We start from the raw sequence: 41,405 nt of genomic DNA, 5'->3' as shown, positions 1-41,405 counted from the left end.
GCGCTTGAATGGGGTTCAAGAGGCCGTGAGTTCGACTCTCGCCACTCGGACCAAGAAAAGCCACGTAGATATGCCTATTTGAGGCAAGTTCTGCGTGGTTTTTTATTTTTCAAATCGAAAATGCCAACAAAAGTGTCAACAAATTTTAAATTCTTTCTGTAATCTACTCGAATGACCGAATTTTTTGTAAGATTAATTCCGGTGTATTTTCTGATTTTTTAACTATCAGCAGTGATTACAACATAGATTTTTGGCATTATCGCATACGTTTCTCCTCTAGGTTCAAAGAGCAGTGCGAGTGCATAATTACCACCACTAGAGATTTTCTGGCGAACGGCAAAGGCGCTGTGAACATTGTTTCTAAGGTTACCCTCTCTTTTTATTTGGCAAAATTCGACTAACCCATAATATTGATATATAATACATTATATTAATGCGAGTGAAGGACGGCGATGTGAAATGATGGACAACGAACGTAGTGAGAAAATGCTGGAACTTCGCGAGGAATTACTGGCTGTTGAAATGGAAAGAGCGCATGGTGCAAGGTATTACTCGATTGATGAGGTTACGGCAATGATGCAAAACGCAATCAAAGAAACAGGAACCCAAGACGAATGAGCAATATGTGTCCAAAAAACGTAAACGACACTAAAAAGTACGGAGAAAAGCCGCTAAAACGACTTTTCTCCGTACTTTTTTCAATGTATTTTGTATAAGTGTTAATTGATTCCAAACGGCCTGCCGCGTTTTTTATTGTAAGCCTTAAAGGCAAAATATCCGGGGACACCGCTTAGAGGAATCAACAATCCTACTAAAGTAACGGGATTCATCACAAAATTGGCAATGAGCATAACTGTAGAAAATACAATCATAATCACAGGAATAACTGGACCAAAAGGAACTTTATAAGCACGTTCTGCATCGGGCGAAGTTTTGCGCATCACCAAAACACCAATGAAAATGAACAAGAAATAAATCCAAGCTTTTAATGTGCAAATATTGACAAGGTCACGGACTGTGGACGCAAAGGCATAAAAAACCATCATGATCATTACATAAATATCCGCAACAATCGGTTCATTGGATTTTTTGCTCACTTTTTTGAAAATTGGGAACCATCTGTTGTCACACGCCATGGCATAAATCATGCGCGGGTAAACCATACAACTTCCAACAAAAGACCCCAGAACAGAACAAATAATGCAAACCGTAAGGATTGTTGCAGCACCCTTTCCTAAAAGAGTGGTGACAACATCATATGTAATATTTTCGGAAGCCATAATTTCTTCTACGGGTGCTACATACATAATGGACAAGTTGAATAAAAGATAAATTCCCGTAATTGCTACAAGTGTAATAATCATAACTCTGGGGATATTCTTTTTGGGATTTTTTAGTTCGCCGGCCATCAAACTGATTGAGTTCCAACCATCAAAGCACCACAATACCGCGACTACCGAAAATACGATTGCGCTAAAGGGCGAACCACTTGTTTCGGCCAAATTTTGGAAAGTAATTGGATCTCCGGTGTTTTGGCCAAATACATAGCACAAAACAATCACTGCAAGAATTGCGCCTACTTTGATAACCATCAAAACAGAGTTTACTAGAGATCCGATTTTTGCGCCCATAATATTTACAATACTTACAATAACCGCAATGGCCGCAGATAAGCATGAAATTTGGAAAGCAGAAAATCCGCCAAATAAACTTCCAATATAGGTGGCTCCCACCATCGCAATCGCGATATTAGCTGCCGGAATCGCCAATAATGTATCGGCCCATCCTTGAGTAAAAGCCACAATCGGCCCTATTTTTTTGTAAATGCGCGAAATATAGTAATAGGTTCCACCGGTTTCAGGCATCATCGTTCCCAGTTCTGCAAAACACAGCGCTCCACCTAAACACATTAAACCGCCTATAATCCATGCTACAATTGTTAAGCCGGTATTTCCGTTTGAATACGATAAAACATCGGCCAGTGTATAAAAAATTCCGGATCCGATAATAATTCCTGCCATGATGTTTACGCCATCAAATAGGCCCAGTTTTCGTTTCAATTTTTCTTCAGTCTGGGTATTTTGATTTTCCATTTCCATCATCTCCCCTTTTTATTATTTTGCAGTTAACATACTTGCAAGGGTCGCAATATCATTGCAATTTTCCAAGTCCGCAATCGCGGCGGCAAATTTTTCGGCCTTTTCCTCTCCGATGTAAGGAATAGCACGCGCTTTAAAAAATTCCATTTCTTCATCCAAAGTGAACATATTTCGCGGATGGCCTTTTGGATGCCGCAACGTTTCGCTTAACGTGCGCCCATCTTTCAAGGTAACTTTAACTGTCACCTCTGGGAAAGTCCCTTCCATAAAAATTTGGAAGCAATCAAAATAATGCATTTCATCTCCACCAACGGTGATGCGTTTTGAAATTTCGTGGATTTCGCTTCCCTCCTGACAACTTTCCACGCTAAACCAATCTGCCGATGGTGAAGAATTTTTCAAATAACTGGCAAAACAATGGGGCAGGTTATATTGTGCCTGCATAAATCTAAAGGGCCGCTTTAATTCCAAATTATAAATATTATTGGATGGTGTCACTTCTATTTTTTCAATATCCTCAAGTTCAAAGTGATGCGAACGTTTCAGATTATCCAAAGCATCCAAAGGCCCTTGAACCCAAATATTGACCGGCCAATGCTTCAAAAGTGTTTCCATGATGTAATACGTTTCCCCAAGTTCTTTGTCATACCAGGACCAATCCACATAATCCACAATCTGCTGCCAATATCCATTCGGCCCGTCCAAAGCGTCTTGGTAATATTCACTGCGCGCACCATATCTCGTCAAAAGCGCAGAGGAAACACCGGTTCTTGCGGAAAATCCGTGTCCAAAATGGTACGTATCACTACATCCAATATTTCCATTGGCAAGCGGCGTCAAATACGCGCTTTTGGAAATACATGTCGCCATTTGTTCTGGATCAAAACCTAAGATTTTTCCGGCTGCAACGGAGGAAGCAAAAATCTGCCAGTTGACGAGCGGCCAGTCTGCCGTACCGCCATATCCCATCTTTTTTCCGATTTCATTGTCAGGTTGAACGGACATTGCAATTCTCTGATATACCTCATAGGCGGCAACAACAGCCTCGATATATTGCCGTCCAGAAACATGCTCTTTTTCTCCCATGGCAAATGCAGCAGGAATCGCCCCCGCCGAGGCATGTCCTGTCCATGTGCAATCCTCCCAGTCCATAACATCCGAGGCCGTTCCATTCGCAAAGGCCGCCTCTTCCACAGGTGCTTTTAACCCGTTCGAACCCCAAACAGTTGCATCTTCGGAACCCGATTTTGTTTTCGTCAACGCAAAGGCCAATTTTGTGGTTTCGGTCGGAACACTGGCAATTGCCACACCGATGGTGTGCAGTGTAATTAACTTAACCTTTTCGATTACCTCATCCGGCAATTCCTCAAATTTCAGTTCCGACGCGTACCTTCCTAATAGTCTGGTATACTGCATGATCATATCCTCCTTTAATCTTACATACCGCATTTCTGGTATGCTTTTGACACAATAGAGGGAACGTTCCCAAAATTTGCAAATAAATATCGTTGTTACAACAAAAAATATTTTTTATAAAAGGGAACGTTCCCAAAATCCAAAATACCCTCCTTCTCTCCTTTCTATTTACTACTATTTTTTCAAATTACGAACAGACTTTCGCTTGCATAATTTGTAAGGAATTTCTACATCCTTAATTTTTAGCAACGGATTTTCAATCACTTCAATCATCAAAGAAGCAAGAGCCGTACCATAGTGATAAATCGGCAGCAATAAGGTCGTAATCTCATTTTCCTGACTAACAAAATGCTTTTGCGCGCGTTCAAACGCCACAATTGAGTAGTCTTCATAAAAACTTTTTCCATGCGCAGAAAAATAAGAAACAATTTGACGTGCCAAATTGATGTCATCCACCAAAATCGAAGAATAATTCCCCGTGCTGAAAGCGCCGTACACCTCTTCGCAAGCTTTCGATAAATCAAACAACGGACTGCAATTCAATACCAAAAAAGAAGTCTCCGCCTCTTCTTTACTGATTTTCTTCACATCACAATATGCTTGAATTCTCCTCTCCAGAGTAAGTGCATTGTGATCAAAGCTAATCACAGTGAGAACGTTCCCACAATCTGACTCATTTAGGTATGAATAAGCCTCTTTGCTAAACTTGTAGTTATCCAAAGACACCCGGAACCCTCTGTCCTGGTAAATGCGAGGTCCATCATATACCACATTGCGAAATGATTTAGCGGCTTCCCTTATGATGGGCAAATCATCTGATCCTACGGTCATGAGGCCCGCAATCCTTTTTTCTTTCAAATAAGTGATGATTTTGGGTTCTAAGTGTCCGTATTGGTAATTGTAGTCGTCATGTACCAGCAAAATATCGTAGCCGTTTTTTTGGAATACGTCCATAATTCCTGCATAATGAGAAGCCAAAAGTTGATTTTGAAAGATTTGGCCACCGCAAGACAAAATACCGATAATTTTGCTATTTACACCACGCAAGGTTCGCGCCATAAAGTTGGGAGAATATTCTAGTTTTCGTATTGCTAAACTAACCGCCTGTCTAGACTTCTCGCTTACGGAACCACCATTCAATACACGGGATACTGTACTTTTGGAAACACCTGCTTCTTTCGCAATATCAATGATCGACAAACCCATAGGGAACTCCTAAAATCATATTATGGGCCTATCTTACACATTAAATTTGCGATTGTCAATTGCAAATTTAGCCAATAAATAGGCAAATAATTTATGATTTATACCTGTTTGCCCTTAAAATACACCGCTTTGGGTCGCTTCATGAGCGAAACATCTTTTTCAACATCTCCGTCAACAACCATGAAATCGGCGGAGTAACCTGCCGCAACTAGGCCAGTAATATCTCCTAATCCCACGGCACATGCACCATTATGACAACCAACTTTGATCGCCTCCAATGGCGACAAGCCTAAGCGAACCATTTCTTCCAATTCATCAATAACTGGGAAATCGTCCAAATCCGTACCTGCTGCAACCGGTACACCCATTTTATAATACTTTAAAAATTTTTCCTCAAAAAACTGAGTGGCCGTTTCAAAATAGGTATAGCTGTCATCTCGTACATGGTTTTGTGCCTTGTAGTCCAAATAAGTTTGACGCAAGATGTGAATCGTAGGAGTCCAATACATTCCTTTTTCAATCATTGCCTGCGCTTGTTGTTCTGTCATACCGACGCCATGTTCTACGCCATCAACATTCGCATCAATGCAAGTTTGTATGCCAGCTCTATTCCCTGCATGAACCGTAATTTTTCCGCCCAAGCGATGTGTTTCTTGTGCTGCAGCGGTCATTTCCTCCAATGTAAACTCCGCCAACTGCGTCCTATCTGTTGTCATCAACTTGGTCCACCGATATCCGTCACGGAAATGACGCCGGATCTCTTTTACCAGTTCTTCTTTCCCATCAACTTCTAATACATCTGGAGAATAGAAGTAACAATGTCCACCTGTAATGCACAAACCCGCACCGCATCCAATCATTCTTGGAAGGTCGAACCATCCAAATTCTGCGGCCGTATTTAAAGATTGCACCGCCAGTTCAGGTGAGGCCATATCACGCACCAAAGTAATTCCCCTTTTTAATGCGCGATTCATTCTGGAGGCACAGTGCATTGCCAGACTCATTGGATTGCGTAATTTTTCTGGTACCGGATCTTCCCAAAACCCAATATGGATGTGAATATCAGCTACACCAGGTAACACGGTACTGTTCGGATAACAAATTTCTAAATCGTCCGGATATTTTTCCTTAAGTATTCGGGCTGAGGCTAAATCGGTAATCGTCCCCGTGTCGTCAATGTGAATTGCCGTATCGACTAAAACGCTTTTTCCATCTCCTGTAATAATTTTTTGCGGTGAAATAATCATGTTTTCTCTCTCCTTTTTTGTAATTTAGGCGTATCGCCTTGCACACAATCTATCATTTGGCTTATTTATTGTCAACATTTAGAAAAATAATTGTATATAAAGTCAGATATAAATTGTATCTTTTTTGAAAATCACTTAGCATTTAACACAAAGGGCGTTGTATCGATACAACGCCCTTTTATTTCTCATAATTCTGTTGATGTAGAAAAATATTTTTAAAAAAGAGGGATGATGCCTCATCCCTCTTTTTTCATCCATTTTCCTGTTCGATATTGAGCGAACGAAATCAGATAGTTTACCAGCCATCCCAGTGGAACAGCAATCCACACCATCGCTACACCATATCTCGGCGCAAAGACCACCGCCACAAACACTCTCAAAAATAAGTTAGCCATATTGGCGACCGTAAACATCACCATATCTCTCGCGCCTCTCAAAAGGCCATCTGTAAGCATCTTTAAACCAATCAACAAATAGAACCAGCAAATAAACTGAAGATACTGCGTGCCTGTCCGAAGCGCATCCGCAGTACCATCTTCTCCCAAAAATAACGAAATAAACCACTGTGGTACAGGTTCAAAAATCAAGCACAACAACACGGCAAAACCGGCTACAATTCCATAGCCTGCCCGATATCCACTTTTTACTCTATCGACCCTGCCGGCTCCAATATTTTGTGCCGTATAAGAAGAGATTGCATTTCCCATAGCTGCCATAGGCACAATGCAAAAACTCTCTAACCGGGAGGCTGCCGTATAACCCGCCAATACCTGTGAACCAAATCCATTCACAACGGATTGCACCAACATCATTCCAATCGATACAGTAGACTGCTGCAAAATCGACGGAAGCGCTACTCTGGCCATTCGCCCTAACTCCGCCCACTCAAAACAGACAAGTTCCTCCGATTTGCGATATTCTCGTAACTGCCACATGAGAATAAAAAAGGACAAAAGAGCCGAAAACCCCTGCGCAATTAGTGTGGCCCACGCAACACCGGCCACTGCTAAATGAGCAAAACGTACCAACACATAATCCAAAAAAATATTCAAAACCGAAGAAAATATTAAGAGGTACAAGGGGATTTTGGATTTGCCAAGAGAATTAAATATTGACGAAAGTACGTTGTACATGAATAAAAATGGCAGCCCCAAAAAATAGATTCGAAGATAAACTTGCGCGTCCGCCATAATGTTTTCTGGCGTATTGAGCAAATGTAAAATTTGCGACCCAAATCCCAAACCAATGCCTGCCAGCAACAAACTAAGTGCAAGAAAAGACACAAGTGCCGTATCAATGGAAATACGCATTCGCTGATATGAGCGGGCACCAAAATGCTGACTTGTGAGTACCGAAGCCCCCACTCCGCCACCAATAGCAATCGAAATAAACACTGTGGTCAACGAATAAGACGCTCCTACCGCTGCCAATGCATCCTCGCCAACAAAACGCCCTACGATCATGGAATCTGCCATAGTATAAAATTGCTGAAACAAATTTCCCACAATCATTGGAAATGCAAAAGCCAAAAGCGCCTTGATAGGCCTTTCTCGAATAAGGTATTCCTTGTCCATTCCTGGTTCCTTTCAAAATCCATATCAATTTTACTAAGTATAGACCATTTATGCATTGGCCGCAAGAAAAAAGGACGGCCACTTGGGCCGTCCTTTAGAACACAAAATTATTCTGCCTCTTTAGAGAAGTTGTCAAAGTAGCCCTGAATGAAAATGATGGGCGTACCTTTGTCGCCAGAACCGGAAGTCAAATCGCACAGGCTGCCGATCAGGTCGGTCAGACGGCGAGGCGTGGTACCCTGGCTGGCCATCTGACCTTTCAGGTCAGCATCTTTGTGAGAGATGCTCTCCTTGATGGCGCTTGTCAGCGCTTCTCCGGACAGGTTGGCAAAGTCATTGTCCGCCAAATATTTCAGTTTCAGCTCGTTGGGCTGGCCTTCCAGGCCACTGGTGTAAGCGGGGCTGACCACAGGGTCCGCCAGCTCCCAGATTTTGCCCACGGGATCTTTAAACGCACCGTCGCCATAAATCATGGCTTCGATGTGCTTGCCTGTGGCTTTGCGCAGACTGTCGGCCAGCGCGTCCACAAAGCTCTGGCAATCGCGGGGGAACAGTTTTACACTGTCTTCGGTGGCTTTGTTGGAGCCCAGCAGGCCGTACTGCTCGTTGCAGCCGGAACCGTCCACCGGAGCATTCATGATGTCGCTGAGCAACAGAACTTTCTCCGCACCAGCAGCCAGCAAACGGCGCTTGGAGCGCTCACGGGTGTGAATGTCGCAGCAAAGTACATTCTTTGTGTAGGACAGAATAGCACGCACATCGTTGGCAAACACAAACTCTACGTCGCAACCCTCGGCACGGAACAATTCGCCGTAATACTCCACATAGTCCACACCGGTGAAGGGGTGCTTCACATAGCCAAACAGCTCGCGGTATTTTTTCTCGTCCAGAACATCACTCCAGGGATTGACACCCTTCTCATCCAGCAGATCCTCGTCAAACAGGTGATTGCCCACTTCGTCAGAAGGATAGCTCATCAAAATATAGGCTTTTTTGAACGCTTTCGCAATGCCTTTCAGGCAGATGGCAATGCGGTTACGGCTCAAAATCGGAAAGGTCAGGCCGATGGTGTCTGTGCCGAATTTGGCCCGACAGTCCTTTGCAATGGCTTCGGTGGTAGCATAGTTACCCTGGGAACGAGCTACGACCGCCTCTGTCACGGCCACAATGTCCCGATCATTGAAAGCAATGTTCTGCTCTTTTCCGCACGCGACAATGGCGTCCGTCACAATTTTTACAAGATCGTCGCCCTCGCGGATTACCGGGCAGCGCACGCCTCTGGAAACAGTACCGACAGTTCTCATGATGCAATCTCCTGTTCTGTTCAATTCATCAATTTATTTCCATCCTGCGCCCTTGCGCGCAGAATCCTTCCCTATTATAATAGCATTATAGATATAAGTAAAATTATTGTTTTTTATAATTCACATAAATGGAGCTTATGTTATGACAACCGATTTGGAACTCTACAAAATTTTTGTGACAGTTGCTCAAGCGGGCAGCTTCAGCGCAGGTGCAAAAGAGCTGTTTTTGACGCAACCGGCCGTCTCCCAAGCCATGCAAAAGCTGGAAGAGTCTGTGGGCGCACGCCTATTTGTGCGTGCACGGCGCGGTGTAACGCTGACTCCCGAAGGACAGCTTTTGTTTCAGCATGCACTGTCTGCTCTGCAACTGCTGGATGCAGGTGAACAAAAGCTACGGCGTGTGCAAACCTTAAAAGAAGGGCGACTGCGTCTTGGAGCTGCAGACACCATTACCAAGGAATTTCTACTTCCCTATTTAAGTGCTTTTCATCAGCTATATCCCGGTGTTCAACTCCAAGTGACCAACCGTACTTCCCTTCAATTGACAGAACTTTTGAAACAGGGGCAATTGGATATTGCAATTGTCAATCTTCCCATTGCCGACGAGCGGCTAATTGTTCAGCCCATTCTGGATGTGCACGATATTTTTGTAGCAGGCCATCAGTTTGAACAGCTTCTCGGGAAGATGCTCACTCCCCGCGAACTGGCTGGATATCCTTTGGTGATGTTGGAACGGGCCGCCAACAGCCGTCGCTACGTAGACGATTGGTTTGCCGAGCAAGGAGTGCGCCTTGCACCCGAGATTGAGTTGGGTGCCCATGAACTTTTACCTAGCTTTGCGGCCATCGGAGTGGGACTGGCCTGTGTGGTACAGGAATTTTGCCAAAAAGAGTTAAACGAAGGCGTTGTGTTTCCGCTTTCCCTCGTGCCACCGATTCCGTCCCGCAGCATCGGTGCCTGCTGGGTGCGGGACATTCCCCTTTCCAGCGCCGCGGGCGAGTTAATGCGACTGGTCCACAATGACCAAAGCTGAGACGTTAAACTTCGATTAAAGTTTCTTTGGTAAAATCGATGCAAGAAACGAGGTGTTCGATATGCGATTATTGCTTGCGGAAGACGAAAAAGCGCTGTCTCGGGCGCTGGTGGCCATTTTGGAACGCAGCAACTACTCCGTGGATGCAGTGTTTGATGGACAAAGCGCACTGGATTATTTGAAAAGCGAAAATTACGACGGCGTAATTTTAGACGTAATGATGCCCAAAATGGACGGATTTGCGGTTTTAAAAAATTTGCGTGAGGCGGGAAATCTGGTGCCGGTTCTGCTACTAACGGCCAAAAGTGAGATTGACGATAAAGTGTTTGGGCTGGATTTAGGCGCCAACGATTATCTGACCAAACCGTTCAACTCTCGAGAGCTGCTGGCGCGGGTACGCGCCATGACACGCACCCAGGTGGCACAGCCAGACGCTCGACTGCGCATGGGAAACGTGACACTGGACCAAGCAACTCTGGAACTCTCCACACCTTCCGGCAGTTTCCGGCTTGCCAACAAGGAATATCAGGTGATGGAGCTTTTGATGAGCAATCCGCACCGTCTGATTCCCACAGAACGCTTCCTTGAAAAAATCTGGGGCTATGACAGTGACGCAGAAATGAACGTGGTGTGGGTCTACATCTCTTACCTGCGCAAAAAGTTGACGGCTCTACACGCCAACATAGAAATCAAAGCTGCCCGGAATGCGGGTTATACGCTGGAGGAAAACGTATGATTCGAAAACTTCGTATGAAGCTGATTGGCGTGTCCATGCTGTCCATCTTTGTAGTATTTTCGCTGATTTTAGGTACCATTGCCTTCATCAGTTATCAAAAAGTGACCTCAGACGCGGACGACACTCTTGCCATTCTGGCCGCCAACGATGGTCTTTTTCCCAAAGACAAAGAGCCTATGCCCAAACCGGAGGGCACTCCACCGGAACATGGGCGGCAGATGTCGCCAGAACTTCCATACGAATCCCGCTATTTTTCTGTTTTGTTCAGCCAGGACGGCGGGCTGATCTCTGTAAACACCTCTAAAGTGGCCGCCGTCGATACGGATGAAGCGATTTCCTTTGGACAGGAAGTGTTCACGTCCGGCCAAACACAGGGATACGAACATTCCTATCGATACACCGTCGTAGAAAGTGACGAAGGTATCCGTGTCATTTTTCTGGACTGTTGGCGCAGCCTGTCCAACTTGCGCTTTTTTGTAGGCATCGGTGTGCTGGTATTTATTCTGGGAATGCTAGCGGTCTTGCTTCTGACCATTCTGCTTTCCCGTTACATTGTGCGACCAGTTGTCCAGAGCTATGAAAAGCAAAAGCGTTTCATCACCGACGCCGGACACGAAATCAAAACACCGCTGACCATCATTGATGCAGACGCAGAAGTGCTGGCCATGGATCTTGGGCCCAATGAGTGGATTGCAGATATTCAGGAGCAATCGAAACGTTTGACTGAACTGACCAATGATCTGATTTTGCTGTCCCGCCTGGAAGAGGACACCGCAAAGGCCCAGATGCTGGATTTTCCCATTTCTGATTTGGCGGAAGAAACCGTCCGGTCCTTCCAATCTCTCTCTATCACGCAGCAAAAGGAGTTTTCCGTTTCCATTCAGCCCATGCTTACTTTTTGCGGAGATGAAAAAATGATGCGTCAATTGTTTATGATTCTTCTTGACAATGCCCTGAAATATACACAATCCGGGGGCCGTATCTCATTTTCGCTTGAAAAACAGAATAAATCTCTGATGATTTGTGTTTTCAACACCACTGAACACATTGAGCGCAGTCAACTTTCCTGTCTGTTTGACCGTTTCTACCGCACCGACCGCTCTCGCAATTCGCAGACCGGCGGGCACGGGCTGGGACTTTCCATTGCGGCCGCAATCACGGCCGCACACAAGGGAAAAATCACCGCATCTACAGAGGATGAACACTCTCTTCTCATTCGGGTTGCTCTCCCCGCTTGATTTTTCAAATTCCTTTCATACAATCCTTTAAGTTCTGTTAAGTTTGCATGTGTATGATATCGATTGTAAAATCACATGCAAAGGATGAACGCCATGAACTATCAAACCACGTTTCAGCGTTATGAGATGAAATATCTTTTGACGCCCGCACAGAAGGCTTTGGTTTTGCAGGCCATGGAGCCTTATATGCAACTGGATCAGTACGGACGAACTACCATCCGTAACATTTATTTCGACACGGAAAACTTTCGCCTAATTCGCCGTTCTCTGGAAAAGCCTGCGTACAAGGAAAAACTGCGCATCCGCAGTTACCGTGCCGTCGGGCCAAACGACGATGTGTTTGTGGAGTTGAAAAAGAAATACCAATCAGTGGTGTACAAACGCCGGCTGGTGCTGCCTCAAAGGAAGGTGCTCACCTGTTTTCGCAGCGGAGAGGCATTGCCCCTGCATTCTCAAATCGCCGCGGAGATTGACTATTTTCGTTCTTACTATCAGCCGCTTTTGCCCACGGTGTTTTTATCTTATGAGCGAGAGGCCTATGCACCACGGGACGGTGGTGAGTTCCGAGTTACGTTTGACGAGAACATTCTCTATCGGGAATTTCATTTTTCCCTTCAGTCCGAACCATCGGGCACATCCCTGCTGGCTCCCGGTCAAACGCTGATGGAACTGAAAACCGCGGGTGGACTGCCGCTTTGGATGAGTCATGCGCTGACACAGGGAAAAATCTATCAGACGTCTTTTTCTAAGTACGGCACCGCTTACCAAAACATTTTTGCACAAGGGGGCCTGCGCTATGCTTGACAATCTGTTTCGCGGCCTGTTCGACACCGACATGACCACCGTGATTCCTGTTTCGGACTTTCTTTTGTGCGTGGCCAGTGCGCTGGTTATCGGCGTTCTTCTGGCATGGATGTATATGTACAAAACCCGCTACACCAAAAGCTTTGTGGCCACGCTAGCGCTACTGCCAGCAGTGGTTTGCGTGGTGATTTTAATGGTGAACGGAAACGTGGGTACCGGCGTTGCCGTGGCCGGCACGTTCAGCCTGGTTCGTTTCCGCTCCATTCCCGGCACCGCCAAGGAAATCGGCGCCATCTTTCTGGCCATGGGCACGGGGCTGGTGGCCGGCATGGGATATCTAGCTTATGCTTTTCTCGTCGCCTTGGTGCTGGGCGGCGCGGGAATGTTGTTCTCGCAGATAAATTTTGACCGAAAAAAGAAAAGCGCCCGCTACAAAACCCTGCACATTGCCATTCCCGAAGACCTTGACTACGAAGGCGTGTTCGACGATCTCTTAAAAAAATACTCTGCCGAATACGAACTGACGCAGGTAAAGACGACCAACATGGGAAGTCTGTTCCGCCTGACGTACGATTTGACTTTGCGCCGCACCGGCACGGAAAAAGAGCTGATCGACCAGCTTCGCTGCCGCAATGGGAATCTTGAAATCACCCTATCCAAGCAGGAAACCATTGTGGGCGCGCTTTGATCAAAAGAAGGAAGATACTATGAAACGCATTTTTTTCACTATTTTTCTCTCAGCGGCCTTGCTGCTTTCCGCCTGTTCGGAAACACCTGCAAGTTCTTCCACCAGCACCACGGCTTCAGGTGTTTCCACATCGACCGCTGATTCGATGTTTACTGCCCGGGATATGGAAATCGGGTATGACGAAAGCACCTGTGCTGTAATCACGCTGAACGGAACCAGCGCATCCTGCGACTCGGATGCAGTCACCATTTCCGACAGCACTATTACCATCTCGGACGAAGGCACCTATCTTCTCCGCGGTAGCTTGGATGATGGAATGGTAATTGTGGATGCAGACGACAACGATGATGTGCAATTGGTATTAGACGGCGTCACCATCGCCAATGCAGACGGTGCAGCAATCTATGTGTGCAATGCCGATAAAGTGGTGGTCACCACTTCCGACGGTTCGGAAAACACCCTCTCCAACGGCGGCAGCTACACAGCCATCGACGACAACAACATCGACGCTGTGGTATTTGCAAAGTCAGATCTGACTTTCAACGGCGCAGGTACCTTGACGCTTCAGGCGGTAGCCGGGCACGGTGCTGTCTCCAAAGATGATTTGGTCCTGACCAGCGGCACCTATGTGATTACTGCCGCAAGCCACGGTCTTTCTGGAAAGGACAGCGTTCGCATTGCCAATGGCAGCTATACCATTGCCTCCGGGAAGGACGGCATTCACGCGGAAAACGCGGACGATGCCTCTCTTGGCTTTGTTTACATTGCAGACGGGACCTTTGACATCACCGCCGACGGCGACGGTATCAGCAGCGCCGCATATCAGCAGATTCTGGCTGGCAGTTTTTCCATTGTATCCGGCGGTGGAAGCGGAGAAGCTGTAACACAGACAACCGAAACCTTCCCTGGCCGCGGAGGTGAAGCGGTGCAGGCCGAGGGAACTATCACCGAAGAGGATATCGCCAGCACCAAGGGGATCAAAGCCAGCGGAAATCTTTCCATCTCCGGCGGCACCTTCGTCATCGACAGTGCTGACGATGCGTTGCACTCCAACAGCGATATTTCCATTACCGACGGAACGTACGAGATTGCCACCGGCGATGACGGCGTTCATGCAGACAGCGCCGTGGAGATTTCCGGCGGAACAATGAACATCACCCAAAGCTATGAGGGTATCGAAGGATTGACGGTAACCATCACAGGCGGTGAAATTTCCGTTGTCTCCAGCGACGATGGCATGAACGCCGCGGGCGGAACAGATAGCAGTGGAACCGGATTCCGCGGCGACAGTTTTGCCGCGGATGCAGACGCTTCCATTTCCATTTCCGGCGGTATTATCACCATTGACGCCGAGGGTGACGGCATTGATTCCAACGGCTCGCTAATCGTCAGCGGTGGCGAAACCTATGTATACGGACCTGTCAGCAGCGGCAACGGAGCGCTGGACTACAACGGCGAAGCCTCTATTACCGGCGGTCTGATCGTCGCCTTTGGTCCCACGGGCATGGCCCAGAATTTTGGTAATTCTTCTACGCAGGGGTCCATCATGGTATCCCTCAGCGGAACTGCTGGGGACACGGTTACGTTGACCGACGCAAACGGTGCACAACTGGTCTCCTGCCAAAGCAAAAAGGCTTTTTCCAGCGTGCTGATCAGTTGCCCGGACCTTGTGCAGGGGGAAAGCTATACTCTGACTTCCGGTGAATCTTCCACTCAGATCACTCTGGACAGCCTGATTTATGGCGAAAGCGGTGGTCTTGGTGGCGGTTTTGGCGGCGGACGCGGCGGGATGGCTCCCGGAGGCACAGCACCGGACGGGATGACGCCCGGTGAAACACCGCCGGATGGCACAATGCCTGGGGAAAAGTCAGGCGGCCAGCGGCAATCCGCGTAGCACTGTACAAAAAATAAGCCCGGCTTTCAAAGCCGGGCTTATTTTTTGCTTACAGATTTGCGATGGCTGCAAATCCTTTTTTCAGATCATCGATGATGTCATCCACATGCTCACAACCTACGGAGAGACGAATCAGGCCGGGGGTGATACCAGCCGCCACCAGTTGGCTATCGGTCAACTGACGGTGCGTAGCAGAAGCCGGGTGCAGAACACAGGTACAGATATCCGCCACATGGACCACATTGTTGGCCAGTTGCAAGCTATCCATCCATTTGACCGCTACTTCCCGGCCGCCTTTCAGCGAGAAGGAAATAACGCCCGAACAGCCATTCGGCAGATATTTCTTCGCCGCCGCGTGGTATTTGTCCCCTTCCAGAGTGGGATAATTTACAAACTCCACCTGAGACTGCTGGGCCAGGAACTGAGCCACTTTTTCCGCGTTGCGGCAGTGGCGCTCCATGCGGATCGCCAGCGTTTCCAAGCCCAAATTGGTCAGAAACGCGGCCTGTGCAGAAGGATACATACCGAAATCGCGCATCAGTTGCACACGAGCCTTGGTGATGTACGCCGCTTTGCCGAACTGCTTTGTATAAGTGATACCGTGATAGCTCTCGTCAGGCTGGCACAGCTCTTCAAATTTTCCGTTCTCCCAGTCAAATCGGCCGGAATCCACAATGGCGCCACCCACCTGTACCGCGTGGCCGTCCATATATTTGGTGGTGGAGTGAGTAACGATGTCTGCGCCCCACTCAAAGGGACGGCACAGCACGGGTGTGGCAAAAGTGTTGTCCACGATCAGGGGAACGCCGTTGTCATGAGCTAGGTTGGCGAACTTTTCAATATCAAACACACTGATGGCAGGATTGGCAATGGTCTCGCCGAACACCAGCTTTGTATTGGGACGGAAAGCCTTCTGCAACTCTTCCACCGGCGCGTCTGCGTCCACAAAAGTGCAGTCAATGCCGAATTTTTTCAAGGTAACTGCGAACAGGTTGACCGTGCCGCCGTAAATGGTGGATGCCGCCACAAAATGATCGCCCGCAGTGCAAATATTCAGGACAGCCAACAAATTGGCCGCCTGACCAGATGTGGTACATAAAGCACCAACACCACCTTCTAATGCAGCAATTTTCTCCTCTACCGCCGCTACGGTCGGATTGGAAATACGCGAATACATATGTCCCTCTGCGGTCAAATCAAACAGTTGGCCAATATGATCCGTAGAATCATAGGTATATGTGGTGCTTTGATAAATAGGCAGCGCCTTCGGATCGCCGTTGCCCGGCTTATAGCCCTCGTGCAAACATTGCGTTTCAATATGCATGGTTTATTTCCCCTCTGTCTTGCTGTATTTTCTCACAATGGCACCCATTTCATCCCAATGGGCCTCCATTTCAGAAACAAGTTTGAATTGTGTACGCGCCCGCTCCAAATTGTGCTTGGGATGCGTAACTTTAAAATAAGTGTCTCCCTGCAAATAGTCCGTCAAAAACCGAATTCCACATTCCAAAGTCATCATTTTTGCACCCCAAGGCAGGTACTCTTTTTCGGTTTCCGTCAAGGCGCTGCCAGCCGCTTCCAGATATCCTTTTGTATAGGCCTCAAACAGCTCCAAATCAAAATGGACCTTATCCAAATCCGGCTCGTCTTCCCGTGCGGTAGACGCCCCAAAGCGAATGGAATCGCCATAATCATTCAGTGCCAAACCTGGCATAATCGTGTCCAAATCAATCACACAAAGACCTTGTCCCGTATCCTTATCGAACAAAATATTATTCAGTTTTGTATCATTATGAGTGACTCGTAAAGGCAAATGCCCTTGTTCCAGAAGATCCATCAGCACTGAACAATCCCCTGCGTGTGTCTGAACAAAATTTGTTTCCTTTTTGCAGGTACGCGCCCGGTTGCGCACATCCCGTTCCAGTGCCGTTTCAAAATCATGCAAACGCTTACGCGTATCATGAAATTTTTCGATGGTCTCGTGCAAGGTATCCGCCGGATAATTTTCCAGCTCCCGCAAAAAGCCACCGAAGCTTTTGCCTGAGTTGTAAAAGTCTTTCGGTGTGCGTACACTTTCTATGCACACCGAATCTGGAATATAATTGTAACAACGCCACGGACCACCGTCCGCATCCTCAAAATAAGGCGCGCCTGTCTTTGTTTTAATATAGTTGAGCGTTTCCCGGTCCGCGTCGCCGCCCCTTGCCAAGATACGGGCGCGCAGATACTCCGTAACGCCGAAAATATTTTCCATCACTTCCTGGGGCTTTTTAAACACCTCGGTGTTGATGCGCTGAATCACATAGCTCAAAGTGCCTGCGCCCTCGCCCAGATACACCGCATAGGTATCGTTAATATGACCAGAACCAAAAGGCTTCACATAGCTGGCTACCTCGCCCAACTTGAAAGCAAACAGCGCGTCCTCCAGATTGCGGTCCTCCACCCCCAGAATGCTGCGCCGGGTAGAATATACAATCTCCCCTGCTTCCGTTCGGCTGCACTGCTCCAAATGACACCAAGCCTTGATGGTAGCATGCAGATTGATGTGCACACCGTCTTCTAACCGGTTGTCATGGTCCACCAAAGCCCCGCTATTTACTAAGCAAGCTTTTCCCAGATTCGCATTTGTATTAATAATCGCCCCATGCAGAATCAGGCATCCCGCGCCCATGGTTACAGAAGGGCTAACGATTGCAGTCGGATGGATCACACAAGGGACATTATATCCAGCCTCCAATAGTTTTTCCGTCCAAGAAAGGCGCAGACGATTGTCGCCAAACGCAGCGATGGCCTGGGAATACTCTCCTTTTAATGAAAGATAATCTACACATCGACCTACTACGTCACAAGTATGGACCGCATCGTCCAAAAAAGAAATGGTATCCCAACATCCCTGGGCAGCAGCCACTTCGCCTACCATGCGCCCCAGACCACCTGCACCGAGAATCAACAATTTAGACATGTACTGGGCCTCCTTGTTTGGGCTGCGCCGGAAGACCAAATACACAGCCCGACTCCACTTTTGTACGAGCAGGCAATACATTTCCTGCCTTTACCACCGCACCAGGTGCCAAATGACAATAAGCACCAATATCACAATCGTGGTCCGCAATGGCTCCCATGTTGATGATAGCGCCGGTGTGTACCACTGTCCGCGTACCGACACACCCCATCGGCAACACCACAGCCCCAGGTTCCAACACCGCCGACGGACTGACATAGGCACGCGGATGCACCAAAGCTGGCACAAAAAAGCCCGCCAACGTCAACCTTTTCAGCCAAGCCGCACGCAATTCATTATTTCCAAAAGCGGGATACGCATAGGGAAATTTGCTGAGGAACGTTTCATACTGCCCACAGATACCGAGAATATTTTCACCCGTTTGACTGTCATCCAGAAAAGCAATATGATCGAAGGAAAACGACGCTGTTTCCGCCACTGTACGGCCATAGCCACCTGCGCCTAAAATCAACAAATTCTCCACACAGCATTCTCCTCTCAGCGAGTGTTTACCTGCTTTGATTACTTGGTTGTTATTTTATCACAAATACCCTTCAAAAAATAGTCTTTTTCGTACAGATACCTTGCCTATGCACGCGCAAAGTTCACTCCATTTGTATTGTTACACAAAAAAACACCCCGATTGCCCCCCATTTTTCAGCAGGAAAAGGCGTGCTCTTCCGGAATTTTTTTGATATACTAACTAATAGAAAATATTAACCGCTTTCTGACAAATGAGCAAGAGAGGAAATCTATGAGCGAAACAATTCTTGCATTGCAAAATATTACCAAACGCTTCGGAGATACACAGGTGCTTCGCGGCATCGACTTAGAAGTGCAGAAAGGCGAATTCGTCACACTTCTAGGGTCTTCTGGCTGCGGTAAAACTACTACGTTGCGTATCATTGCCGGTCTGGAAACTCCCGACAGCGGAAAGGTCATTCTTTCCGGAAAGGATGTAACGGATACCGAACCCAATAAGCGCGATGTAAACACCGTGTTCCAAAACTACGCGTTATTTCCCCACATGACCGTGGCGGCCAACATCGGATACAGCCTAAAATTGAAGCGGACGGATAAAGACAACATCCGCCGGGAAGTGGAACAGGCCTTGGAGCTGGTTCAATTAAAGGGATACGAAAAACGTATGCCGTCGGAACTCTCCGGTGGACAGCGTCAACGAGTGGCGATTGCCCGCGCATTGGTCAATAAACCCAGCGTCCTTTTACTGGATGAACCATTGGGTGCACTGGATCTTCAGCTTCGTCGTCAAATGCAACTGGAACTGAAAGCTTTGCAAAAACAGTTGGGTCTGACCTTTATTTATATCACCCATGACCAGGAAGAAGCACTCAACATGTCAGATCGTATCGCTGTCATGCGTGACGGACGATTTGAACAGATTGGAACTCCGTCTGATGTATACGATCGTCCTCGTACAAGTTACGTGGCCCGATTTGTAGGCACAGCCAATGTATTGACCGGTCAAGTTACAGAACAGGTAAACGGAGTGGTGCATATCGCTTGTGCCGGTGGATGTGCCGGTGCTATGGATCAAAACCACACTTACCTTCCGGGGCAAACATTATCTGTGGCGGTTCGAAGTGAACAACTTGAGTTTACAGCAGAGCCAGATGCATGCGGACTTCCTGCAACGGTGAAAGAAAAAAGTTTTGCAGGTGGCATGCTTCGTATTTCCCTCACACTTGCGGATGGCACGGAGTTGGTGGCCAGCCGCCACGGCATCGACATGGACGTAGAGTCCGGTGACCAGGTACACGTAACTTGGAATCCATCTCACGCGGTTCCTGTAGACGTGGAGGAAAATGTATGAAAAAGCATTCCAAACTGTGGCTGACTGTGGTACCTCTGTACTTATTCACTTTGTTGTTTGTACTTGGCCCTATGATTTATATGGTAGTGCTCAGCTTTCAGACGCGTGCAGAAGTGTGGGGCGTTGTAAACCAGTTCACCCTGGACAACTACAAAAACATTTTTCATCCGGTCTATTTACAGACTTTTGCCGAGTCGTTCAAACTGGCCATCACCAGTACGCTGTTCATTGTGGCCATCGGGTATCCCTTCGGCTATTTTATGGCCAAACTGTCTCCCGTGTGGAAAAAACGTATGATGATGCTGTTGATGATCCCATTTTGGACATCTTCTCTTATTCGAATGTATGGTTGGATTATTATTTTCCGAGCCAATGGCACTCTGGACAAACTTTTGATGGGTTTGGGGCTCACTCAAACTCCGCTCAAGCTTCTGTATACTTATCCTGCCGTGGTAGTTGGCATGGTATATGCATTGCTGCAATTTATGATTTTTGCTGTGTACTCCAGTGCGGAAAAAATGGACTGGAGCCTGGTGGAGGCCGCACGTGATTTGGGTGCTTCCCCTTGGCAGGCTTTCTATACGGTGACATTGAAATTGACGCTGCCCGGTCTTTTATCCGGTGTGATTCTAACTTTCATCCCCTCCATGGGACTGTTCTTTATCGCAGATATTCTGGGCGGCAATAAAGTAGTGCTCGTGGGCAGTCTCATTCAGGATCAGTTGATGAAAGCGCACAACTGGCCTTTTGCCGCTGCTCTGAGTGTAGCATTAATGGTCATGACCACACTGATGATTGCTGTATACAAACGCGTGACCCATTCAGATGAACTGGAGGGATTGCTATGAAAAACCGCACCTTCCTGCCCAATCTGTTTCTTGGCATTGTCACCGTGATTTTTTATCTGCCGATTGTTTTGGTCGCGATTTATTCTTTCAATGAAAATAAACTTACCAGTGTGTGGAGTGGCTTTTCTCTGAAATGGTATCAGATGCTGTTCCAGGATGAAGCCATTTTCCAAGCACTGCTCAACAGCATTTTTCTAGGCGTATGCGCCAGTGTAAACGCAGCCATCATCGGCACCTTGGGTGCAGTCGGTTTCTCGCGCATCCGTGCCCGCAGTAAGGGGCCTGTAGAGTACCTTTCCATGCTGCCCATCATGATTCCGGAAATTATTCTGGGCATGGTATTTATGGCCTTCTTTTCTCTGTTGGGTCTGCCCTTCGGCATGACCACACTGATTTTGTCCCATACTGTTTTCTGCATTCCTTATGTTTACATGCTGGTGAAGGCCCGGCTGGTAGGCATGGATCCCAGTCTCGTGGAGGCCGCACGAGATTTAGGTGCCGGGGATGCACGCGCCTTTTTCGACGTGACCCTTCCCCTGTTGGCGCCGGCCATCGCCTCAGGTATGCTTTTGAGCTTCGCCATGAGCTTTGACGATGTCATTATTAGCATTTTTGTCACAGGTGTGAATGTGAACACTCTCCCCATTTTGATTTATTCTCAGTTGAAAGTGGGTGTGACACCGGAGATCAACGCGCTGTGCACTCTGATGCTTGCCGCCACGATTCTTCTGGTTGCCCTTTCAGCGGTGCTGGGACGGCCCCGCCGTTCCAAACACCGATAAAATTGTGTTTTGGAGGTTTGTTATGAAAAAACTTTTTGCATTGGCTTTGGCCGGCGCATTATGTCTCTCCCTTTTGGCTGGATGCAGCGGCGGTTCCGCATCCAGCACGACAGCCGGTTCCACGGCTGCGAACGGCGAACTGAACCTGTTTGCTTTCGGTGAGATGTTTCCTCAGGAAGTGCTGGACGGCTTCACTCAGGAGACCGGTATCAAGGTAAACTATTCCACATTTGACACAGACGAGACTATGTTATCTCGGCTGGAAACTTCCAAAGGCGGTGATTACGATGTAGTAATTGCGGACGACTACATTATCAAAACTGCCATTGATGAAGGTCTTGTCAGTGAGCTGGACAAAGACAAAATTCCCAACTTAGGCAATGTCAATCCCATCTATCAAGGTCAGTTTTTTGACCCCGAAGACAAATACACTGTTCCCCACGGCGCGGGCGTGATGACCATTGTATACGACCCGGCTCTAGTGGGCAAGGAAATCACCAGTTACGAAGATCTGTGGGATTCTTCTTTGGCTGACAACTTGGCCATTATCGGCAACTACCGCGTCATTGACGGCATGGCTTTGAAGCTGATGGGTGAAAGCTACAATGTAGAGGATCCCGCTGTGATTCAATCTGCCGGCGAAAAGCTGTTGGAGCTGGCGCCCAACATTCGCGCCATCCAAGATGCCAATACGCAGGACCTTCTAATTTCGGGTGAAGTGGCCGCGGCTGTCATGTACACCAGCCAGACATATCTAGCCAAGATCAACCGCAGCGATTTGGAAATTGCCTATCCCACGGAAGGACTCGGCTTCGGCCTGATGGCTCAGTTTGTTCCGGTAAACGCCCCCAACAAAGATGCAGCTTATCAGTTCATCAACTATCTGCTGGACCCAGAAGTAGGCAAACAGTGCTTTGAGTATATGGGATACTACTGCACCAACCAGGCGGCTGAGGAACTGTTTGACGAGGCTACCAAAGAACTTTTGGTGCTTCCCGAAGGCTTTTTGGAGGAGAATGACATCGAAATGATTCAGCCGGTTTCCGCTGAGGCGGAAGAGGCGCATATGCAGGTATGGACTGAATTCAAATCCGCCTGCGGTCAATAAATAAAAACAGCTCTGTGCTCAATGCACAGAGCTGTTTTTTAAGCATCGCCCAGAATTTTGCCAATCTCACCCTGCAACACCAGCGTGGCCCCCTTATCGGCCGGGGTGGGCGTCTTGTTGATGACCACCAGCGCCCGGCCGCCGAAATACCGAAGCAGCCCGGCCGCCGGATACACATTCAGCGATGTGCCGCCCACGATCAGTACATCCGCCTGGGCAATGGCGCGCATTGCTTTTGTCAGCACCTGCTGATCCAGAGATTCCTCGTATAAAACCACGTCCGGCTTGATCACGCCACCGCAAGTACAGTACGGCACTCCATCACCTGACAAAATCGTCTCCAGCCCATACGGTTTGCCGCATTTTGTACAATGGTTGCGGTGGACGCTTCCGTGCAGTTCCAATACGTTCCTGCTCCCTGCGGCCTGATGTAATCCATCGATGTTCTGGGTAATTACAACCCGCAGCTTTCCCTGTGCTTCCAAATGGGCCAGCATCCTATGTGCGGCATTGGGCTGTGCATCCGGATACAACATTTTTGCTCTGTAAAAACGATAGAACTCTTCTGTGTTCTCCCAAAAGAAATGATGGGACAGAATTTCTTCTGGCGAGTGATTCCAAGTCTGATGGTAAAGGCCATCCGTACTTCGAAAATCGGGAATACCGCTCTCGCAGGAAACCCCTGCACCGCCAAAAAATACCAGGTTATCGCTTTCGTTCACCCATTTTTTCAACGCGCTATCCATTGGCGAACTGCCCCTTTCATGTTATACTAAAATCAAACATGTTTAGTATAACATAAATCTCCCAAAGGAGCGTACTATAATGGCCACAAAAATTACAAATGAACTAGTGTTTCGCAATCTTCCCCATCGGTCTCCAGAAAGCCATAAGGGAAGTTACGGAAAAGTACTGGCGGTATGTGGCTGTGCAAAATATCGCGGGGCGGCTGTGTTATGTGTATGCGGTGCACTTCGTGCCGGGGCCGGTTTGGTAACACTTGCCGCTGATGAACTGGTAATTTCTACCGTAGCGCAGCACGCGCTGGAACCCACTTATCTCTCTTTGCCTGATAACGATGGGCTTGCTTTGGCTGCGTCCAAAGCAACTGTATGTGTAGCAGGATGCGGAAAAGAGCCCGACTCTGCCACCGCGCTGGAGATGAAAACTGCGTTGGGGACATCTACTGGTACAGTTATCTTGGATGCAGGTGGTTTATGCAGCCTTTCGAACGATAAATTGTTTTTGATGGGACTATCCGGTCGTTTGATCGTTACACCGCATCCGGGTGAAATGGCCCGGCTGACGGGGCGTTCAATCCGTGAAATCGAGGCCGACCGTGCCGGGACGGCATTGAATTTTGCACGCGAGAGCGGAGCTGTTACCATTTTGAAAGGCCACCGCACCCTGGTGGCAACACCGTGGGGAGAGCTGTACGAAAACCACACAGGAAATGCCGGGCTTGCGCGCGGCGGAAGCGGAGATCTGCTCGCTGGTATTATCGCTGGATTGGCCGCACAAGGACTAGAACCCTGGCAAGCCGCAGTTTGTGGTGTTTATCTTCATGGCCTTGCGGCGGATCGCTGCGCCAAGCGTCTTTCTATGCAGGGAATGCTTCCCTCGGACATTCTAACGGATTTGTGCGCAATTTTCCTTGAAAACGACCGTTAACGATGCTATACTGAACCTAACCAAACGTTCCCAAAATTGAATAAAGAAAAGAGGTTTTTCCATGGACAGAAACAATTCCATGTTTAACGAGCCCCCAATGGATTGGATGGACGGAAGCACAGCAGAACCACTGAGCGCTTATACTACCAAAACCTTTGGCTGGATGGGGTTGGGCCTGTTGGCGACCTTTGTCACGGCGTACGTGGGTTATTTAACCGGTGTCACATGGCTTTTGTGCGTTAGCATTCCCTATTTGCCTTATATATTGGCTATTGCTGAAATCATTACTGTTATTTCACTGGGAGCCAAACTTCATAAATTGAGTGCAGGCGGAGCTACAGCGTTGTTCTTTGTATACGCCATCCTCAACGGATTGACTTTTTCCACGTTGTTTTTAATATATAACGTGGCTACAATGGTGTATGTGTTCGGTCTAACCGCTTTGTACTTCGGCGTACTGGCAGCTTACGGCTATTTTACCAAACGTGATTTAACTGGTCTTCGTTCCTTTTTATTTGCAGGAGTAATTTTCTTGGCATTATATTGGATCTTGGCCATTTTCCTTCCCATGGAAATGTTTGATAAGGTAGTCTGCTTTATCGGTCTAGCTGTGTTTATGGGGTATACCGCATACGATACTCAGATGATTAAACGTTACCACGCGGCGACTCTCAACGATCCGGACATGGCACACAAAGGTGCAATTATGTGCGCCTTGCAGTTATATTTGGATTTCATCAACATGTTCCTTTATATTTTGCGGCTTGTTGCACGGAGAAAATAAAAATCATTCTAAGCGGTATGACTCAGGTCATGCCGCTTAGATTTTTTCACAGCTAAGATGATGACCCAGTGAACAAAAGAGGTGCATGCCAATTGGCATGCACCTCTTTTTTATTCACTGAGCAAGATTCGGTCGTTGTCCAATACCTTGTTCGTTTTTGTATGGAATTTTTCCAAAAGTCCATCTACAGTGGTCCGAGCACGCTCCTCACCTGAGATATCCAGGACAATATTTCCACTGTCCATCATAATCGTACGCTTGCCCAACTCCAACGCCGATGAAATATTGTGCGTAATCATCAAGCAAGTAATATGATTTTCGGCTACAATTTTCTTCGTCAGGTCCAACACTTTTTCCGCTGTACCAGGGTCCAATGCAGCAGTGTGCTCGTCCAGCAACAACAATTTGGGTGTGACCAAGGTGGCCATCAGCAGCGTCAACGCCTGACGCTGACCGCCGGAAAGAAGGCCGACCGGCTGTTTGAGCCGATCTTCAAGCCCTAACTCTAGTGCGGCCAAACGCTGGGCAAAATAATCCCGGTCCTTTTTGGTAATGGTCGAGAAAGCACTGGATGCTTTGGCAGTACGCAAATAAGCCAGAGCCATATTTTCCTCTATGGTCATGTGGGGAGCCGTACCCTTCAGCGGATCCTGAAACAGACGTCCAATGTAGCGGGAACGCTTATACTCCGGCCGGAAAGTCATATCCTCACCGTCCAGTACAATGTGGCCGCTGTCCACAAAAAAACTACCCGCAATAGCATTGAACAATGTAGATTTTCCCGCGCCATTTCCGCCGATGATGGTGACGAAATCTCCCGGTGCAAGATGCAAAGATAAATCCTCCAGCGCCTTTTTCTCATTCACAGTGCCGGGATTGAAGGTTTTGGAAACATGCTTCAGTGTCAGCATTCTTTGTCCGCCTCCTTGCGTTTTTTGTAAAACAGAATTTTATCCCGGATAGCGGGCCATGAAATAGCCGCGGCCACAATGACTGCGGATACGAGCTTTAGATTGCTGGCGCCCAGATTGGAGGTAAGAGCAATTCCCGTAAGCACACGGTAAATGATGGAACCGATCAATGCACCTACTACGCCTCGCACGATGCCGCCGCGTCCTACCAGTACTTCCCCAATGACTAAGCTGGCTAATCCAATGACCACCATACCAGTACCCAGCGTCAGATCGCCATACCCCTGTTGCTGCGCCAAAAGTCCGCCGGAAACTGCGATTAGCGCATTGGCAATACAAAGTCCCACCGTAGTAGTAAAGGCTGGGTTAATCGATGAAGCGGCCACCATATCACGATTGTCTCCTGTGGCACGCAAAGACAGTCCCAACTGAGTGCGCAAAAACAAAACAAGCAGCACTGCACATACAACTGCAAACATTCCCGCCAATACCAACGTGCCGTAAGGCATCAATTCCTCAGCCGCTCGGAACAATGTATCCACACGAAGCAACGTTAAATTCGATTTTCCCATAATCATTAAGTTGATAGAGTACAAGCCCGTCATAGTAATAATTCCGGCTAAAATCGGCTGTACCCCCAGCTTTGTCTGAAGAATTGCTGTCACACCACCCGCCATGGCTCCCGCAATGAGCGCAGCTCCAAGCCCCAAAATCGGATGTCCCATAGAAGTGAGAATCGCACTGCACGCAATGCCCAAGGTAAAAGATCCGTCTGTAGTTAAATCCGCAATATCCAATGTACGATAAGAAATATACAACCCAAGGGCCACCAGGCTGTAAATGAGACCTTGCTCTGTATTGGTCAGTAAAATTTGAATACTCATTCTTTCCGGCTCCTTTGATACAGATGTGCGCCCCTCATTTTCAGAGCGGCGCAATGAAGTTTATTTATTGCACGTATTGAGATACGTCTACGCCAATGGCCTGAGCGGTCTCCTCATTGACTACCACAGCGTTGTCCTTTAACACTTCTACCGGAATGTCGGACACACTTGTTCCTGTCAAGACCTTCACTACCATATCCCCAGTCTGGGTACCCAAATTGGTATAGTTGACCCCTACGGTTGCCAGTCCGCCATCAGCAACCATACTGTCCGCAGCCACATAAACCGGCTTTTTGGCATTGATGGCTTCTTCCGCTAAAATCGGCATAGCCGAAGCCACGGTATTATCAATGGGGGCAAATACAGCATCGCACTTATTCAACAAATTTTGGGCAGCCGTCTGCACCTCGCCCGTGGCAGTAACTGCATTTTCCACATAGGAAATTCCCTTTGAATCCAAATATTCTTTTGTCTGTTCAATCACGGATACACTGTTGATTTCGCTCGTGTTATAAATCAGGCCAAAACTTTCCACATCTGGTGTCAGCTCTGCGGCCAGATCAAAAATCTTAGAAACCGGAATGGCATCGGATGTACCAGTAATATTGCCTTCCGGTGCCTCTGTATTTTCCACAAGTCCCGCGGCCACCGGATCCGTTACTGCACTAAAGATTACCGGGATATCCGTTCCTTCTACGGCCGTAGCAGCCCCCTGAGCGGCCTGTGTTGCGATAGCTATAATCACATCTACATCATCGGCCACAAATTTTTGGCAGATATTTGCAATGGTCGCCGTATCTCCTTGTGCATTTTGATAATCATAGGTGTAGGTGAATCCTTCTGCCTCTGCTTTCGCAGCTAATTCATCCTCAATTGCCACACGGATTTCATCCAGTGAAGGATGTTCCATTAACTGAATCAGGCCTACTTTGTATTCCGTCTCAGATGCTGAAACACCACTTGTCCCAGATTCACCAGTGCACCCTACCAATAAGCTCAAAGAAAACAACGCAGACAAAGCGATGGCTAAACATTTTTTCGTTAAATTCATAAAGCAAAACTCCTCTTTTTCTATTAATGTATGAGTAAATGGGCGGTCCTGAGTTTCTTACACCATCGCCATCGCCTTGTTATCTGTTTTTTCACGGTTCGCCCATCTCCCTTCCAACGCATTAAACCAAAATAAAAAACGCTCATCCTTGCCAAGTGCAAGGACAAGCGTTTGAAAATCAAAGCCTGCGGTACCACCTTACTTGCCGCCCATTTATGGCGACCCCTTTGCGAGAGTGCCAACACACTCTCTGCCCTATAACGCGAGCACGCGTCGTAAGCTACTTCGGTCAAGCCGGTTCACTCCGCCCTCAGCGGTCCATTTACCGGTTCGCTCTCGACCCTTTTCCAGCAACAGGGCTCTCTTTGCGTGCGCCTCCGGTTTTATCTCCGCCTCATTGGTTTAATAGCATTAAACTCTATTTTTTCAAATTTGTCAAGGGGCCATGCTAAAAAAATCCGATTTGCTCTACTTAACACACAATATTTATATCCTGAAAAAAAGCGTCGGATGCTTCTCTCATTCGCATCCGACGCCTTATATTAAGCCTCTACGGTATTGTCCAGCAAGTACTCGCCCGCCAAATTGGTACGCGTTGTCATATACATATAGGGTTCTCCATAGACCTCCATAACTTGCTGATAGGTCTCTTCCGTCAAACCTGCCATAGACATAACGTCCTCTTTGGTTACTTCAATAGCCGCCTTCTCTGCAACGGCCTGCTGAATCAGCAGTTGCTCAGCTTCTTCTCGAATATCCTCCTGATTTGACTCCATAAGCTCGTCCAAGCTACCAACGCCCATGCTGGACAGCAAATCATTCACATCCATTCCATATTGGCTGGCCATCACTTGATACGTATTGGAAATCGTATTCTTCACAAATGTTATGACACTTTCCGGTACATCACTGACTTGAGAATTTTCCACAATATACTCTGCCACATAATTGGAACGTTGACTCTCGATCAAGTCCGTTGCAATACCTGCACGCATCTCTTCCACCGTGGTCCATCCGTAAGTGGAATTCAGATTTTCGTTTACAAAGTCATCGGTCAGTTCCGGCTGAATTTCCTCACCCTGCACATAGTTAATGGTGGTTTTGAACACAGCGTCCTTTCCCGCCAAATCCGGATTGTTTTCATACGGGTCAGGGAACGTGACATTTACATCGAAAGTCTCTCCAGGCTTATGGCCAATGATCTGTGTCAAAAAGTCATCAATATAGTTGGTCGATCCAGCCACCACATTGGTGCCATTTCCCTGTGTGCTTCCACCGTCAAATTCAACGCCATCCACACTGCCTACATAGTCAATATTGACTGTATCGCCTTCTTTTACCTCTACATCGGTCAATTGCTCATAGGTAGCAAATCCAGCCAACAAAGAGTCCACCTTCGTTTGGATGTCCTCGTCGGAAGCCGTTGTTACATCGGCCGGTAAACTAATATGATCATAATCCTCTGGCAACGTTACATAATCCAGAGCTGTGATGCCCTCAAAGGAGCCATCGGCGGTAAGTCCGGCACTAAAATCAACTTCCGGAGCACTGGTAGATTCACTGCTGGACGAAGCCACAGACGAAGCGGATGAGGAAGAACTGGACGAAGAAGATGAAGCCGCACCGGTACATCCTGCCAGCATTCCTGCACAAAGTGCTAGAACCAAAGAGAAATTCAACAACTTTTTCATTTACTGCCTCCTGATTGCGCTCCTGATGCTTTTTCATTGGATGCGCTTTTGTTATCATACCATACTATTGCCCCGAAAAGATAGCGGTTTTGTAAAATTTATGCGATAAAAAATGGAATCTCTCTTTTCTCTCCTTCTCTGTCTTGTTATACTTATATTGAAATATTCGAAAAATCAAAAGGGATGGGAGAACCAATATGGATTATTACAAAAAAGCGCTGGAGATGCATGCGCAGCACCAAGGAAAAATTGAAGTGGTGAGCAAAGTTCCCGTAAAAACGCGAGATGACTTATCCACCGCATATACGCCCGGAGTGGCACAACCCTGCCGCGCCATTGCCGAAAATCCCGCGGATGCATACACCTACACTTCCAAGGGAAATTTGGTGGCAGTGGTATCCAACGGAACGGCCGTACTGGGCCTGGGTAACATTGGCGCGGCCGCATCACAGCCGGTAATGGAAGGCAAAGCGATTCTATTCAAAGAATTTGGAGGAGTAGACGCGTTTCCCATCTGCTTAGATACGCAGGATCCTGAAAAAGTAATCGAAGCAGTGCGCTTGATTGCGCCCGTATTCGGCGGTATCAATTTAGAGGATATTGCCTCTCCCGCCTGCTTTTCCATCGAGGAAAGGCTGGAAAAAGAACTTGACATCCCTGTATTTCATGATGACCAGCACGGCACTGCCATTGTAGTCACCGCAGCCCTGTTAAACGCTCTGCGTGTGGTTGGAAAGGACATCGGTTCCATACGCGTTGTGGTCAACGGTCCCGGAGCGGCCGGCACGGCAATTATCAAAATGCTATTGGCCACAGGTGTCAAAGATGTAATTGCTTGTGATGAAAATGGAATTTTATACAAAGAGCGTGGCGTAGGAATTGCGGACCATAAAGCCATGTTGTGCGATATTACGAACCTTACCGGAATGCGTGGAACATTATCCGATGCGCTGGTGGACGCGGATGTCTTTATTGGTGTTTCTGTGGGCGGCGCATTGAAACCGGAGATGATTCATACAATGGCCAAAGATCCGATTGTATTCGCCATGGCAAACCCGGTTCCGGAGATTACACCCGAAGAAGCAAAGACAGCCGGCGTGCGCGTCATTGGAACCGGGCGTAGTGATTACGCCAATCAAATTAACAATGTATTGGCTTTTCCCGGCGTGTTTAAAGGTGCCTTGCAGGTGCGTTCACGAGACATTAATACTGCAATGAAAGTAGCGGCTGCGCATGCAATTGCAGACCTTGTAACAGATGATGAGCGCAATGAAGAATACATTATTCCCGGCGCTTTTGATTCCCGTGTGGCGGATGCCGTGGCCAAGGCGGTGGCAAAGGCTGCACGCGAAACGGGGGTGGCACGGCTTTGAAAACAATCCTTGCACAGGACATAAGAGATACGGTTGCACAACTTTGCATCGAAGCCAACCAGACTCTTCCCCCAGATCTGGAAACGACCTTGCGCCATGCAGCGGCACTAGAACCTTGGCCACTGGCCCAAAGCACCTTGAACACATTGTGCAAAAATCTGGATGCCGCTCGGCAAACCAATCTTCCAATCTGCCAAGATACGGGGATGGCTTGCATATTCTGTGAAGTCGGCCAGGATGTACACATTGAAGGTGACTTTGAGGCCGCGATCCATGCAGGTGTTGCGAAGGGATATACCGAGGGATTCTTGCGTAAAAGCGTAGTAAAAGACCCCATACGACGTGGAAATACCGGAGACAATACCCCTGCGGTTTTGCACGTACGGCTGGTTCCAGGCGATCAAGTAAAAATCACTGTTGCTCCCAAAGGTTTTGGGTCGGAAAATATGAGTCGCTTGGCTATGCTTAAACCTTCGGACGGAGAGGAAGGCGTCAAGAATTTTGTTCTGGACACAGTCCGCTGCGCGGGCTCCAATCCATGTCCCCCCATCGTTGTGGGTGTGGGAATCGGAGGCACTTTTGAGAGGGCGGCGCTGCTTGCCAAGCAAGCCTTGTTGCGCCCGATTGGAAGCCACCATCCAGACCCTTACTATGCTGCGATGGAATGTGAATTGCTGGACCGCATCAACGAAATGGGAATTGGGCCTCAAGGATTTGGAGGGCGTACAACGGCATTGGGCCTTCAGATTGAAACCTTCCCCACACATATCGCCGGAATGCCTGTAGCAGTGAACATCGGGTGTCATGTGACAAGACATAAGGAGGCGATTCTATAATGGAACATCGAATTACAACGCCTCTTACTAGAGAAAAGGTGCGTTCCCTCCATGCCGGCGACCAAGTATTATTATCCGGCGTCATCTATACCGCTCGGGACGCTGCGCATAAGCGTCTGTGTGAATTGGTTGACAAAGGAGAACCTCTCCCCATCGAGTTGAACGATGCTGTCATCTACTATGCTGGCCCTACTCCGGCCAGACCCGGTCAAATCATTGGTTCCTGCGGACCTACTACCAGCGGCCGAATGGACGCCTATGCTCCTACGCTTTTGCATATGGGATTGCGGGGTATGATTGGAAAAGGATCTCGCAGTCAACCGGTTTGCACAGCCATACAGGAAACAGGGTCTGTTTACTTTGCTGCTATTGGCGGCGCCGGTGCACTGGCTGCCGCATGTGTAAAGCAGGCGGAGTTAATCTGTTACGAGGATTTGGGCAGTGAGGCAATTCGACGTCTTGTCGTAGAGGATATGCCCTTAATCGTAGTTGTGGACTCTTTTGGGAAAGATTTGTACCAAGATGGTCCAGAACTTTATCGGAATCGTTAGGTCTATTTTGCAAAAAGGCAGTCACGAAAAATGCGTGGCTGCCTTTTTTCTCACTCTGCGTTTGGATCTTCCAACGAAAATACGACTGTAACATCACCGGAGCCTAATGCTTCAACAAGTTCCTCTTTCGTTACATTCTGGATTCTGCCAAGTCTTGTAAATGTCCAGGAATTTGTATCGTAATAAATTGTAATGGAGTCTCCCTGGTATAAAATTACATCTCCCGGCACTGTGGTGATTGAGGTGTCATTTTGTGGCAAACTTTGTCCAAGGTCTCCAACTTTTTCAAAATTGCCATAATCACGCATCGAGACGGTCAAAGGACCACTCTCCAGCAATGTTCTAAAAGCCTCCGCGCTAGAATGATCTTCAAACTTTGCTGTAAACACGGTGTCATTTACCTGAATATAAAAAACATCTTTCTCCATAGTGGACTCCTCCTCGCTTTTGCTAAAGCTAGAAATCGGCTGTGTTGCACTGTTCGCCCCTTTCTCCTCTGTTCCACAGGCTACCAGCTCCCATCCCATAAGCGCAATTGCCAAAAGACCAACCCATCTTCTCATCGTTTTTTCCTCACATGGCATGTAGCGAACTGGAATCCGCTTGGGCGGATTTCAAAATTACTTTTCCTTGTGCATCCGGGTCATCCATAAGGATGGTCTCAACGGATGGAACTTCTATATAACCTGAACGTGGATTTTTTATGCTTACAACTGGTGTTGTAAGTGTGGCTTGTACATCACTTTTTTCAAAAGCCAGATCGGTTTCTTCCATTTTGCAGTCAATCAGACGAAGTCCTTTGCAATAACACAGCGGTTGCGTTCCAATGATTGTACAATTTTCAAATGTAACGTTCTCGCAATACCACGCAAGATATTCGCCTTTGAGCACGCTGTTGCGCACATGAACATTTTTGGCATGCCAAAGTGCATCCTTTGTATTAAAACAGCAATGATCAAATGTAGAATTTTCAACGTATTGAAATGCATATTTGCCGTCGAGATTGACATTTTTAAAATCCAACTTTTTGGATTTCAGCATAAAATATTCGCTTTCCACTTCACTGTTTTCCATCCGTATGCCATCTACAAACCATCCAAATTCCGGAGAAACAATGTTGCAGTTTTGCATTTTTACCTCATGACATTCTCTTAGTGCTTTGATTCCATGCAATTTCGTATCGGAAATTTCAATATCATGTGAATACCAAATTGCCGCCCGACAAAGCTGTGTCATTTCACTATTCCGGATCACAAGATGGTGATCGTGCCAGAAAGGATAACGAAGATTGAAAAAGCACCTCTCTATTTCTAGATTCTTTCCTTCTTTGAAAGGACTCTCGCCATCAGCAGGCCCGTCAAAAGAACAATCCTCTACTCGTACATCATTCATTCCATAAAGTGCACGTTCTTGGTCAAACACCTGATTTTGAATCGTTTTCATAAAGCTTTCCTCCATCCGTCAGACCGATCCATTTTCTTGTTGGATCCGGTATACTAAATAATCCAAACAATCAATTTTTTGTTCAAAGCAATGAACACATTCGAGAAGATGTTCCCTCTGGCTGGCCAGCATTTCAAGCTGCTGAAACAGGGTGCCTTCTTCCCTTATAAAAAGGAATTTTTTGAGTTGTACAGTATCAAATCCCGCAGCCTTTAAATTTAAAATTAAATCCTGTGCATCCATTTTGCCTGTCATACAAACCATTCCCTTGTGTATGCTTCTATTGCCATCTTCCAATATCAGTATAATGCCGCACAACATCTATATCAAATACTTATTTATTATGTTATAATATAAAAAAAATCTATGCAAAAGGTGTTTTTATGGAATTGCGGGTATTACAATATTTTTTGGCTGTTGCGCGTGAACAAAGTATTTCTGCAGCGGCAAAATCGCTCCATCTTTCCCAACCCGCTCTTTCAATTCAACTAAAAGAATTGGAACGCGAGGTTGGCAAACAACTGCTTTTAAGAGGTACAAAAGGATCACGAAAAGTCATTTTAACAGAAGAAGGAATGCTTCTACGCAAACGGGCAGAGGAAATTATGAGACTTGTCCAAATCACAGAAAAAGAACTTTCTGTTTGCGAAGAAGCAATTGCGGGAGATGTCTACATTGGGGTTGGTGAATCCGACAGCATCCGCCTATTTGCACAGGCCGCCTGTAAATTGCGCAAAAAGTACCCGGACATTCACTACCATATTCTCAGTGGAAATGCTGCCTTTGTAATGGAACAGTTGGACAGAGGTCTCATTGACCTCGGCGCTGTCTACGGTCCCATTGATACCACAATTTATCATTCCATCAAAATTCCCATTCGTGACACGTGGGGTGTTTTGATGCGCAAAGACTCCGAGCTTTCTCAAAAAGAACAAATCACACCAGACGATCTTTGGGATAAACCACTTCTTGTTTCCGCACAAAAAAATGGTGATTGGGAAATGACAAAATGGTTTCATCGTGATATCGATCAATTAAACATCGTTGCAACCTACAATCTCGTATTCAACGCTTCTTTGATGGTAGAAGAAGGGATCGGATACGCATTATGTTTTGATAAATTGATCAATGTTAGCGGCGATAGCAACTTATGTTTCCGCCCTCTTTTTCCAAAACGAGAATCAGAAGCATCCGTCATCTGGAAACGCTACCAACCTTTTTCAAAGGCGGCACAAAAATTCATGGATGCCCTGGAAGAATGCTGCACAGCATTGCACAATGAATAATTCTATGCAAAAAGGAGCCATCCGGACGTGTATCTGTCCGGATGGCTCCTTTTAATAAACGATTGTTCTTACGAATTTGCTTGTTCTCCAGAAGAGCTTTGTGTCTCTTCGGCAGGTTCAAAATCCGCGGCATTTTTGGAAAGAATTTCGTCCAATACTTCAGCGGACATCACATTGACTGCCTGAGAATCTCCGATGCGTACATAATAACCGTCATTTCCGTTTGAAGCACCAATCGTAAGTGTTATCTCCTGCACCTCATTCTCGCTTACCGATGAGTCATCTTCTGCACTATCTGAGTAACGAATACGCAATATGGCCTCTGGTGAATCCAAACCATAGGTAGTCAATTCTGAATCGCTCGCTTTGTAATTGACACACTGGGACACTGTAAGATATGTGATATTGCGTACATATTCCTGGGCAGATGTATCGTCGGCCTCTTTTCCATCCACCTGATAGGATAAATCCTCATCGTCTTCCTGTGAAGCGGTCAATTCCCAACTGGAACCATCCGATTTCTCCACAGTCACAGAGTTCACACTGCTTACTGTGCTCACTGGCCACTGCTCCATCTCGATCATATCATACAAACCGTAACTGAATGTCGTTGGGAAGGAAGAAGGAACCGTATAAATTTCTTTTTCACCCTCGAGCATCATGTAATATTCGTCGGTATAGCTGTTCAAATCGCCTATCAGACATGTAATAGAATCGCCTTGGCTGCTCAAAAGAATCGACTGCGCAGGATCGTCCAAGCCATAATCTGACAGATTCTGTCCATCACTTCGGACCAGAGAGGTCGCCTCAATGGTCTGTGCCTGGCTTGCCATCGCCTGAGGATAATCTTGTCTTAACGGAAATGCAGCATCCTCAGACCATTGCCACACATCCCCATTTTTGACCAGCGACACCTTTCCCGTATCGCTGGTGTATTCAATCGAGTCAATTTCTCCGGATAACGTTGGTACTGCTACGGTTTCCACCTCGTCTTCCTCGCGGCTCATTTGATCCAAGATCATATAGCCGCCACCCAATACTCCAATGGCAACTACAGCCAATACCATCGGTAACCATTTATTTCTTTTCATCTTACCGTTTCCTCCGGCGTACCCAAATCACTACGCCCACAATAATCAAAACAATCGGAAGAACAATCGTGATTCCCAATCCCAGCAAATTTCCAACATCGGAAGGCACCGTAATGGTGCTCATGGTCAATTCCTTGGCATGGATGCTAATACTTTGTTCCGAATTTGCCAGCCAGGCAAAACTGTTCAGCACAAAATCCGAATTGGCGCCAGAAACAAGACTGTCCGTGTCATCATCCAATAAATATCCTGTGGGCAGCCAAACCAATCTCGCCCCTGTTTCGCTGTTTTCGGCTGCTACCGCCAAATTGAAAGGCCCATCCAAATCGCCATCACTTTTTTCCAGAGAATTGCTTTCATAAGCATCTCCCTTACAATAGGCTTGCGAAGAACTGGTGAGCAATGCCTGCGCGGTAACATTGTCCGGCAGTGTTTCATCAATTGCAATACCATGAGCAAACGGAACCAGCACATTGCTGTTTTCCTCTAAAAGCGGGGCTGTAATATCATGGCTCATAATGGTCGGAAGAATATAGTAAGGATACTGATTCAAATGTGCGCCATCATCGCCCTCAATCACAATTCCCTCCTGTGCTGTCAACCCATAAGCCTTGGCAATTGAAGTCACTGTATTCGCCATAATTTGTGACCAGCAACAAAGTACCGCCATTGTCCAAATAGGATACAATTTTGTTCGTTTCATCTTCCGAAAGATCCTTGGTAGGCGAATGAATAAGCAGGACATCCGCGTCCTCAGGGACGGAATTTTCCGTCAAGAGATTGAGTGTTGCGGTCTCCATATTCTGACGCGTCAAGCCACTGCTCAAAGAACTGGAAATACCACTCTCACCATGCCCCTGCAAGATGTATATTTTAGGCAGAACGTCGCTGTTTACGTAGGCCAGTGCCGCCGTAATTTGACCTTCTCCATCGAAACTAGTTTCATACTGATAGGTTTCATAATTAATGGACTGCTGATACAAATCTGTATAATCCACCACACGGTAGCGTTCGCCACCATCCACGATCACACTGCCAAGAGATGCATCACTCGCATCATACTGATTGCCAAAAGTGGGATAAAGCACCGGATCCTTTTGTACCACTTTGATGTGAGAAGACAAATCTTCATATTGATGCAAAAGAGAAAGCGTGCGACTATCCTCTCCACCAGTCCGCGCCAAATAGTACAGTGTGATATCCGTATCGATGCTCTCACACAGTTTTTCGGTCTCATTTGATAAACTGTACACACTGTTATCAGTTAGGTCCCATTGCGTATATCGTTCTGGCAATGCGCCTACAAACAAATTGACAACAATCACCAACACCACCATCAGCGCACACATTACGCTGGCATAAGCGCCATTTTTCATCGCACGAGAGTTGAGCGCCTTTTTCAACTTTTCTTTCATGTTATGACGCCCCTTCCCGTCAGCTCCAACGCCGCTTTTCAATTCCCTGTGTTGTCAGGAATACAAAAAGCAGCGCAATGGAAATGTAATAAACAATCGCCGTCAAATCAAATACACCCGTCACAAATGTGGTAAAACGATCAAACAACGCCAGTGTATTCAACATCTTTCCGAAACTGCCTTCGAACTGAACATCCGTAAAGCGAGTCATCAAAAAAAGCACCAATTCGACTAAGCAAAAAAGTCCCGTTGAAAGCACGACACTTTTTGTCATCAGAAACACCAATACACAGGCCACCGCCGCCACCAATGTAAAAGCTGCAACGCTGGCAAAAGCCGTGCTGGAGATTAAAGAAGCAATACTAGGCATTAAATAGACCAAAATCAAAGTGCCAAATGTACACAGCGCGGCGATGATTTGGTTTTCCGTCAGGCTGCTCATAAACAGTCCAATTGCAAGTGTTGCCGCGCCTAGCAAAAAGAAAGCTAATAAACTTCCATAAGCGCGCATCAACGAAATACTGCCGAACGCTGACATGATCAGTGGACAAATTGCCGCAACCAACAACGGAATTGCATACACCGTAAGCAGTGCCAAATACTTTCCCCATACGATTCCCGATATGGATACCGGGCTGGTCAAAAGAAGTTGATCTGTTTTTTGCCGCCGCTCCTCCACCATGCTTCGCATGGTCAAAAGAGGAACTACCACCAAAAACATAAACATGGAATTATTCAACACATAGCTGAATTCACCATAACCACCTGACAGGCAAAGCGCCATAAAATACAAGCCAATCACAAACACTACAAATGCACAAACAACCCAGCCTGACATGCCATGAAAGGCGCTGCGCACATCCTTTTTATAAATCGCCAGCATGATTCTTCTCCCCTTCTTCATCACTTTGCTGTGCGAGGTTCTCACCTTCTGAAAACTCGACCGGAATCTCTGCTTTCTGTTCTTCACCAGTCAACTCAAGGAATACATCCTCTAGGCTCAAAACTTCATTTTGCATGCGCAGAACTGCATAGCCAGCCGTGGCCAAAGCCCCACTAATTTGAGCGCGGAGATCCAGCCCTGTATCATATCCTATTCGCGCCGTAACGGCTTCCTTCTCTTCACAGGGAACAAACACGATATCACGGATGCCTGCTACGCTTTCCAATACGCTGCGTACCGATGTCTCATTTCCAATCGCCGTAACGATCAACACATTCTGCCCCTCTGCGCGCTGAGCCAGATTTTCCGGCGTATCACATGCTACGAGTTTTCCATGACTCAAAATCAACACTTTATCACACACTGCGGCCACTTCGGATAAAATATGACTTGACAAAACAATGGTATGCTTTTGTGCCAGCGAGCGAATCAGTTCACGAATCTCAATGATTTGTTTTGGATCGAGGCCCACAGTGGGTTCATCCAAAATCAGTACTTCCGGGCTTCCCAAAAGCGCTCCAGCCAATCCTACCCTTTGCCGATACCCCTTGGACAAATTTTTAATCAGACGGTTCTTTACATCTACTACACCCGTCTGTTCCATCGCCTGATTCACAAGGTCTTTCCGATCCGGTTTTGCAAATCCTTTCAACTGAGCCACAAACAAAAGATATTCCCACGGAGTCATATCCGGATAAACCGGTGGCTGTTCAGGAAGATAACCAATTTTGGCCCGCGCCGCTCTCGGCTCATCAAAGATATCGCTTCCATTGATTTCTGCCGTACCCTCGGTCGCTGAAATATAACCTGTCATCATATTCATCGTAGTGGACTTGCCTGCACCATTCGGTCCCAGCAACCCGCAGATCTCGCCCTTTTCCACGGTAAAGCTCAAGTGGTCTACTGCCACATGGTCACCATAGCGCTTGGTAAGCTCTTTCACCTGTATCATGCAAACGCATCCTTTCCATGAACCAGGGGCGCAAAACACCCCAGAATGATTTTATTGTATGGTTCAAGTTTGAAAAACAACTGATAAAAATTTGATAAAAATGTGAAAGCCATTTCCCTATTTCTCCCTTTTACGCATTTTTTATACTTTTTTAATCTTTACAAACAAAAAAACAGGAAGAAGCATACGCTTCTTCCTGTTTCAAAATAAAAGTCACTTATTTTTATACATTTCGTCATAATACTTCTGATAATTACCAGAAGTAACATTATTCATCCAATCTTCGTTATCCAAGTACCAATCAATCGTTTTGACGATTCCCACCTCAAACGGAGTTTCCGGATACCAGCCGAGCTCGTTCTTGATTTTGGTGGGATCAATGCCGTAGCGACGATCATGTCCCAAACGGTCCGCCACATATTTAATCAAATCTTCATTGATCTGAGCATCCTGCAATTTTTCATGCAACTGCTGGATGATGGTTTTAACAATAAAAATATTCGGACGTTCGTTATGACCACCTACGTTGTATACTTCACCCACGCGACCGCCATTGGCCACCATATCAATGGCCTTGCAGTGATCCTCTACATACAACCAGTCACGCACATTCATACCATCGCCATACACGGGAAGCTGTTTGTGATGCTTTACGTTGTTGATCATGAGAGGAATCAATTTCTCCGGGAATTGATAGGGACCATAGTTATTGGAACAGCGCGTAATATTCACCGGCATGCCATACGTGTCATGGAACGCCATAACAAACATATCCGCACTTGCTTTAGACGATGAGTAAGGGCTATGCGGGCACAACGGAGTAGTCTCCATAAAGTATCCATCTTCACCCAAAGAACCATATACCTCATCGGTGGAAACCTGAACATATTTTTTACCTTCTGCCCAAGCGCCGTCACAGTACCATGCGTTCTTAGCGCATTGCAACAAATTCACCGTGCCCAAGACGTTTGTCTCAACAAAAATCTCGGGATTCGTGATGGAACGGTCCACATGACTTTCCGCAGCAAAGTTTATCACAAAGTCAAAATCATACTTTTCAAACAAACTTGTGACCAACGCCCGGTCGCAGATATCGCCCTGCACAAATACATGACGCTTGTCGCCTTCTACGCCTTTCAAGTTTTCAAGATTACCCGCATAGGTCAATTTGTCCAAATTGACCAGCAGAATATCTTCATACTTATTCAGCATGTAATACACAAAATTTGAACCGATAAAGCCGGCGCAGCCGGTAATCAAATATTTTTTCATAAAGTTAATCCTCCGGTTTCCAATTTTCAAAGAAACTCTTCAATGCATCTTGCCAAGAGCGCATTTCGTTCCCCACTGTGCAGGCAAGCATCCGGTTTTCCAGTGCGCTCCAAGCAGGTCGATTTGTAGAAGCAGGATGTTTTGCCTTATACTCTGCACTGGAACAGGGTGTAACCACAGCATTTACTCCTGCCAGTCTCAGAATTTCACAAGTGAAATCATACCAAGAACAAACGCCTTCACCCGTACAATGATAAATTCCGTACTCACGTGTAACGCACAGTTTCAAAAGATGATAAGCCAAATCCTCTGCATTTGTAGGATTGCCCAACTGGTCGTTAACCACTTCTACAGCGCCATATTTTTTGGCCGCGCCGCGAATAGTTTTTACAAAATTCTTACCCACATAGCCATACAACCATGCTGTGCGTACGATGAA

At 46.9% G+C, this 41,405-nt stretch carries 41 protein-coding genes; 17 read left to right on the top strand and 24 right to left on the bottom strand.

All coding sequences use genetic code 11. The features are described from left to right. Positions 1 to 459 precede the first annotated feature (459 nt). Positions 460 to 618: a hypothetical protein gene (locus AB5H98_RS05235; RefSeq protein ID WP_367924871.1), complete on the top strand. Its 159-nt coding sequence runs from the start codon at positions 460 to 462 to the stop codon at positions 616 to 618. A 101-nt stretch (positions 619 to 719) separates the two neighbouring features. On the opposite strand, the gene AB5H98_RS05230 is transcribed toward AB5H98_RS05235, so the two are convergent. The 6 genes from AB5H98_RS05230 to AB5H98_RS05205 all read right to left on the bottom strand — a co-directional run bounded on the left by AB5H98_RS05230 (position 720) and on the right by AB5H98_RS05205 (position 8,849). Then, positions 720 to 2,093 carry an APC family permease gene (locus AB5H98_RS05230; protein ID WP_367924870.1) on the bottom strand — a complete coding sequence of 458 codons (1,374 nt, stop codon included), beginning with the start codon at positions 2,091 to 2,093 and terminating at the stop codon, positions 720 to 722. 21 nt (positions 2,094 to 2,114) lie between these two features. Next, on the bottom strand, positions 2,115 to 3,515 hold the full coding sequence (locus AB5H98_RS05225; RefSeq protein WP_367924869.1) for an MmgE/PrpD family protein: 1,401 nt from the start codon (positions 3,513 to 3,515) through the stop codon (positions 2,115 to 2,117). A 174-nt stretch (positions 3,516 to 3,689) separates the two neighbouring features. Further along, positions 3,690 to 4,721, bottom strand: coding sequence for a LacI family DNA-binding transcriptional regulator (locus AB5H98_RS05220; RefSeq protein ID WP_367924868.1), 1,032 nt, complete (start codon positions 4,719 to 4,721; stop codon positions 3,690 to 3,692). A gap of 98 nt (positions 4,722 to 4,819) precedes the next feature. Further along, positions 4,820 to 5,968: an amidohydrolase family protein gene (locus tag AB5H98_RS05215; protein WP_367924867.1), complete on the bottom strand. Its 1,149-nt coding sequence runs from the start codon at positions 5,966 to 5,968 to the stop codon at positions 4,820 to 4,822. A gap of 236 nt (positions 5,969 to 6,204) precedes the next feature. Beyond that, positions 6,205 to 7,542, bottom strand: coding sequence for an MATE family efflux transporter (locus tag AB5H98_RS05210; RefSeq protein WP_367924866.1), 1,338 nt, complete (start codon positions 7,540 to 7,542; stop codon positions 6,205 to 6,207). 107 nt (positions 7,543 to 7,649) lie between these two features. Beyond that, positions 7,650 to 8,849, bottom strand: a complete 1,200-nt coding sequence (locus AB5H98_RS05205) for a coenzyme F420-0:L-glutamate ligase (RefSeq protein WP_367924872.1) — start codon at positions 8,847 to 8,849, stop codon at positions 7,650 to 7,652. A 139-nt stretch (positions 8,850 to 8,988) separates the two neighbouring features. Here AB5H98_RS05205 and AB5H98_RS05200 point away from each other — a divergent pair, with 139 nt between their 5' ends. From AB5H98_RS05200 to AB5H98_RS05175, 6 genes are all read left to right on the top strand, one after another. Then, entirely contained in the window at positions 8,989 to 9,879 is an 891-nt protein-coding gene (locus AB5H98_RS05200; protein WP_367924865.1) for a LysR family transcriptional regulator, read from the top strand. Positions 9,880 to 9,940: 61 nt separating this feature from the next. Continuing rightward, positions 9,941 to 10,615: a response regulator transcription factor gene (locus AB5H98_RS05195; RefSeq protein ID WP_367924864.1), complete on the top strand. Its 675-nt coding sequence runs from the start codon at positions 9,941 to 9,943 to the stop codon at positions 10,613 to 10,615. Beyond that, on the top strand, positions 10,612 to 11,853 hold the full coding sequence (locus tag AB5H98_RS05190; protein WP_367924863.1) for a sensor histidine kinase: 1,242 nt from the start codon (positions 10,612 to 10,614) through the stop codon (positions 11,851 to 11,853). The genes AB5H98_RS05195 and AB5H98_RS05190 overlap by 4 nt, the downstream gene beginning before the upstream one ends. A gap of 93 nt (positions 11,854 to 11,946) precedes the next feature. After that, complete coding sequence (locus AB5H98_RS05185; protein WP_367924862.1) at positions 11,947 to 12,657, top strand: polyphosphate polymerase domain-containing protein; 711 nt, start codon at positions 11,947 to 11,949, stop codon at positions 12,655 to 12,657. Further along, positions 12,650 to 13,345, top strand: coding sequence for a DUF4956 domain-containing protein (locus tag AB5H98_RS05180; RefSeq protein ID WP_367924861.1), 696 nt, complete (start codon positions 12,650 to 12,652; stop codon positions 13,343 to 13,345). The genes AB5H98_RS05185 and AB5H98_RS05180 overlap by 8 nt, the downstream gene beginning before the upstream one ends. Before the next feature lie 19 nt (positions 13,346 to 13,364). Beyond that, entirely contained in the window at positions 13,365 to 15,239 is a 1,875-nt protein-coding gene (locus tag AB5H98_RS05175) for a carbohydrate-binding domain-containing protein (RefSeq protein WP_367924860.1), read from the top strand. A 49-nt stretch (positions 15,240 to 15,288) separates the two neighbouring features. Here the strand turns inward: AB5H98_RS05175 and AB5H98_RS05170 are convergent, their stop codons facing one another. The 3 genes from AB5H98_RS05170 to AB5H98_RS05160 are packed head-to-tail and all read right to left on the bottom strand — an operon-like array spanning position 15,289 to position 18,724. Beyond that, positions 15,289 to 16,563, bottom strand: a complete 1,275-nt coding sequence (locus AB5H98_RS05170) for an O-acetylhomoserine aminocarboxypropyltransferase/cysteine synthase family protein (RefSeq protein WP_367924859.1) — start codon at positions 16,561 to 16,563, stop codon at positions 15,289 to 15,291. Positions 16,564 to 16,566: 3 nt separating this feature from the next. After that, positions 16,567 to 18,201 (bottom strand): phosphotransferase, encoded by a 1,635-nt coding sequence (locus tag AB5H98_RS05165; protein WP_367924858.1) that lies wholly within the window; start codon positions 18,199 to 18,201, stop codon positions 16,567 to 16,569. Continuing rightward, positions 18,194 to 18,724 carry a hypothetical protein gene (locus AB5H98_RS05160; protein ID WP_367924857.1) on the bottom strand — a complete coding sequence of 177 codons (531 nt, stop codon included), beginning with the start codon at positions 18,722 to 18,724 and terminating at the stop codon, positions 18,194 to 18,196. The genes AB5H98_RS05165 and AB5H98_RS05160 overlap by 8 nt, the downstream gene beginning before the upstream one ends. 270 nt (positions 18,725 to 18,994) lie before the next feature. Here AB5H98_RS05160 and AB5H98_RS05155 point away from each other — a divergent pair, with 270 nt between their 5' ends. From AB5H98_RS05155 to AB5H98_RS05140, 4 genes are read left to right on the top strand one after another with little or no spacing between them, the layout of a single operon-like run. Further along, positions 18,995 to 20,074, top strand: a complete 1,080-nt coding sequence (locus AB5H98_RS05155) for an ABC transporter ATP-binding protein (protein ID WP_367924856.1) — start codon at positions 18,995 to 18,997, stop codon at positions 20,072 to 20,074. Next, entirely contained in the window at positions 20,071 to 20,922 is an 852-nt protein-coding gene (locus AB5H98_RS05150; protein WP_367924855.1) for an ABC transporter permease, read from the top strand. The genes AB5H98_RS05155 and AB5H98_RS05150 overlap by 4 nt, the downstream gene beginning before the upstream one ends. Then, complete coding sequence (locus AB5H98_RS05145) at positions 20,919 to 21,704, top strand: ABC transporter permease (protein WP_367924854.1); 786 nt, start codon at positions 20,919 to 20,921, stop codon at positions 21,702 to 21,704. Before AB5H98_RS05150 ends, AB5H98_RS05145 begins: the two co-directional genes overlap by 4 nt. Before the next feature lie 22 nt (positions 21,705 to 21,726). Continuing rightward, positions 21,727 to 22,812, top strand: coding sequence for a spermidine/putrescine ABC transporter substrate-binding protein (locus AB5H98_RS05140; RefSeq protein WP_367924853.1), 1,086 nt, complete (start codon positions 21,727 to 21,729; stop codon positions 22,810 to 22,812). A 38-nt stretch (positions 22,813 to 22,850) separates the two neighbouring features. On the opposite strand, the gene AB5H98_RS05135 is transcribed toward AB5H98_RS05140, so the two are convergent. Continuing rightward, entirely contained in the window at positions 22,851 to 23,558 is a 708-nt protein-coding gene (locus AB5H98_RS05135; RefSeq protein WP_367924852.1) for an NAD-dependent protein deacylase, read from the bottom strand. Between the two features lie 79 nt (positions 23,559 to 23,637). On the opposite strand from AB5H98_RS05135, the gene AB5H98_RS05130 reads away from it, so the two are divergent. Together AB5H98_RS05130 and AB5H98_RS05125 are read left to right on the top strand one after the other, a co-directional pair. Continuing rightward, complete coding sequence (locus AB5H98_RS05130; RefSeq protein WP_367924851.1) at positions 23,638 to 24,483, top strand: NAD(P)H-hydrate dehydratase; 846 nt, start codon at positions 23,638 to 23,640, stop codon at positions 24,481 to 24,483. A 61-nt stretch (positions 24,484 to 24,544) separates the two neighbouring features. Beyond that, positions 24,545 to 25,267, top strand: coding sequence for a Bax inhibitor-1/YccA family protein (locus tag AB5H98_RS05125; protein ID WP_367924850.1), 723 nt, complete (start codon positions 24,545 to 24,547; stop codon positions 25,265 to 25,267). 110 nt (positions 25,268 to 25,377) lie between these two features. On the opposite strand, the gene AB5H98_RS05120 is transcribed toward AB5H98_RS05125, so the two are convergent. The 4 genes from AB5H98_RS05120 to AB5H98_RS05105 all read right to left on the bottom strand — a co-directional run bounded on the left by AB5H98_RS05120 (position 25,378) and on the right by AB5H98_RS05105 (position 29,804). Further along, entirely contained in the window at positions 25,378 to 26,178 is an 801-nt protein-coding gene (locus AB5H98_RS05120; RefSeq protein ID WP_367924849.1) for an ABC transporter ATP-binding protein, read from the bottom strand. Further along, on the bottom strand, positions 26,172 to 27,062 hold the full coding sequence (locus AB5H98_RS05115) for an ABC transporter permease (RefSeq protein ID WP_367924848.1): 891 nt from the start codon (positions 27,060 to 27,062) through the stop codon (positions 26,172 to 26,174). Before AB5H98_RS05115 ends, AB5H98_RS05120 begins: the two co-directional genes overlap by 7 nt. Positions 27,063 to 27,126: 64 nt before the next feature. Continuing rightward, positions 27,127 to 28,113: an ABC transporter substrate-binding protein gene (locus tag AB5H98_RS05110; protein WP_367924847.1), complete on the bottom strand. Its 987-nt coding sequence runs from the start codon at positions 28,111 to 28,113 to the stop codon at positions 27,127 to 27,129. Positions 28,114 to 28,655: 542 nt separating this feature from the next. Further along, positions 28,656 to 29,804, bottom strand: coding sequence for an FKBP-type peptidyl-prolyl cis-trans isomerase (locus AB5H98_RS05105; protein WP_367924846.1), 1,149 nt, complete (start codon positions 29,802 to 29,804; stop codon positions 28,656 to 28,658). Between the two features lie 197 nt (positions 29,805 to 30,001). Between AB5H98_RS05105 and AB5H98_RS05100 the strand changes: the two genes are divergently transcribed. The 3 genes from AB5H98_RS05100 to AB5H98_RS05090 are packed head-to-tail and all read left to right on the top strand — an operon-like array spanning position 30,002 to position 32,564. Continuing rightward, complete coding sequence (locus AB5H98_RS05100; protein ID WP_367924845.1) at positions 30,002 to 31,177, top strand: NADP-dependent malic enzyme; 1,176 nt, start codon at positions 30,002 to 30,004, stop codon at positions 31,175 to 31,177. Further along, complete coding sequence (locus AB5H98_RS05095) at positions 31,174 to 32,013, top strand: fumarate hydratase (protein ID WP_367924844.1); 840 nt, start codon at positions 31,174 to 31,176, stop codon at positions 32,011 to 32,013. Before AB5H98_RS05100 ends, AB5H98_RS05095 begins: the two co-directional genes overlap by 4 nt. Further along, entirely contained in the window at positions 32,013 to 32,564 is a 552-nt protein-coding gene (locus tag AB5H98_RS05090) for a Fe-S-containing hydro-lyase (protein WP_367924843.1), read from the top strand. The genes AB5H98_RS05095 and AB5H98_RS05090 overlap by 1 nt, the downstream gene beginning before the upstream one ends. Before the next feature lie 50 nt (positions 32,565 to 32,614). Here the strand turns inward: AB5H98_RS05090 and AB5H98_RS05085 are convergent, their stop codons facing one another. Genes AB5H98_RS05085 through AB5H98_RS05075 form a run of 3 tightly spaced genes read right to left on the bottom strand, consistent with a single transcriptional unit; the run spans position 32,615 to position 34,262 of the window. Beyond that, positions 32,615 to 33,127: a cyclophilin-like fold protein gene (locus AB5H98_RS05085; protein WP_367924842.1), complete on the bottom strand. Its 513-nt coding sequence runs from the start codon at positions 33,125 to 33,127 to the stop codon at positions 32,615 to 32,617. Between the two features lie 10 nt (positions 33,128 to 33,137). Next, positions 33,138 to 34,007: a DUF3737 family protein gene (locus AB5H98_RS05080; protein ID WP_367924841.1), complete on the bottom strand. Its 870-nt coding sequence runs from the start codon at positions 34,005 to 34,007 to the stop codon at positions 33,138 to 33,140. Positions 34,008 to 34,025: 18 nt separating this feature from the next. Beyond that, positions 34,026 to 34,262, bottom strand: coding sequence for a hypothetical protein (locus tag AB5H98_RS05075; protein WP_367924840.1), 237 nt, complete (start codon positions 34,260 to 34,262; stop codon positions 34,026 to 34,028). A gap of 128 nt (positions 34,263 to 34,390) precedes the next feature. Here AB5H98_RS05075 and AB5H98_RS05070 point away from each other — a divergent pair, with 128 nt between their 5' ends. Further along, positions 34,391 to 35,293, top strand: a complete 903-nt coding sequence (locus AB5H98_RS05070; protein ID WP_367924839.1) for a LysR family transcriptional regulator — start codon at positions 34,391 to 34,393, stop codon at positions 35,291 to 35,293. Positions 35,294 to 35,361: 68 nt separating this feature from the next. On the opposite strand, the gene AB5H98_RS05065 is transcribed toward AB5H98_RS05070, so the two are convergent. From AB5H98_RS05065 to AB5H98_RS05035, 7 genes are all read right to left on the bottom strand, one after another. Beyond that, complete coding sequence (locus AB5H98_RS05065) at positions 35,362 to 36,384, bottom strand: DUF4340 domain-containing protein (protein ID WP_367924838.1); 1,023 nt, start codon at positions 36,382 to 36,384, stop codon at positions 35,362 to 35,364. Between the two features lies 1 nt (position 36,385). After that, positions 36,386 to 36,964 carry a hypothetical protein gene (locus tag AB5H98_RS05060; RefSeq protein ID WP_367924837.1) on the bottom strand — a complete coding sequence of 193 codons (579 nt, stop codon included), beginning with the start codon at positions 36,962 to 36,964 and terminating at the stop codon, positions 36,386 to 36,388. Beyond that, entirely contained in the window at positions 36,957 to 37,799 is an 843-nt protein-coding gene (locus AB5H98_RS05055; RefSeq protein ID WP_367924836.1) for a Gldg family protein, read from the bottom strand. Before AB5H98_RS05055 ends, AB5H98_RS05060 begins: the two co-directional genes overlap by 8 nt. 19 nt (positions 37,800 to 37,818) lie before the next feature. Further along, positions 37,819 to 38,682 (bottom strand): ABC transporter permease, encoded by an 864-nt coding sequence (locus tag AB5H98_RS05050; protein ID WP_367924835.1) that lies wholly within the window; start codon positions 38,680 to 38,682, stop codon positions 37,819 to 37,821. Next, positions 38,666 to 39,694: an ABC transporter ATP-binding protein gene (locus AB5H98_RS05045; protein ID WP_367924834.1), complete on the bottom strand. Its 1,029-nt coding sequence runs from the start codon at positions 39,692 to 39,694 to the stop codon at positions 38,666 to 38,668. Before AB5H98_RS05045 ends, AB5H98_RS05050 begins: the two co-directional genes overlap by 17 nt. Positions 39,695 to 39,907: 213 nt before the next feature. Continuing rightward, on the bottom strand, positions 39,908 to 40,966 hold the full coding sequence (gene rfbB / locus AB5H98_RS05040) for a dTDP-glucose 4,6-dehydratase (protein ID WP_367924833.1): 1,059 nt from the start codon (positions 40,964 to 40,966) through the stop codon (positions 39,908 to 39,910). Positions 40,967 to 40,970: 4 nt separating this feature from the next. Continuing rightward, a partial coding sequence (locus AB5H98_RS05035) for an NAD(P)-dependent oxidoreductase (protein ID WP_367924832.1) occupies positions 40,971 to 41,405 on the bottom strand: 435 nt, incomplete at its 5' end.

The organism is uncultured Ruthenibacterium sp. (assembly GCF_963558415.1).
In the GTDB taxonomy this organism is placed as follows: Bacteria; Bacillota; Clostridia; order Oscillospirales; family Ruminococcaceae; genus Ruthenibacterium.
This window is presented reverse-complemented; position numbering and strand designations above follow the sequence as displayed.

Coding starts and splice junctions, on each gene's coding strand:
- AB5H98_RS05235 (WP_367924871.1), top strand. CDS start 460: ATGATGGACAACGAACGTAGTGAGAAAATGCTGGAACTTCGCGAGGAA.
- AB5H98_RS05230 (WP_367924870.1), bottom strand. CDS start 2,093: ATGGAAAATCAAAATACCCAGACTGAAGAAAAATTGAAACGAAAACTG.
- AB5H98_RS05225 (WP_367924869.1), bottom strand. CDS start 3,515: ATGCAGTATACCAGACTATTAGGAAGGTACGCGTCGGAACTGAAATTT.
- AB5H98_RS05220 (WP_367924868.1), bottom strand. CDS start 4,721: ATGGGTTTGTCGATCATTGATATTGCGAAAGAAGCAGGTGTTTCCAAA.
- AB5H98_RS05215 (WP_367924867.1), bottom strand. CDS start 5,968: ATGATTATTTCACCGCAAAAAATTATTACAGGAGATGGAAAAAGCGTT.
- AB5H98_RS05210 (WP_367924866.1), bottom strand. CDS start 7,542: ATGGACAAGGAATACCTTATTCGAGAAAGGCCTATCAAGGCGCTTTTG.
- AB5H98_RS05200 (WP_367924865.1), top strand. CDS start 8,989: ATGACAACCGATTTGGAACTCTACAAAATTTTTGTGACAGTTGCTCAA.
- AB5H98_RS05195 (WP_367924864.1), top strand. CDS start 9,941: ATGCGATTATTGCTTGCGGAAGACGAAAAAGCGCTGTCTCGGGCGCTG.
- AB5H98_RS05190 (WP_367924863.1), top strand. CDS start 10,612: ATGATTCGAAAACTTCGTATGAAGCTGATTGGCGTGTCCATGCTGTCC.
- AB5H98_RS05185 (WP_367924862.1), top strand. CDS start 11,947: ATGAACTATCAAACCACGTTTCAGCGTTATGAGATGAAATATCTTTTG.
- AB5H98_RS05180 (WP_367924861.1), top strand. CDS start 12,650: ATGCTTGACAATCTGTTTCGCGGCCTGTTCGACACCGACATGACCACC.
- AB5H98_RS05175 (WP_367924860.1), top strand. CDS start 13,365: ATGAAACGCATTTTTTTCACTATTTTTCTCTCAGCGGCCTTGCTGCTT.
- AB5H98_RS05170 (WP_367924859.1), bottom strand. CDS start 16,563: ATGCATATTGAAACGCAATGTTTGCACGAGGGCTATAAGCCGGGCAAC.
- AB5H98_RS05165 (WP_367924858.1), bottom strand. CDS start 18,201: ATGTCTAAATTGTTGATTCTCGGTGCAGGTGGTCTGGGGCGCATGGTA.
- AB5H98_RS05155 (WP_367924856.1), top strand. CDS start 18,995: ATGAGCGAAACAATTCTTGCATTGCAAAATATTACCAAACGCTTCGGA.
- AB5H98_RS05150 (WP_367924855.1), top strand. CDS start 20,071: ATGAAAAAGCATTCCAAACTGTGGCTGACTGTGGTACCTCTGTACTTA.
- AB5H98_RS05145 (WP_367924854.1), top strand. CDS start 20,919: ATGAAAAACCGCACCTTCCTGCCCAATCTGTTTCTTGGCATTGTCACC.
- AB5H98_RS05140 (WP_367924853.1), top strand. CDS start 21,727: ATGAAAAAACTTTTTGCATTGGCTTTGGCCGGCGCATTATGTCTCTCC.
- AB5H98_RS05135 (WP_367924852.1), bottom strand. CDS start 23,558: ATGGATAGCGCGTTGAAAAAATGGGTGAACGAAAGCGATAACCTGGTA.
- AB5H98_RS05130 (WP_367924851.1), top strand. CDS start 23,638: ATGGCCACAAAAATTACAAATGAACTAGTGTTTCGCAATCTTCCCCAT.
- AB5H98_RS05125 (WP_367924850.1), top strand. CDS start 24,545: ATGGACAGAAACAATTCCATGTTTAACGAGCCCCCAATGGATTGGATG.
- AB5H98_RS05120 (WP_367924849.1), bottom strand. CDS start 26,178: ATGCTGACACTGAAGCATGTTTCCAAAACCTTCAATCCCGGCACTGTG.
- AB5H98_RS05115 (WP_367924848.1), bottom strand. CDS start 27,062: ATGAGTATTCAAATTTTACTGACCAATACAGAGCAAGGTCTCATTTAC.
- AB5H98_RS05110 (WP_367924847.1), bottom strand. CDS start 28,113: ATGAATTTAACGAAAAAATGTTTAGCCATCGCTTTGTCTGCGTTGTTT.
- AB5H98_RS05105 (WP_367924846.1), bottom strand. CDS start 29,804: ATGAAAAAGTTGTTGAATTTCTCTTTGGTTCTAGCACTTTGTGCAGGA.
- AB5H98_RS05100 (WP_367924845.1), top strand. CDS start 30,002: ATGGATTATTACAAAAAAGCGCTGGAGATGCATGCGCAGCACCAAGGA.
- AB5H98_RS05090 (WP_367924843.1), top strand. CDS start 32,013: ATGGAACATCGAATTACAACGCCTCTTACTAGAGAAAAGGTGCGTTCC.
- AB5H98_RS05085 (WP_367924842.1), bottom strand. CDS start 33,127: ATGAGAAGATGGGTTGGTCTTTTGGCAATTGCGCTTATGGGATGGGAG.
- AB5H98_RS05080 (WP_367924841.1), bottom strand. CDS start 34,007: ATGAAAACGATTCAAAATCAGGTGTTTGACCAAGAACGTGCACTTTAT.
- AB5H98_RS05075 (WP_367924840.1), bottom strand. CDS start 34,262: ATGACAGGCAAAATGGATGCACAGGATTTAATTTTAAATTTAAAGGCT.
- AB5H98_RS05070 (WP_367924839.1), top strand. CDS start 34,391: ATGGAATTGCGGGTATTACAATATTTTTTGGCTGTTGCGCGTGAACAA.
- AB5H98_RS05065 (WP_367924838.1), bottom strand. CDS start 36,384: ATGAAAAGAAATAAATGGTTACCGATGGTATTGGCTGTAGTTGCCATT.
- AB5H98_RS05055 (WP_367924836.1), bottom strand. CDS start 37,799: ATGAAAGAAAAGTTGAAAAAGGCGCTCAACTCTCGTGCGATGAAAAAT.
- AB5H98_RS05050 (WP_367924835.1), bottom strand. CDS start 38,682: ATGCTGGCGATTTATAAAAAGGATGTGCGCAGCGCCTTTCATGGCATG.
- AB5H98_RS05045 (WP_367924834.1), bottom strand. CDS start 39,694: ATGATACAGGTGAAAGAGCTTACCAAGCGCTATGGTGACCATGTGGCA.
- rfbB (WP_367924833.1), bottom strand. CDS start 40,966: ATGAAAAAATATTTGATTACCGGCTGCGCCGGCTTTATCGGTTCAAAT.